Origin of the sequence: Microcoleus sp. PH2017_09_SFU_O_A (genome assembly GCF_020738625.1) — a bacterium.
Lineage (GTDB): Bacteria > Cyanobacteriota > Cyanobacteriia > Cyanobacteriales > Microcoleaceae > Microcoleus.
Map to the genome: position 1 here is coordinate 1 of NZ_JAEQCF010000040.1, position 57,671 is coordinate 57,671.

Annotated in this window: 57 protein-coding genes (1 of these 57 running past the window's edge); 29 read left to right on the forward strand and 28 right to left on the reverse strand. The window is 45.6% G+C overall.

Annotation, left to right across the window (positions count from 1 at the left end):
* Nucleotides 1-407 precede the first annotated feature (407 nt).
* On the reverse strand, nt 408-2,156 hold the full coding sequence (locus tag JGK16_RS16365; RefSeq protein ID WP_293191361.1) for a HAMP domain-containing sensor histidine kinase: 1,749 nt from the start codon (nt 2,154-2,156) through the stop codon (nt 408-410).
* A 351-nt stretch (nt 2,157-2,507) separates the two neighbouring features.
* On the reverse strand, nt 2,508-3,632 hold the full coding sequence (gene cas6 / locus JGK16_RS16370) for a CRISPR-associated endoribonuclease Cas6 (RefSeq protein ID WP_293186410.1): 1,125 nt from the start codon (nt 3,630-3,632) through the stop codon (nt 2,508-2,510).
* A gap of 300 nt (nt 3,633-3,932) precedes the next feature.
* On the opposite strand from cas6, the gene JGK16_RS16375 reads away from it, so the two are divergent.
* The 7 genes from JGK16_RS16375 (at nt 3,933) to JGK16_RS16405 (ending at nt 9,901) form a co-directional block, all read left to right on the forward strand.
* Nucleotides 3,933-4,295, forward strand: coding sequence for a ferredoxin-thioredoxin reductase catalytic domain-containing protein (locus JGK16_RS16375; protein WP_293157224.1), 363 nt, complete (start codon nt 3,933-3,935; stop codon nt 4,293-4,295).
* Between the two features lie 307 nt (nt 4,296-4,602).
* Nucleotides 4,603-5,016, forward strand: coding sequence for a DUF309 domain-containing protein (locus JGK16_RS16380; RefSeq protein ID WP_293186444.1), 414 nt, complete (start codon nt 4,603-4,605; stop codon nt 5,014-5,016).
* Between the two features lie 168 nt (nt 5,017-5,184).
* The gene (locus JGK16_RS16385) at nt 5,185-5,574 is read left to right on the forward strand and encodes a VOC family protein (RefSeq protein WP_293186411.1); all 390 of its coding nucleotides are present in this window, start codon (nt 5,185-5,187) and stop codon (nt 5,572-5,574) included.
* A 206-nt stretch (nt 5,575-5,780) separates the two neighbouring features.
* Complete coding sequence (locus JGK16_RS16390) at nt 5,781-6,380, forward strand: class I SAM-dependent methyltransferase (protein WP_293186412.1); 600 nt, start codon at nt 5,781-5,783, stop codon at nt 6,378-6,380.
* A 504-nt stretch (nt 6,381-6,884) separates the two neighbouring features.
* Nucleotides 6,885-7,397, forward strand: a complete 513-nt coding sequence (locus tag JGK16_RS16395; protein ID WP_293186414.1) for an LptA/OstA family protein — start codon at nt 6,885-6,887, stop codon at nt 7,395-7,397.
* Between the two features lie 409 nt (nt 7,398-7,806).
* On the forward strand, nt 7,807-8,535 hold the full coding sequence (gene lptB, locus JGK16_RS16400; RefSeq protein WP_293186416.1) for an LPS export ABC transporter ATP-binding protein: 729 nt from the start codon (nt 7,807-7,809) through the stop codon (nt 8,533-8,535).
* A 199-nt stretch (nt 8,536-8,734) separates the two neighbouring features.
* Nucleotides 8,735-9,901: an LptF/LptG family permease gene (locus JGK16_RS16405; protein ID WP_293186417.1), complete on the forward strand. Its 1,167-nt coding sequence runs from the start codon at nt 8,735-8,737 to the stop codon at nt 9,899-9,901.
* A gap of 557 nt (nt 9,902-10,458) precedes the next feature.
* Here JGK16_RS16405 and JGK16_RS16410 read toward each other — a convergent pair.
* Together JGK16_RS16410 and tnpB are read right to left on the reverse strand one after the other, a co-directional pair.
* On the reverse strand, nt 10,459-11,799 hold the full coding sequence (locus JGK16_RS16410; RefSeq protein WP_293191363.1) for a hypothetical protein: 1,341 nt from the start codon (nt 11,797-11,799) through the stop codon (nt 10,459-10,461).
* A gap of 323 nt (nt 11,800-12,122) precedes the next feature.
* The gene (tnpB, locus tag JGK16_RS16415; protein WP_293191365.1) at nt 12,123-13,298 is read right to left on the reverse strand and encodes an IS200/IS605 family element RNA-guided endonuclease TnpB; all 1,176 of its coding nucleotides are present in this window, start codon (nt 13,296-13,298) and stop codon (nt 12,123-12,125) included.
* A gap of 221 nt (nt 13,299-13,519) precedes the next feature.
* Between tnpB and pgl the strand changes: the two genes are divergently transcribed.
* The 6 genes from pgl (at nt 13,520) to JGK16_RS16445 (ending at nt 17,802) form a co-directional block, all read left to right on the forward strand.
* Entirely contained in the window at nt 13,520-14,239 is a 720-nt protein-coding gene (gene pgl, locus JGK16_RS16420; protein WP_293186421.1) for a 6-phosphogluconolactonase, read from the forward strand.
* A 204-nt stretch (nt 14,240-14,443) separates the two neighbouring features.
* On the forward strand, nt 14,444-15,238 hold the full coding sequence (locus JGK16_RS16425; RefSeq protein WP_293186423.1) for an FHA domain-containing protein: 795 nt from the start codon (nt 14,444-14,446) through the stop codon (nt 15,236-15,238).
* An 82-nt stretch (nt 15,239-15,320) separates the two neighbouring features.
* Entirely contained in the window at nt 15,321-15,830 is a 510-nt protein-coding gene (locus tag JGK16_RS16430; RefSeq protein WP_293186425.1) for an FHA domain-containing protein, read from the forward strand.
* Nucleotides 15,831-15,887: 57 nt separating this feature from the next.
* Nucleotides 15,888-16,622, forward strand: coding sequence for a PRC-barrel domain-containing protein (locus JGK16_RS16435; RefSeq protein ID WP_293186427.1), 735 nt, complete (start codon nt 15,888-15,890; stop codon nt 16,620-16,622).
* A 167-nt stretch (nt 16,623-16,789) separates the two neighbouring features.
* Nucleotides 16,790-17,350 carry a hypothetical protein gene (locus JGK16_RS16440; protein ID WP_293191367.1) on the forward strand — a complete coding sequence of 187 codons (561 nt, stop codon included), beginning with the start codon at nt 16,790-16,792 and terminating at the stop codon, nt 17,348-17,350.
* A complete protein-coding gene (locus tag JGK16_RS16445; RefSeq protein WP_293186431.1) occupies nt 17,347-17,802 on the forward strand; it encodes an FHA domain-containing protein in 456 nt (151 codons plus the stop codon). Before JGK16_RS16440 ends, JGK16_RS16445 begins: the two co-directional genes overlap by 4 nt.
* Before the next feature lie 143 nt (nt 17,803-17,945).
* Here JGK16_RS16445 and JGK16_RS16450 read toward each other — a convergent pair whose 3' ends face one another.
* Nucleotides 17,946-18,524, reverse strand: coding sequence for a DUF1997 domain-containing protein (locus JGK16_RS16450; protein ID WP_293191369.1), 579 nt, complete (start codon nt 18,522-18,524; stop codon nt 17,946-17,948).
* A 212-nt stretch (nt 18,525-18,736) separates the two neighbouring features.
* Here JGK16_RS16450 and pheA point away from each other — a divergent pair, with 212 nt between their 5' ends.
* Complete coding sequence (gene pheA / locus JGK16_RS16455) at nt 18,737-19,684, forward strand: prephenate dehydratase (RefSeq protein ID WP_293186435.1); 948 nt, start codon at nt 18,737-18,739, stop codon at nt 19,682-19,684.
* Nucleotides 19,685-19,712: 28 nt separating this feature from the next.
* The gene (locus tag JGK16_RS16460; protein WP_293186437.1) at nt 19,713-20,357 is read left to right on the forward strand and encodes a pentapeptide repeat-containing protein; all 645 of its coding nucleotides are present in this window, start codon (nt 19,713-19,715) and stop codon (nt 20,355-20,357) included.
* Nucleotides 20,358-20,390: 33 nt separating this feature from the next.
* On the opposite strand, the gene JGK16_RS16465 is transcribed toward JGK16_RS16460, so the two are convergent.
* From JGK16_RS16465 to JGK16_RS16475, 3 genes are all read right to left on the reverse strand, one after another.
* A complete protein-coding gene (locus tag JGK16_RS16465) occupies nt 20,391-21,323 on the reverse strand; it encodes a PspA/IM30 family protein (RefSeq protein WP_293186439.1) in 933 nt (310 codons plus the stop codon).
* Nucleotides 21,324-21,522: 199 nt separating this feature from the next.
* Complete coding sequence (locus tag JGK16_RS16470) at nt 21,523-22,164, reverse strand: LON peptidase substrate-binding domain-containing protein (protein ID WP_293186441.1); 642 nt, start codon at nt 22,162-22,164, stop codon at nt 21,523-21,525.
* 234 nt (nt 22,165-22,398) lie between these two features.
* Entirely contained in the window at nt 22,399-26,247 is a 3,849-nt protein-coding gene (locus JGK16_RS16475) for a leucine-rich repeat domain-containing protein (RefSeq protein ID WP_293186442.1), read from the reverse strand.
* 276 nt (nt 26,248-26,523) lie between these two features.
* Here JGK16_RS16475 and JGK16_RS16480 point away from each other — a divergent pair, with 276 nt between their 5' ends.
* Together JGK16_RS16480 and JGK16_RS16485 are read left to right on the forward strand one after the other, a co-directional pair.
* Complete coding sequence (locus JGK16_RS16480; protein WP_293186443.1) at nt 26,524-26,757, forward strand: hypothetical protein; 234 nt, start codon at nt 26,524-26,526, stop codon at nt 26,755-26,757.
* A 6-nt stretch (nt 26,758-26,763) separates the two neighbouring features.
* Entirely contained in the window at nt 26,764-27,162 is a 399-nt protein-coding gene (locus JGK16_RS16485) for a PIN domain-containing protein (RefSeq protein ID WP_293191373.1), read from the forward strand.
* Between the two features lie 170 nt (nt 27,163-27,332).
* On the opposite strand, the gene rpsJ is transcribed toward JGK16_RS16485, so the two are convergent.
* The 5 genes from rpsJ to rpsL form a co-directional block, all read right to left on the reverse strand.
* On the reverse strand, nt 27,333-27,641 hold the full coding sequence (gene rpsJ / locus JGK16_RS16490) for a 30S ribosomal protein S10 (RefSeq protein WP_202798556.1): 309 nt from the start codon (nt 27,639-27,641) through the stop codon (nt 27,333-27,335).
* A gap of 268 nt (nt 27,642-27,909) precedes the next feature.
* Nucleotides 27,910-29,139 (reverse strand): elongation factor Tu, encoded by a 1,230-nt coding sequence (gene tuf / locus JGK16_RS16495; protein WP_293186979.1) that lies wholly within the window; start codon nt 29,137-29,139, stop codon nt 27,910-27,912.
* A 101-nt stretch (nt 29,140-29,240) separates the two neighbouring features.
* On the reverse strand, nt 29,241-31,313 hold the full coding sequence (fusA, locus tag JGK16_RS16500; protein ID WP_293186980.1) for an elongation factor G: 2,073 nt from the start codon (nt 31,311-31,313) through the stop codon (nt 29,241-29,243).
* A 339-nt stretch (nt 31,314-31,652) separates the two neighbouring features.
* Complete coding sequence (gene rpsG, locus JGK16_RS16505; RefSeq protein ID WP_006632196.1) at nt 31,653-32,123, reverse strand: 30S ribosomal protein S7; 471 nt, start codon at nt 32,121-32,123, stop codon at nt 31,653-31,655.
* Nucleotides 32,124-32,359: 236 nt separating this feature from the next.
* Nucleotides 32,360-32,737, reverse strand: coding sequence for a 30S ribosomal protein S12 (gene rpsL, locus JGK16_RS16510; protein ID WP_293203276.1), 378 nt, complete (start codon nt 32,735-32,737; stop codon nt 32,360-32,362).
* A gap of 457 nt (nt 32,738-33,194) precedes the next feature.
* Between rpsL and JGK16_RS16515 the strand changes: the two genes are divergently transcribed.
* Together JGK16_RS16515 and JGK16_RS16520 are read left to right on the forward strand one after the other, a co-directional pair.
* Nucleotides 33,195-33,398, forward strand: a complete 204-nt coding sequence (locus tag JGK16_RS16515) for a hypothetical protein (protein WP_293153605.1) — start codon at nt 33,195-33,197, stop codon at nt 33,396-33,398.
* 176 nt (nt 33,399-33,574) lie between these two features.
* Nucleotides 33,575-34,426 (forward strand): Npun_R2479 family HD domain-containing metalloprotein, encoded by an 852-nt coding sequence (locus tag JGK16_RS16520; protein WP_293186982.1) that lies wholly within the window; start codon nt 33,575-33,577, stop codon nt 34,424-34,426.
* 32 nt (nt 34,427-34,458) lie between these two features.
* Here JGK16_RS16520 and JGK16_RS16525 read toward each other — a convergent pair whose 3' ends face one another.
* The 6 genes from JGK16_RS16525 to JGK16_RS16555 form a co-directional block, all read right to left on the reverse strand.
* Nucleotides 34,459-34,974, reverse strand: coding sequence for a transcriptional repressor (locus JGK16_RS16525; protein ID WP_293186983.1), 516 nt, complete (start codon nt 34,972-34,974; stop codon nt 34,459-34,461).
* A gap of 84 nt (nt 34,975-35,058) precedes the next feature.
* Nucleotides 35,059-35,412, reverse strand: a complete 354-nt coding sequence (locus JGK16_RS16530; RefSeq protein ID WP_293186984.1) for a hypothetical protein — start codon at nt 35,410-35,412, stop codon at nt 35,059-35,061.
* Nucleotides 35,413-35,518: 106 nt separating this feature from the next.
* Nucleotides 35,519-36,994 (reverse strand): chlorophyll a/b binding light-harvesting protein, encoded by a 1,476-nt coding sequence (locus tag JGK16_RS16540; protein ID WP_325315248.1) that lies wholly within the window; start codon nt 36,992-36,994, stop codon nt 35,519-35,521.
* Nucleotides 36,995-37,123: 129 nt separating this feature from the next.
* Nucleotides 37,124-38,161, reverse strand: coding sequence for a chlorophyll a/b binding light-harvesting protein (locus tag JGK16_RS16545; RefSeq protein ID WP_293191379.1), 1,038 nt, complete (start codon nt 38,159-38,161; stop codon nt 37,124-37,126).
* 537 nt (nt 38,162-38,698) lie between these two features.
* Nucleotides 38,699-39,451: a response regulator transcription factor gene (locus JGK16_RS16550; RefSeq protein WP_293186988.1), complete on the reverse strand. Its 753-nt coding sequence runs from the start codon at nt 39,449-39,451 to the stop codon at nt 38,699-38,701.
* A gap of 718 nt (nt 39,452-40,169) precedes the next feature.
* Nucleotides 40,170-40,307 carry a hypothetical protein gene (locus tag JGK16_RS16555; protein ID WP_293186986.1) on the reverse strand — a complete coding sequence of 46 codons (138 nt, stop codon included), beginning with the start codon at nt 40,305-40,307 and terminating at the stop codon, nt 40,170-40,172.
* Nucleotides 40,308-40,521: 214 nt separating this feature from the next.
* On the opposite strand from JGK16_RS16555, the gene JGK16_RS16560 reads away from it, so the two are divergent.
* Nucleotides 40,522-40,785, forward strand: coding sequence for a hypothetical protein (locus JGK16_RS16560; RefSeq protein WP_293203278.1), 264 nt, complete (start codon nt 40,522-40,524; stop codon nt 40,783-40,785).
* On the opposite strand, the gene JGK16_RS16565 is transcribed toward JGK16_RS16560, so the two are convergent.
* From JGK16_RS16565 to JGK16_RS16590, 6 genes are all read right to left on the reverse strand, one after another.
* The gene (locus JGK16_RS16565; protein ID WP_293183827.1) at nt 40,751-41,701 is read right to left on the reverse strand and encodes an FTR1 family protein; all 951 of its coding nucleotides are present in this window, start codon (nt 41,699-41,701) and stop codon (nt 40,751-40,753) included. The genes JGK16_RS16560 and JGK16_RS16565 overlap by 35 nt on opposite strands.
* 391 nt (nt 41,702-42,092) lie before the next feature.
* The gene (locus JGK16_RS16570) at nt 42,093-42,527 is read right to left on the reverse strand and encodes a ferritin-like domain-containing protein (protein ID WP_293153590.1); all 435 of its coding nucleotides are present in this window, start codon (nt 42,525-42,527) and stop codon (nt 42,093-42,095) included.
* 303 nt (nt 42,528-42,830) lie between these two features.
* Entirely contained in the window at nt 42,831-44,729 is a 1,899-nt protein-coding gene (locus JGK16_RS16575) for a DUF3466 family protein (RefSeq protein ID WP_293191381.1), read from the reverse strand.
* A gap of 202 nt (nt 44,730-44,931) precedes the next feature.
* The gene (locus JGK16_RS16580) at nt 44,932-45,579 is read right to left on the reverse strand and encodes a hypothetical protein (RefSeq protein ID WP_293203280.1); all 648 of its coding nucleotides are present in this window, start codon (nt 45,577-45,579) and stop codon (nt 44,932-44,934) included.
* A gap of 102 nt (nt 45,580-45,681) precedes the next feature.
* Nucleotides 45,682-46,155: a hypothetical protein gene (locus tag JGK16_RS16585; RefSeq protein ID WP_293191385.1), complete on the reverse strand. Its 474-nt coding sequence runs from the start codon at nt 46,153-46,155 to the stop codon at nt 45,682-45,684.
* A 196-nt stretch (nt 46,156-46,351) separates the two neighbouring features.
* Nucleotides 46,352-46,984 carry a hypothetical protein gene (locus tag JGK16_RS16590; protein WP_293191387.1) on the reverse strand — a complete coding sequence of 211 codons (633 nt, stop codon included), beginning with the start codon at nt 46,982-46,984 and terminating at the stop codon, nt 46,352-46,354.
* Nucleotides 46,985-47,505: 521 nt separating this feature from the next.
* Here JGK16_RS16590 and JGK16_RS16595 point away from each other — a divergent pair.
* The 3 genes from JGK16_RS16595 to JGK16_RS16605 all read left to right on the forward strand — a co-directional run bounded on the left by JGK16_RS16595 (nt 47,506) and on the right by JGK16_RS16605 (nt 49,963).
* Nucleotides 47,506-48,432: an energy-coupling factor ABC transporter permease gene (locus JGK16_RS16595; RefSeq protein WP_293183838.1), complete on the forward strand. Its 927-nt coding sequence runs from the start codon at nt 47,506-47,508 to the stop codon at nt 48,430-48,432.
* On the forward strand, nt 48,425-49,081 hold the full coding sequence (locus tag JGK16_RS16600) for an energy-coupling factor transporter transmembrane protein EcfT (protein ID WP_293183840.1): 657 nt from the start codon (nt 48,425-48,427) through the stop codon (nt 49,079-49,081). Before JGK16_RS16595 ends, JGK16_RS16600 begins: the two co-directional genes overlap by 8 nt.
* A gap of 147 nt (nt 49,082-49,228) precedes the next feature.
* Nucleotides 49,229-49,963 carry an ABC transporter ATP-binding protein gene (locus JGK16_RS16605; protein WP_293183842.1) on the forward strand — a complete coding sequence of 245 codons (735 nt, stop codon included), beginning with the start codon at nt 49,229-49,231 and terminating at the stop codon, nt 49,961-49,963.
* Between the two features lie 138 nt (nt 49,964-50,101).
* Here JGK16_RS16605 and JGK16_RS16610 read toward each other — a convergent pair whose 3' ends face one another.
* Nucleotides 50,102-51,106, reverse strand: a complete 1,005-nt coding sequence (locus tag JGK16_RS16610) for an ion transporter (RefSeq protein WP_293183844.1) — start codon at nt 51,104-51,106, stop codon at nt 50,102-50,104.
* Nucleotides 51,107-51,350: 244 nt separating this feature from the next.
* Here JGK16_RS16610 and JGK16_RS16615 point away from each other — a divergent pair, with 244 nt between their 5' ends.
* Together JGK16_RS16615 and JGK16_RS16620 are read left to right on the forward strand one after the other, a co-directional pair.
* Nucleotides 51,351-52,355 (forward strand): 2-hydroxyacid dehydrogenase, encoded by a 1,005-nt coding sequence (locus JGK16_RS16615; RefSeq protein ID WP_293183846.1) that lies wholly within the window; start codon nt 51,351-51,353, stop codon nt 52,353-52,355.
* A 196-nt stretch (nt 52,356-52,551) separates the two neighbouring features.
* Complete coding sequence (locus tag JGK16_RS16620; RefSeq protein ID WP_293183848.1) at nt 52,552-52,986, forward strand: CAAD domain-containing protein; 435 nt, start codon at nt 52,552-52,554, stop codon at nt 52,984-52,986.
* A gap of 113 nt (nt 52,987-53,099) precedes the next feature.
* On the opposite strand, the gene aroA is transcribed toward JGK16_RS16620, so the two are convergent.
* Nucleotides 53,100-54,455, reverse strand: coding sequence for a 3-phosphoshikimate 1-carboxyvinyltransferase (gene aroA, locus JGK16_RS16625; protein ID WP_293191389.1), 1,356 nt, complete (start codon nt 54,453-54,455; stop codon nt 53,100-53,102).
* Nucleotides 54,456-54,582: 127 nt separating this feature from the next.
* Between aroA and JGK16_RS16630 the strand changes: the two genes are divergently transcribed.
* Both JGK16_RS16630 and JGK16_RS16635 read left to right on the forward strand, forming a co-directional pair.
* Entirely contained in the window at nt 54,583-54,732 is a 150-nt protein-coding gene (locus tag JGK16_RS16630; RefSeq protein WP_293191391.1) for a hypothetical protein, read from the forward strand.
* 168 nt (nt 54,733-54,900) lie between these two features.
* On the forward strand, nt 54,901-55,404 hold the full coding sequence (locus JGK16_RS16635) for a hypothetical protein (RefSeq protein ID WP_293183853.1): 504 nt from the start codon (nt 54,901-54,903) through the stop codon (nt 55,402-55,404).
* 145 nt (nt 55,405-55,549) lie between these two features.
* On the opposite strand, the gene JGK16_RS16640 is transcribed toward JGK16_RS16635, so the two are convergent.
* Entirely contained in the window at nt 55,550-56,032 is a 483-nt protein-coding gene (locus JGK16_RS16640; RefSeq protein ID WP_293191394.1) for a hypothetical protein, read from the reverse strand.
* 263 nt (nt 56,033-56,295) lie between these two features.
* Here JGK16_RS16640 and JGK16_RS16645 point away from each other — a divergent pair, with 263 nt between their 5' ends.
* A complete protein-coding gene (locus JGK16_RS16645; protein WP_293183857.1) occupies nt 56,296-56,973 on the forward strand; it encodes a hypothetical protein in 678 nt (225 codons plus the stop codon).
* Between the two features lie 444 nt (nt 56,974-57,417).
* On the forward strand, nt 57,418-57,671 hold the 5' portion of the coding sequence (locus JGK16_RS16650) for a putative quinol monooxygenase (protein ID WP_293183860.1). 46 nt of this gene lie beyond the right edge of the window; 254 of the gene's 300 nt are visible here — the first part of the coding sequence; it begins with the start codon at nt 57,418-57,420; the stop codon falls past the right edge of the window.

Genomic DNA, 57,671 nt, shown 5'->3' on the forward strand with positions numbered 1-57,671 from the left:
TTTTGGATTTAAAGGCTAATTCGTCAATTTCAACAAAACGATTCTCGGTGGATTTAATGATGTGCCTCTCTGCTAGTTGCATTCAGACTCTCCATTTTTTGACGATCGCAATAATTCTCTTGACCATTTTGACTAGATGATACTACTATTGCTTACTACTGCTTACAAACTTAATAAAGTTTTATAATACCAATTTAATGTGAACTTGCACATATCCCGATCTCCCCTAAGTTCCCCTGAATAAGCAGGCTGATTTTATTGTCATCATAGGTACGTAGTTGCGCTTTAGCGTTCTTTCCTAATATTATAAAGAGCGCTAAAGCGCAACTACGTACCTAATTTGTATTCGGATTCTATGCAGCCTCATAAAAAATTCGTATAACTCTGCTTTTGATTATTCATTAAAATTAACCAATAGGTAACTCAATCACAAACTCCGCTCCCTGTCCAGGTTGGGAATTGCAGTAGAGTTTCCCCCCATGCTTTTCCGTCACAATCTGGTGACTCATTGAGAGTCCTAGCCCGGTGCCTTTCCCGGCATCTTTGGTTGTAAAGAATGACTCAAATAAGCGTAATTTCAACGCTTCATCGATGCCTGAACCATTGTCAGCAATCCTAATTCTGACCCAATTATCTTCGATAATTTCAGTTTGAATTTGAATAGAAGGAATCAGCACGAGTTCAGAATTATCAGAATTTTTACTTCGATCCATTACATCATCTAGGGCATCAATACTATTGCCAATAATGTTCATAAATACTTGATTTAATTGTCCAGCGAAACATTTAATCTTTGGCAACTTGCCGTAATTTTTGGCAACAGTAATTTCCGAATAATTATTATTGGCTTTGAGTCTGTGTTTCAAAATTAATAGCGTGCTGTTGATGCCTTCGTGGATATCGAAAGCAATCTTTTGGGAAGAGTCTGCTCGTGCAAACAACCGCATGGAATAACTGATATCGCGGATACGTTCAGCACTCTGCTGAAGAGATGCAAGCATTAGGGGTATATCTTCTTCTACAAATTCTAGCTCAATGGCTTCAGCGTGTTCGATAATTTCTGACGCAGGTTCGGGGTAATGCTGCTGATAGATGTGCAAATGTTCTAGTAAGTCTTTTAGGTATCTGTCAGTATGGGTTAGGTTGCCGGCTATGGAATTAATTGGATTGTTAATGTCATGGGTTACTCCTGCAATCAACTGTCCCAAAGTCGCCATTTTTTCATGTTGAATTAGGCGTTCTGTGGATGCGGCTTGTTGTTCCTGTAGCAGTTGCTTGACTCGTCGAATCATTTGATTTAGGGCTGTTGCTAATATACCAATTTCATCTTGAGTGGTAACAGCAGCTTGTAAATCAAAATTGCCCGTTTGGGTTGCTTCCTGGGCAATATGGGTGACTTGTTGGAGGGGACGAGCGATCGCCCGACTGGTATAAATCGCGAGGAAAATGGCGATCGCCACTGACAAAATCATGCTCCCAGCAATAACCTGTACTCGTAGCACCTGTACATTTGCAAACTCAGTTTTTGCTTCTTTGTAATCTTTATACGCCCTTACCTTTAATTGCTCTATATCTTGTAAAAATTTCTTCAATTGCAGCGATGTAGGACTGCTACCAAAAGTCAAGAGCTGGCTGCGGAATATCTGAATTTCTGCGGGTGATAATTCAGCGGAATTAATTGCCTTTAATATCGCCTCTGTCTGCTGCAAGTAAGCCTCTGGAATCTCTTGATTGGCTTGCAGAAAACGTCTGACGGTATTTATTTCAGCAGGTGACTCGTCAACCTTATGATTTTTTGTATCCCCTTCCGAAGATTTAAACTCAGACCATTCTTTTTTGAATAGAGCCACATGGTTTAAAAAATAGGAATACTGTTGGTCTAGCAAATCTCGATTTTCCAATAGCATCAGGATCTGCTGTTGGTGGAGAAGAACTTGAACGAGCTGGATCTGCAATTCACTGATGAATTGAGTTTCTTCGATCGCATTTTGTTCGTGTCTAACAGCTTGCTGATGATATTGGTCAGCGATCGAGATTCCTGTAGCGGTTCCCAGAATTGCCACTCCCAGCGCCAGTCCATAGCCCACACTAATCTTTTGTCCTACCTTGAGACAACTGAACCAATGCTTCAGATGACGTAAACGCAACTTTCGCATAAATGAATGCTTTAAGAAATGGCTCTCATATAGATCTAATAAGAGACCAAGTTTAAATCTATTTTTAGGTTCGGGCATAGAACTCATGGTGGACACTGGATATATTATAATCACAATTACTTGTAAAAAACAAAAACCAGGAATGAAAATAAATCAACTAATTCGAGAATTTTTCTCAGGTCTCCTAATAGTAAATAGATCGGGCGCATCTGGCGCAAGGAAGAGGGCGAAGCATGACCGCATATAAGTTATTAGTTATAATCTCCTATTTTCTGCGGTCATGCTTCGCCCCTACAGATATATTTGCCTTGCGCCAGATACACCCCTGTGCTTTTTAATTTTGTGTATGCTTCAATCCTCGACTTTCAAAGCTCTTCTTGCTAATTTTACATAAGTTTTCACAGTTTCATAAGGCATTTCCAAATCAGCAGCAATATCGAACAAAGATTCCCCCAATTCCCGGCGCGCTAAAATCGTCGCCCAAGTTTCCGCAATCTCACCAGCCCGACTCCCGCCTGTACGCTTTCTGTGCGCCATAAACTTCTCTGTCAATTCATCGATTCGCGCCGCCAATACGCTTTGGATAGAGACTTCGGGTAGGGATTCTGTCAACCATTGCGATCGCGTTTGTCCCAATCCAAAGGTTGTTTTGTGGCCCGTGCCGCAGTAAGGTGCTAATTGCCCCAAGGCATAAAATAATTGTACAAAATCAGGGCGCAATCCGGCCGATCGCCCGATCGCAAATTCCACAGCCCCAGTAAATCCCGTTACCATGCCTTTTTTGCCCGCCGCCACCTTTTGCGACTCCAACTTGTGGCGGCTAATAATTACATTTTCGTCAATCCAATTCAGAAATTCTGCTTGGTCAACATTCATACCCGAAAAGTTATTCCAGCGGCGCAAATAGCTGTGAAAAACATTTTCGGGAACTGGTAGCGGGAAGTGATGCCCTTTGCTGCGAAAGCTTGTAGGAGTTACAAAACTAAGTTTTATGTTTCTAGATAATGGATGTTCTGCTGTTAGCAATTGCTGGTAAGTTGTGGGAGAAAAAGCAATATCCCAAGAGCGAATTACCAGCGGAGCATTTCGCAAATCAATCTCTTGGGGCAAATTTTGCAGCCACTGACTCAGCCATTGTACTACTTGCTGGGACAGTCCTGTGACATACCAGCGGTAAATGCGATCGCCCAAAAGCTGAAATTCCTTACCGGCTGGAAGCAAATCACCCTCCAATCCCGAAATAGTAAAGGCTTTTTCTGACTGCGAGTCGTGCAAAAGTTGCGATAATTCCGGGTCAGTTTCCTGAATTTGATGCAAAAACCAAGCGTGCAAACCTATAGCATACTGCGCGTACAGATAGCTAGCTGCGCGGGGGGTCAATTCAAACACTAATCCGACTAACTCGGTGTCAGCGGGCCAAATTAGCTTAGAGGAAGGAACTTTTTTGGTGCGGGTGGGATGCGGGGAAATTGCCATGAGATGCCGGAAACAGGGACAGCGGTCTCATATTTTATCTTTTTTTATCCCCGTTGGGGGATGTTTTTGTCTGGGCGGGCGATCGGTCAAATCTATTAGCAGCTCCAAAAACCGTGTCAACCGCCAGTTTCCCGAAATCGGAGGGATGCAGAAAAATCACCAAAAAACCGACAACCTAAAACTCAATTTTTGTCAAGTTTTTCCTCCTTGTAAGTAAAGAGAAATATACAAGTGTTTAAAATCACATTCTGGGGTACAATTGTCAAAAGCTCGTAGCATCCTCAACTCCGATCCTCAACTATGAACACAACAGAAAAATCCAAACTCTCCAACGAAAAAACTTTGGAGGCGATGAAGAATTTCTCCGAAACCTACGCCAAGCGCACCGGAACTTACTTTTGTTCCGAGCCTTCAGTCACTGCTGTCGTTATAGAAGGACTAGCAAAGCACAAAGATGAACTAGGTGCTCCCCTATGCCCTTGTCGCCATTACGAAGATAAAGAAGCCGAAGTCAAAGCCGCCTACTGGAACTGTCCTTGCATTCCCATGCGCGAGCGGAAAGAATGTCACTGTATGTTATTTCTGACGCCAGATAACGATTTTGCTGGAACTAATCAGGAAATTAGCATGGATCAGATTCAAGCAGTCAGAGAGACCATGTAATCGGTTAAGTAGGCGGTCTTCAGTTGACAGTTGACAGTTGACAGTTGACAGTTGACAGTTGACCGCTTGACAGTTGAGAGCTACCTCTACCTGAAAGAAAGAGGATTGGAGTAATGAATAGTCTTCTTTTAATTTTTCCCGATCGGGCTTGGGGCTTTAAACCAATTCTTTCTGGTAAAATTGGTAATTGTTGTGAAAATAGGTCGTAAATCAGTTGACAATTGACAGTTGACAGTTGACAGCGACCTCAACGATCGCCGCCTACTCTAACACGCATCCCCAATCCAAAATCCCAATCTCCAAGCGAATGACAGAGGAAATGCCGATCGAGTTTTGGCAAGGTATCGAACAGTTTAACAGCCAAGATTTTTACGCTTGTCACGATACCTTAGAGGCTTTGTGGATGGAAGCCGGCGAGCCGGACAAAAGATTTTATCAGGGAATATTGCAAATTTCTGTCGCGCTTTATCACCTAAGCAATCAAAACTGGCGCGGTGCAGTAATCTTGCTGGGAGAAGGCATAAATCGGCTCAATTATTATCAACCGAGTTATGCGGGAATTGCCGTTGAAGATTTGCTCGGACAAAGTGCTAAACTCTTGAGTGCTTTGCAGCAAGCTGGCCCGGAAAAAGTCGCTGAATTTGTACCGTTGTTAACAGGTGCAGAAGTTGCAGGCTTGCGATTGCCGCGAATTATCAAACTAGAACAAACTTCAATATGAGCAGGCTGGTACACCGAACTCGATCGATAAAAGGAGATTGCGATCTGGAGTAAGCAGGGGTTGATATACATGAGCGACCTGCGGTATTTTTATGCCATTTTATGTATTGTACCGCATTTGCTATATAATTAGCAGTTAGCTGGACTAAACCAATGATTAGGAAGACTCATGAGTTTTAGCCGCATTCTTACAAACATTTGCTCCGATCGACTTGCTGAAAGCCGAGATTTTTATGTGACCTTGCTTGGCTTTGATGTGAGCTACGATAGTGATTGGTATGTTCAACTTCGTAGTCCGTCTAATAAAGAACTAGAGTTTGGAATCATTCTTCGTAGTCATAGTTTAGTTCCACAAGAATATCAAACCGCTCCTTCAGGTATGTATGTAACTTTTGTGGTTCCCGAGGTTGATCTAGTCTACGAAAAAGCAGTAGCTATGGGGCTTCGCATAGTTCAAGAACTAAGAAACGAATTTTATGGGCAGCGTCGATTCTTAACTGTTGATCCGAATGGTTGCTTGATAGATATTTGCTCACCATTTAGTGAGTTGGAAAAATGAAGATTACATCTGTATTGAGTTCAAGTAGTTGCAATCAATTTTTTGCTTTGATTTAGGTAATGAGTATGCGCCAGCCAGCTAACAACCCCAATGCACACTGACCGCTGATAGGTTATCAGTTTGAGTTTGAGTGTATCTGCGGCGGGTGATTGGGAACGTTAGGTTGCTTCAGGTTAATGCTGAGACAGTCATAAGTAAGAATAAACATGGATACAGAGGATACAGCAGCCCGATACGATCGTATTGCCCACTGGTGGCAAACTCAGCATCAAGATTCGCTTTATGGTATCCCACAGTTGGAGCGTGCTATTCAATTCACCCATAAAAAGCAGGTAGCTCTTGATATAGGGTGTGGAAGCAGTGGACGCTTTATTAAAGTCCTAAGCGAACATGGATTTCAAGTGGAAGGACTTGATATTTCCTCAGAAATGATTGATTTAGCCAAACAACTGCATCCAAACATCGTCTTCTATCAAGCAGACATCTGCTGTTGGAATCCTCCCAAACCCTACAGCTTGATTGTTGCTTGGGACAGCACATTTCATCTGCCGCTAGATATGCAAGAATCTGTGATGAAAAAGCTATGCAATGCTCTTGAACCTGATGGTGTATTGATGTTCACGTGTGGGGGTGGGCATGAAGCAGGTGAAGTTTCTGGAACATTTCAAGGTCAAGACTTTGAGTACAGCACACTAGGTGTAAATGCTTTCCTAAAGATTCTGAGTGAGTCTCAATTTACATCCCTTCACCTTGAATACGATCAATATCCTGAGAATCATGTTTATATCATTGCTCAAAAGACTTGAGCGACGATTGGAATGGATTTGTACCAGCTTGGGTAGTTAATGTTGCCTATGGAAGTATGATGGCTGCAAAGCGCAGGCTAACAGTGCGTTGGAGCCGGGGCAAGCAATGGGAAATTCACAGCCGCACGCTGGATCGAACGGGACAATGTGGACTAATTGTTTCCAAAGATTCTGACTTTTATCAGCACAGTTGTAAGATTATCTTTTTGCGGACAGCTTATGCAATCTACCTTTGAGACTGCCCGAAACTTCCCGATCGCCCAAACCGTCAAAAAACTTGCTTTCTCCAGTAAATCATCCAAACAGGCGAAGAAAGGGCTATTGTCTTGCTAGGATAATTGGTTGACGCTCTCGGGCAGGTCGATCGACCTTACGGGAATTTTTCACGGCCGTTAAGATAAAATACCTAACCGATCGGGTGTGGTGGATCTAATCTCCATAGAGAAAAATCAGGGGTGAGATAATGCCCTTCAGCAATTTCAAAAATTTTGAGGCTTGCAAGCTATGATGCCCTCCGCTAAACTACTCAATTCCCGCCTATTCAAAGGATTATCGCTGCTGTTGCCGCTGACTCTGGCTGGCGCGATCGCCTCTCCTACCTACCCGCAAGCCGCACCGCCCCGCACTCTTTCCGTGCGATCGGACATCCAAGAAGCCGACTCCAAAACCGGCATCGTGACAGCCCGCGGCAACGTCCAAATCAACTACCCAGCCCGCCAAATACAAGCAACCGCAGCTCAAGCTCAATACTTCAGCCGCGAGCGCCGGATCATTCTCAGCGGTGACGTGTACGTATTGCAGCAGGGAAACAGCCTGCGCGGCGAAACCATCACATACCTGATTGACGAAGGGCGGTTTATTGCGCTCCCAGACAATCCAGGACAAGTAGAATCCGTCTATCTGGTGGCGCCAGAACAAGATGCAGCAGCCCAAAATTCGATCGGGCCCAAACCAGCTCCGGTTAATCCAAATCCCGCTGTTAAACCGCCCGCCCGTTCCCGAACAGCTCCTAAGTAACAGCCCCCGGTAGCAGCAAAATTTCGCATCGGCAAAAACATCAACTGTTGCATATCTACCTAAAACAATAATTTTTATTGCCATTCTTGTGGAACAGGCATCCTGCCTGTTCCGATCTCAAAGCTGAAATGCGCGACAATCGAGAACCCAGAATAGATGCGAATGACAGTTGACAGTTGACAGTTGACCAACTGATGACTGATGACTGATGACTGATGACTGATGACTGATGGGTGCATCTCAGTTTTGCTTTTAATAGTGCGAGCGTCCCCGCTCGCGTATTGTACAATACGCGAGCGGGGACGCTCGCACTCAAAGAAAAATGCTTTTTGCAAAAATGAGATGCTCCCTGACTGATGACTGATGACTAATGACTAATGACTTCTTCTTAAAAGTTGCCTCGACGAGCATGAAAATTGTACTCGAAAATATTCACAAATCCTACGGAAAACGCAATGTAGTCAGTCGCGTCAACCTTTCAGTAGCCCAAGGAGAAATCGTCGGACTCCTCGGCCCCAACGGTGCAGGCAAAACCACAACATTTTACATAGCTACCGGATTAGAAAAACCCAATCAAGGAACTGTTTGGCTCAACGATTTAGACATCACTAAATTGCCGATGCACAAACGAGCGGAGTTGGGAATAGGCTATCTCGCTCAAGAAGCCAGCATTTTTCGCAACATGAGCGTCCGCGACAACATTTTGTTAGTTTTAGAACAAACTCAAGTGCCACGCTGGGAATGGAAGCAGCGAGTCGATTTCCTGTTGCAAGAATTTCGCTTAGAAAAAATAGCATCCAGTTTGGGAATTCAAATCTCCGGGGGAGAAAGACGGCGGACTGAGCTAGCAAGAGCCTTAGCCGCTGGGCGAGACGGCCCGATGTTTCTATTTTTAGACGAACCGTTTGCAGGCGTCGATCCGATCGCCGTTGATGAAATTCAGACGATTATTGCCAAACTGCGCGATCGTAAAATCGGCATCCTGATCACCGATCACAACGTCCGAGAAACCCTCGAAATTACCGATCGAGCCTACATCATGCGAGACGGCCAAATTTTAGCCTCCGGGGCTGAAGAAGAACTCTACAGCAACCCTTTAGTGCGGCAGTATTACCTAGGCGACAACTTCGTGCGATAGTCTTTTAAAAGCACAAGACAGAAACAGGACTTACGCATTCAAAGTCCAAGAAACCGGGTTTTTTAGTTAATCTTTGGAATATAACGAAGGATTTTCGTAAAAAAACCCGGTTTCTGACCACCCCTGCGTAACTCCCAAGAAATTTAGAATTGAGAATTTAAATTTTAACTTAAGGAGCGATCGGCAAAAACGCCAAAGTATGAAAATAGCAACGTCCAAATCCTTCAATCCCCTCAACTGGCTGCCGAGAATTTCAGTAATGGACTGGTACATTACCAAAGAACTAATCGGCCCATTTCTGTTTGGCGTCGGACTATTTACATCAGTCGCCGTCACCGTGGGAGCGTTATTTGAATTAGTCCGCAGAGTAGCAGAATCAGGCCTCCCCTACGGCGCCGCCCTGGAAATTTTTCTGCTGCAAATTCCGTACTTTGTAGTATTAGCTTTCCCCATGTCAATGCTGCTAGCAACCTTAATGAGCTACAGCCGACTCTCCAGCGACAGCGAACTCATCGCCCTCCGCAGTTGCGGAGTTAGCGTTTACCGATTGATAATGCCCGCAGTCATTATGAGTTTAATCGTTGCCGGCTTCACCTTTGCTTTGCAAGAATTAGTTGTACCCGCCGCCAGTTACAGAGCCACTTTAACTTTAGACAGAGCCCTGAAGCGAGAAAAACCGACATTTCAAGATCGAAATATTATTTACACAGAATTTCGCAAACCCGAAAAAGGTGGCGAAGAAATCCTGTCCCGCTTTTTTTATGCAGAACAGTTTGACGGCCAGCAAATGAAAGGTTTAACAATTATCGATCGCTCCGCACCAGGTCTCAATCAAATCGTTTCTTCAGAATCAGCGACTTGGAATCCCTCAGAAAACACCTGGGATTTTTTCAACGGCACCGCTTATATAGTAGCTCCAGACGGCTCTTACCGCAATATAGTTAGGTTTCAACACCAGCAGTTGCAACTTCCCCGCACGCCCTTAGATTTAGCTGCGAGAGTGCGAGATTTCAAGGAAATGAATATTGCTCAAGCTTTAGAGCGTTTGGAAATCATTAAAAACAGCGGCGATGCACCGCAAATTCGCAAACTCCGGGTGCGAATTCAAGAAAAATATGCTTTTCCCTTCGTGTGCTTGGTATTTGGTTTAGTGGGAGCCGCTTTGGGAACTCAACCGCGGCGATCGGGGAAAGGAACAAGTTTTGGTATTAGCGTAGTGGTGATTTTTACTTACTATGTATTTTCTTTCGTCACCAGTTCGATGGGCGTGAAAGCTGTTTTAACACCGATTCTATCGGCTTGGTTGCCGATCGCCTTTGGCTTAGGAATCGGCGGATTGTTGTTGGGAAGAGCCGCCTCTAGGTAAGTTTTACCAATCAAATTGGGAATTGAGAATTGGAAAAATTAACAGTCGTAGGGTGCGTCGCTCAAGAAAAATCTCTAACTCAATATCGACAATCTCATGGCGACGCACCTTATACCATTTCTCCAAATTTTTACTACAAAAAAGTGTTAGGTTTGTTTCTTCCATCCGTGTTTTTCAGGTGCGGATCTGTAAAAATGTCTGTCAAATTCCGGCATTGTCAAGGGCGACACACCCTACAATTCAACCGGGTTTTTCAGGTGCGGATCTGTAAAAATGTCTGTCAAATTCCGGCATTGTCAAGGGCGACACACCCTACAATTCAACCGTGTTTTTCAGGTGCGGATATGTGAAATTGTCTGTCAACTTCAGGGATTCTCAAGGGCGACACACCCTACAATTCAACTTCTTCCTTCGGGAGCATCTCATTTTTGCAAAAAACATTTTTTTACAGTGCGAGCTCGTATAGCTCGCGAGCGGGGACAGCACTACAGATGCAAAACTGAGATGCTCCGCTTCCTTCTTCCTTCTTCCTTCTTCCTTCTTCCTTCTTCCTTCATTTAAGGATTAGCAAAAGTATTAATTTCGCCGCCACCAATATAGCGTCCCGGAGTCAAAGAGCGAGGTGTAGAAAAAGGTTGCGGTTGAATTGGCTGCCCGCCCTGATTGGTGTTTTGAGGAACTGCTCCAAAGTTAGGCTGGCTTGGCAAATTAATCTGACTTGGTTGAGGTTGTTGAAATTGAGAATTCGCTGAATTGGGAGAGAATTGAGGATTAATGATCTTGTTTACTCCCGTGCTAGGGGATTGCCCGAAATTCGGAATTAGCGGTATTGGTGAAGGTGTGGCGACAGGAAGCGCCACAGGTTGAACTTCCGGTATCAAGCCCGAGTCGGATAAATTAGTTTGATAGGGATTTTTGGGCAAAGCCACCGTTGGAACCTGTGGAGTAATTGTGGGGATGACTGATGCTTTGGAATTTAACCCGGTAAATGATTCAGGAAGTGTAGCTGCCGGGTTTAAAAATTGTTGAGAGTCGCTAATAATTGTATTAGTAGAAGCCGGAAGTGGGGAGATTGTCGCAGGAACATTCCCAGGATTTGCTTTTCCTTGAGCTGTAGCGACCGTTGGCAACAAATTTGCCGGATTTGTCCCAGATCCAAGGGAAGCCGGTCGATCGAGCAATTTAGGGGTGTTTGCACTTTTCACGGCCGCCGCCGTTGCTGAAGTATTAGCAGCGATGTATTTTTTCATGGCTGCTTGCAGCGGACTCAAAGGCAGAGGATTGTCGTTTTGTTTGCCGGAATTACCGCTACCTGATGCTTCCGGTGCACCCGCAGACTCAGGCTCGATCGCTCTTATGCCGGAAATGGTCGTCCCACTGCCAGATAAACTCAAATCAGATGTCGGGTTTGAACTTGGTAAGCTGGAATTTTGCGGGTTATTGTTGACTGTCCCAATCGCAGGATTTTGTAAATTTGACAGCGACACAAATGTGTTGATTGCCGCCGACTTTGGCTCTGAAGATGGCTTAGGCTTTTCTAAGCCGCGAGTGCGAATTTCGTCGAATAAACCTTTGCCTTTGACTGCTGATGAATTGAACAAGTTCAGTTCAGAATTGGAGCGATTGAACTGATTGACTAGCACCGGCAAGCTGTCGATTTCAGCAGCAATGGCACTATCTTCAGCAGACAGTCCGGGAATCGCATCTGGATTGTTTGAGTTTGCTGCTTCTTCTTCGCCATCTATGCTCAACCTTTCTGGATGTACGGAGACTTCCCAGATAAATAACCCCCCCGCACACAGCACGGCTAGCGGAGCCCAAACCGACGGTTGCGTCCAGTGGCGGAAACGCGCTATTAGATAGCGGACAGATGTAGGAAATTTCTTAAAATTTGACATAGTTTTGCTTCCATCCGAGCCTCGGGACCTAAAACTATTTTCCATAGTCTACCACATCAATCTTGATGATTTTTGCTGTCCCCAGGTAAGTGCGATCGCGATTTTGATTGCAAGTTGCAAAAAATATAATAGCAGAAGCAAGAACTATGAAGGAAGTTCTACATATATCCTGTGAAAAGTGCAATTAAGAACGTCCTAACTCTCGGAAACTGTTGCTACAGATGTATCCAACAGGTGAAGCTCGATTGAGTACCGACCGAAATAAGTTTTGCCCAGCAAAATAAAGCAGACATAAGAATGTTGACACTCCCCGCCGTAAACGGCTAGGATTCTTCATTCACAGGGAGATGCCTTGTAAAAGCAGTGCCTTTACTCGGTCTTACTCTCCCTCCTGAAGCAGTAACGGTATGCCCTACCGCCAAAATTCGTAAACCTTCATCCCGAATATTCTTAGCAGCATTAATATCTCTATCATGGTTTTCTCCACATTTAGGACATTGCCAACTACGAATATCCAAACTCAAGCTATCCACGCGATTTAAACAGTTATTACAAGTCTTAGAACTGGGATAGAACCTATCTACTTCGATGTAGATTTTTCCTTCCCATTCCGACTTGTATTTCAGCATGGTACAAAAATCTCCCCAACCAGCATCACTAATTGATTTAGCTAGTTTGTGGTTTTTCACCATGTTTCTAACTGCTAGATTCTCTACAACTATGACTTGATTTTCGTCAACTAATTTACGACTTAGTTTGTGTATAAAATCTTCGCGACATCGGACAATCTTAGTGTGAACCTTGGCAACTTTAATCCTAGCTTTATGACGGTTATTAGAACCTTTAAGCTTACGGCTTAGTTGCTTTTGTCTCTTAGCTAACTTCTTTTCATATTTTCGATAATATTTAGGATTCCCATGCTTGGTTCCATCGGATGTAATAGCGTAATGGGTTAAACCAACGTCTATCCCAATCGCCTTTCCTTCTGATGATTTTTCAGGTAAATCTTTACCATCATCATAGAGGCAGGCTGCAAAATATTCCCCCGATGGATTAACTGAAACCGTGACAGATTTTAGAGTCCCTTCTGGTTGCCTTGAAACTTTACAATGAACATCACCAATTTTAGGCAATCTCAATATATCGTCTTTTAATTTACATCCTTGAGGAAATCTAATAGATTGTCTATTCCGCTTTTTCTTAAAGTTAGGATATTTAGCCCTACCTTCAAAAAAGTTAAGGAAAGCACTAGAAAGATTTAAGGCTGCTTGCTGCAGGGCTTGTGATGGTGCTTCTGTCAGCCATTCGTACTCTTTCTTAAGAGAAGGTAGAAGATTGATTATTTCATTTCTACTTAATCCTTTCCCTGTTTGCTTATAGGTTTCAGACGTTAGATTGAGCGTGTAGTTGTAAAACCATCTTGCACAGCCAAACGACTTCGCAAGCAAAATGGATTGCTCACTGGTAGGATATATTCTGTACTTGAAGGCTTTTAGCATTTTGCTTACCAAACTACTAATACTATGGTAACATAGAAAAAAATTAAATACAAAGCTGTCTTAAAAGACGGGGTTTTAAACCCATTCTTCTGATAAAATCCGACTTGACGCTGTGTAGAGCCTTCCAAGCGTATCAGCCGATCGACCTCAAAGCAAAATGTCAAGGCCGAATTTGAGTAATTGCCCAGCTCCAGACGAAGAGAAAAGTTGAGAGGAAATTAATGAAAAAAGTAGTAGAAGTATTAGCAAATCGGGAAGAACTCATAGAGCGATCGCTCGCGGTTGTCCTGTCCAAAATCCCAGCAGCGATCGCAGAACGTGGAGTTTGCACGATCGCCTTGGCGGGTGGCAGCACACCAGAACCGCTCTACAGAGCGATCGCCACCCAAGACCTGCCTTGGGACAAAATTCACGTTTTCTGGGGTGACGAACGCTACGTTGCGCCAGATCACCCGGACAGCAATCAAAAAATGGCGCGCCTCGCTTGGCTCGATCGAGTAAACATCCCCGCCAGCAACATCCACCCCATGCCCACAGGCGCGGCTGACCCCGCAGCCGACGCCTCGACGCACCAAACCGAATTGCAGCAATTCTTCAAAATATCCGACGGCGAGTTTCCCGCTTTCGACATCATCCTATTGGGCATAGGAGACGACGCCCACACAGCCTCTCTATTCCCCGGCACACCAGCCTTACAAGTCCGTGACTCCCTAATAACCGTCGGCAACAAAGACGGTCAACCCCGCATCACCTTTACATTCCCCTTAATCAACCGCGCCCGGTGCGTCATCTTCATGGTGGCAGGAGCCAGCAAACAACCCGCCCTCAGTCAAATTTTTGCCCCCGCAGCCGACTCCATGACCTATCCAGCCAGACTCATTCAACCAGAAGGCGAACTTTGGTGGCTGCTCGATGCTGCGGCAGGCGTTGCAGTAAAATAGCTGAGAGAGCCTCCAGAGTCAGCACTGTCAGCAGTATTACTAACTCAATCTTTTCCTTCGTTCCGAATGTCACGGCGCGAACTCAGTTGCTAGTATTAGCGAAGCAATATAAGAATTGTGGCGGTTAAAGTTAAAATTTGACCATATACACAACTATTTTTACGAGGCTGATTGGAAAATCTGGCCGATAGCAAGGAGAAATCGATGATTGTCTGTCCCAATTGCAATCACCAGAACCCCGACGGGGCCAGCCAGTGCGAGTCTTGTTACACGCCTTTACCCGTTACCGCCAGTTGCTCAAACTGCGGTGCAGCGGTTCAGACAGATGCAGCATTTTGCGGTCAGTGTGGCTTTAATTTGCGTCCTGGTTCCTACGTTCCAGAAGTTGAGGCGACAGTACCGTCCGTCTCGCCTGTGGGCCCCACAGTGGTATCGCCACTGGTGCCGGACTTAGGATCAACCGAACCGCCGACGATCGCAATGGAACCTCTAGTTACCCCACATCAGGGGCCGAACTTGGAAAAAACTCCCGCCAGCATTCCGACGATTCCAGATCCCTCGCCGTCGCTCTCGGTTCCTGTTACAACAGAATCGGTGACAACAGCACCAAATACCTCTCCCCCGGTTCCCGACCCACAGCCAGCGGGTGTGGCTAAAACTCAACTGCAACAGCAGTCGGCGCGACTGATACACGTTCAGACAAATACGCCGATGGAATTGCCTCACAATCTCGCTGTGATTCACATTGGCAAGCCAAATGACTTGGTGCCGCCAGATATTGATGTTTCGGGATTTGCTAATTCTGAGATAGTTTCTCGGGTACACGCAAATCTCCGGGTGGAGGGAGATGCTTGCTACCTAGAAGATGTAGGCAGTTCTAACGGCACTTACGTCAACAATACTCCCCTGCCCAAGGGAAACCGACATCGGTTGCGACCGGGAGACCGCATCTCTCTGGGAAAAGGAGACCTGGTTACGTTTCTATTTCAAATCTCTTAGATCGAGTTTGGATTGGGCGATCGAAAGTCTAAAATCTAAAATCGCATCTTGAGGCGCTCTACCAAAACTCAATGCTGCCAATGTGATTAAGCTGACCTTGCTACATCCACTCCAGTCTATTCCCGTCCGCAGTTGGATCTTTGAAGACGAAGAGGTCGTCCGGATCGGGCGATCGACGGAAAACCACGTCGTTCTTTTTAGCGCTGTGGTTTCTCGTCGCCACATCGAATTGCGACGCAGCGGCATTAATTGGGAACTGATCAATTTAGGTACCAACGGTACTTACCTCGATGGTAAGCCGATCGCTAAGGTTCCCGTTGTGGACGGTCTGATCGTTCACTTGGCTCGCTCGGGCCCGAAAATTCAAATCAACGTCGGTGGGAATCAGTCCTCAGCCCAGTTAGCACAAACTAGCGTCAAGTCAAGGGATGCTAAGGCAATTCACGCTCCCTCCGGGGGCGCACTGCTTAGCACGATTCCTATTCCCAGCCAAAAAGAAATTGGCACTTCCAGGGAAGAAGACGAGTTAACTGAGGCAGAAAATACTCCCCATTATTCGGAAGAAAAAGAAGAAGAAGAAGAAGAATATTAAATCGACATCTTTGGACGATCGACATTTTTCTTGCAGGCGGCACTCAGGAGTTTATTTATGAGTACATCACAACAGATTGTTAAGCGCAGCGAACTGATCAACCGCCGCACGATCGACCGCCGCACGGCGGAAGAGGTCGGCAGGGTAGATCGGCTTTGGCTCGATCCTCACTCCCAGCGGGCGATCGGCTTTACTTGCAAGTCGGGACTTTTGGGCAACAAAAAACGCTGGTTCGCTTGGGCGCAAGTTGATACGGTGGGCGAAAATGTTTTGGTGACGATTAACCCGGAACTTCCGGAATTGCATCAGCCGGAACAAGCTGTTTGTCCGATCGGCCTTGAGGTACTTACGGACGCAGGAAATAAGGCAGGTACGGTGGTTGACTACCTATTTGATGTCCGGACTGGTTCTGTTAGGGATTACCTGTTTAAATCTAGCGGCTGGCGCGGCGTTTTAGACGGGATTTACTTGTTGCCGGTGCAGGCGATTTCGACGATCGGCAGCAAGCGGGCGATCGTCTCTGAGGCTGCTGTATCCGAACCCGTGCAGTACGCGGAGGGACTGCACCATAAAGTCGGCATGGTAGCCGAGTTTTTACAGGAAGATCTTGACAGAACTCTTAAAAATGTGGCTGGCGTGAAGCGGAACGCTCAAAATCTGGCGGAAAAACTTCAAGATAAAGCTATAGAAGTCAGGGATGTAGCTCAAGAAAAAGTCGCAGAGTTGAAGCGCCAAAGGGATGAATCTGTACCGCCCGATCCGGTGGAACCGCCAGAGTCGGATTTGCCCTGAAGTGCGGCTTTCCCGATCGAGAAAGTAGCTGCTTGCCGATCGCATTTTTGGGGTGGCCGGCACCCGAAAGCTCGATCGGTACAGAGTACGCGAAATAGAGGCTTTCTGGGCGAGGAATTCTAGTGCTCAAAGCATTGTATTTTAAAGGTATCGCATCAATACGAAAAATGTTAGCAACCCTAAAAGACCTATGCTGTTTGAGAGAACCAACTCCTATTTTATCTAGAACCCGCAGCCTTAATAATTGGTTAACTTCTGTAGGGGCAAACAGCAATTCGCCGATCGTCGCAGACTGTCGCCCGATCGACAACTCGAATCAGCGGTGCAACCAGCACTCGTCTGAGTTGAATTCTCCGATCGATCTGTGGGAAAATGGTCACTCCACCGATCGATCGGCCCAGATGGGCGATCGGCCGGGTAGCTCCATCCGAGATTCAATCGATCGAGAACTTCGCACTGCTGTCAATCGCGGCCAAGTTCACCAGATTAATATCGTGTTTGGTGGCGATCGAGGACAGGCAAAGTTCGCACTTGGAGTCCAAGCCAACAATCAAAAGTTTGTTCAAATGCCTCAAGCAGTCAAAACTTCAACTTTTACGGCAAAGCGAGGGAGTAGCGGCGCACTGACAACGCCTTTAAGCATCAAATCTTTTGCGGTTTTATCGCAAAAATTGGTTCTTGAAGCATCCCCGTTTCAGTCATGCGGGGGAGTGTCAAAACATCAGTGATTACCTTAACTCTGCTACATCCTATTCAGTCTGTCCCAGTTCAAAGTTGGTGTTTTGAATCCGAATCTGTGGTTCGGATCGGTCGATCGAACGACAATGATGTAATTATTTACAGCGCTGTAGTTTCCCGCCACCACGTAGAGCTGTGGAATCATTCTTATGGCTGGGAAATTATTAATTTTGGCGCTAACGGCACTTATGTAGATGATAAACCGATCGCTCAGGTGTCAGTAGCGGACGGGATGACAATTCGCTTGGGCAATTCCGGACCAAAAATCCGAATCCGGGTGGGGGCGACGAATGTGCAACCGAGCCCAAAAACTCGGCCACCACAGCGCGAACTCACCGACAAAAAGGCCGAAGTTTCACAAGACAAATCAACAGCTTGGTCTGGGCCTAGGAGAATCATGGAAGACGATGATGGAGCGCTGACTCACATCGATTTTGAATGACCCGCTGCTATCTATGGGAGCTAGCAAATTTCAACAAAATTCAGGCTGCATTGCATTCGATCGTCTAGTCAGTTAATATAGCTGAATTTTCAAGTTACCCATTTTCATACCCTGATTAAGCAACGTCATTCTCTAATACCCGCTCAACCTTCAACCGATAAGATTTGAGGGATATCGCTCGATATTACTTCTGTTTCGCTGCTTGCCCAGCGGCGGTAATCTAAGAGCAATTGATACATCAATCGCTGTTTGACGCTTAGCAGTACACTCTTGAGCAAGCCGTTGCCCGTTGCTTCTAAAATTGGTTTGGGCGTCAGCCAAAACGGTGGCGGTAACTCGACTTGCACCTCTAAATCCGCTTTTCCCTTCAAGTACGCTACCCCACTATTTTGATGTACGTAAAGCTTTCCTTTAAGATTGAGAGCAAAGCGATCGTTTATATAATCCACACCAAGAATCGAGCAGGCGACTGACTCCAAATTGATTGCGCCCTCCGACTGCGCCCATACCCTCATGTCTACTGTGGGTTGAATGCTGAGCATCATAAATTGTAACGGTCGCATTTTCAGGCGGAAACAGTCATCGCTTAGTTGCTCTGTGCGAGTACGATCGACTAGGGCGTTCACCAATCGCCTCGGCTGGCGCAGATAATGTTGAATGGGAACCCGTTCATCTGGTACGGCGATCTCAACGGATTGGGAAGCATTAAAACGGGTATACATGAGAATATGTCAATATGTGGGATTCGTAAGGATATCTTAATAAACTATAACTTTTTTAAGGTGATTTGAGTCGCGCACTAACTCGCCCACTCGCCCCATCTCATCCGAGAAATAACGGATAAAAGCTTTTGGGACTCAGGCTAATTTTTTCATCATACTTGCTGGCTGATGAGAGTAAAGCAAACATTTGTAACGCAAAATTGCCGATTATTATGAAAATTTCCTTAGCAAAGCCCTCGAAGAGGATCGCACATCTCGGCCCTGTAGGTACCAATGCAGAAACAGCGGCTCAGGCTTATGTCAATTGGTTGAGCCGGGAAACTAACTCCGAATGTACCCTGTATCCTTATTCCACCATTTCTCAGGCACTAGAGGCATCTGCCTCCGGGCTGGTTGATTACTCAATTGTGCCGGTAGAAAATTCCATAGAAGGTAGCGTCACTGTCACCCTAGATACCCTGTGGCGGCTGGATGCACTGCGAATTAAACACGCCCTGGTTTTGCCGATTTCCCACGCACTGCTGTCAAATGCTCAAAATTTTAACCAGATTCAAAAAGTTTACTCTCACCCGCAAGCCCTAGCTCAGTGTCAATTGTGGTTGGCCGAGTTTATCCCACAGGCTCAGTTGATTCCGGCTAATTCAACGACGGAAGCGTTGCACTATCTAGAAGATAGCAGTATAGCGGCAATCTCTTCGCCAAGAGCCGCCGAACTCTACAAATTGCCCGTGCTAGCGAGCCCGATTAATGATTATCCCGACAATTACACTCGATTTTGGGTACTTGGCTCCGATGCAGGAAAATTAGGAAACTTCGCAGAATCCCACGAGTCATCAATGACATCCGGCACCACACTAGGGGCTAACTCGCACCTAGATTCAACTTCGGCGAATTGTACTCACACGTCACTAGCTTTTAGCGTACCTGCTAATATGCCCGGAACATTGGTAAAACCTTTGCAAGTATTTGCTAGTCGCGGTATTAACCTAAGTCGCATTGAATCTCGGCCGACTAAGCGATCGCTCGGAGAATATATCTTCTTTATGGACGTGGAAGCCGATGCTTGTTCTACATTAGTGCGATCGGCACTAGAAGAGTTAAAAAAACACACGGAAACTTTAAAAATCTTTGGTTGCTACACTGTACTGTCAGTAGTATGATTGTATTAATACTTAGGGGGCTAGCGAGATGAATGCTGATGAACTTCTCAAGCGATATGCAGCCGGAGAAAGAGATTTTCACGAATCCAACTTAATAGGTGCTTCCCTGTCACAAGCTTCCCTACTTCATATTTGCCTCGCCTGTGCCAATTTAAAGGACATAATTCTAGCTGAAGCAGACCTAAGTGGGGCTAACTTAATTGGTGCAAACCTCGAAAATGCTTGTCTGATCATGGCGGATCTGAATGGGGCAGATCTCAGGGGATCGAAGCTAACTCGTGCCAGATTAACAGGGGCTGAGCTGATTAATGCAAACCTGGAAAACGCCAACTTGGGAGACACGAAAATGATTGGTGTCAACTTAACCGGGGCAAACTTGTATAAAGCGAACTTGATGGAAGCCAACCTGATAGATGCTTGCTTAGATGAAGCCAATCTCGAAGGAGCAAATCTCAGTGAGGTAAAACTGCGGGGAGCAAGTCTCAGAAGAGCCAACTTGAGAGGAGCATTTTTGTCTGAAAGTAACCTTCAGGATGCGGATTTGAGAGAAGCTGATTTGCGCGGTGCTAATTTGAGCGGGGCATTTTTGTGCGGCGCTAACCGCGAAGGCGCTAAGTTAGATGAGGCTACAAATTTAAGCAGGGCAATTCAGTTTTGCATCAGACAAGTCTGAAATCAGGCAATATATCCGCACATAATCCGACAGCTAAGGACTAAAAAATATAGTATTCATTTGGCTAAAAGTGCAGTTAATTTGCTCCTGTACCTTAGAAAAATGAACCTGCATCTTTAGTATTTCTTTCTTAGAATTAGCTTCGGCAATCTTACTTTCCAAAGCTAGCAAGTTGCGATTGAGAGTTTCTACTCGTACAGTTTGGTCGTCTAAATCTATCTTCACTTTTGCTACCTTATCCAACTCTATTTGCTTGCGAACCCAGGCTTGTCGAACGGAGTTCTCATCGCCTTTCTGAAGAGCTAGCAAAGCTCGCTGCTGCCACTGATTGGCTTGGGATTCAGATTGATTGTACTGCCACTGAATCCGCAGTTGGGCTGAAATCGCGCTGCCAACAGCCTGACGAAGTTCTTTGAGAGGTTCCTGAATTTCTAAGATTAATAAATCCCAAAAATTCATCAGTTCGCTGGTAAAGCCTTCGCGTTCTACAGAGGCTACTAATGCTTCTAAGAGCAACAAATTGGGTTCCATCTGCTGCACAGTTGTCTCAAATATTAACTGTGCTTCTGATAACTGCCGATCGCCTTTTTCTGAGACTGTACTGGCTGAGTTCTTTAAGATTTTTTGAGTCCTGTCTGTCGCTGTTTCTGAATCTAAACTTGCAGGTACGAAGGCTTGTAATTTTTCGCGGGCGATCGCGCTCAGCCTTTCTCGCAGCAAATCGCAGGCCGCCCGCTGCACTGGCCCTGTTTCGCTTTGACAAATCTTGATGACTATTTTTAAGCCTGCATCGCCGTAATTGAAGGCTTCCTTTAGCGCTGCAATCCGATGTTCGCTGACTGAACTAGACAGTCGGTGTCTGACTCCTGCTAGTCCGCCGAGTACCACACCGCCCACCGGAGGCGGCAGTTGACCGCCTCTAACTGCATCGTATGGTTTCGGTTCGAGATTTTCTAACACAAGCATTTATAGCAGTTGACAGTTGACAGTTGACAGTTGACAGTTATAGCACTATCCACTGCTAACAGTTCCCAGCCATTCCCTTTGCTTTTCGGAACAAAAAGTTTAAAATCGGTGTTTTTCCGATGGAACAATGTTTGGGACGGTTGCCTCGGAGTTGTTATCCGAGGCAGAACTGAGGATGCTTCAGTTCTGTGAAAATTGACTACTTGAGCGTATCTTTGAGTACAGTCCTTGCTGCCAAGTGATTGCGAGTGGAAGTTAAAATTTCGGTTTCGCGTTCCAATCTCGCAGCAGTATCTTGCAATTCTAAAAGAGTTTGCTGTTCTGTAGCTGCACCGTAAAGGTAGCTGGCTACCCAGTAGGATAGTTCTGTGGGCAAACTGGGAATGTCTTCGGGTAGGTCGATCGACTGATCCATCAATTTGCTAGACAGGCGAACTACATCTCTCAGCAGTTGTTCGACTTCTTTGCCCAAAGATCGGAGGTCTTTTTGTGGCGGTTCGTCTTCAATCCATTCTACTAAACCGACTAAATAGGGTTTTTCCCGAACGGCGTCGAGGACTCGGAACCGCTGCTGTCCGAGAGTCATGATTTTCATGCGATCGTCCGGGAGGCGCTGACAGTGAATGACTTCGGCGCAACAGCCAACGGCAGAGACTTTGTTTTGGTTCGGGTCCCACATGAGCACACCGAAACGGCGATCGCCCTCCAGAATCGTGTTCATCATAATTCGATAGCGAAACTCGAAAATTTGCAGTGGCAGCGGTCTACCTGGAAATAGAACCACTTCCGGCAAGGGAAATAAGGGGAGTTCGCGAACTGCTACAGAGGAGGAGGATGCCATTGTCGCTCAAAGGTGACGGTACTTGCGCTTCTTTTTCTTACTTTAACTGATTTGAGTAATTCCGGGCGGGGGTGAGGGGCGATCGGCGGAAAATGCGGTTAAGGGCGATCGGCCCTTTAGGCTGATGCGTAGGGTCAGAAACCGGGTTTTTCCGCAAAATCCTGGTTTTTTACCCACAGATTAGATAAAAAACCCGGTTTATTTCGGCTGATGCGTCAGCCTTGCATAACTTATTTACCGCGCCCAAGGTACTTGAATTTCAATACCTACTTTTTCACCGAGGTCGATCGTACTATTAGCCAAATCAACAGCACCAGAGATCCCAACTCCGATCGCAGCCGCCCCCGCTACAATACCTTTTAAACATTTCTTTAATCTCGGTCTATCCCATTGATCTTTCGGTTTATTAATTTCAGTTTCGACATCTTGAATATCGATAATTATATCCTCTCGAATATCTTCAGGAAACTGCATTGCGGTTTCTCGCATGGATGAAATTAGTTTGAGAAGTTCTACTGTATTGGCGTTATCGATATGAATACCACCAGAGGCTGTTTGTTGGGCGCTGTCTTTGACTTCGTTAGCGATAGCTACGCTGCCGATTTGTGCGCCAGGAAAGTTGTTATTTTGAGGATAATTTTGAGTCATTTTTTTATTGTCGATGTTGATGTTTAATTGAATGCTAGAAGTATCTCCAGAGTCAAGTTGATTGATTCCAGAAATTCGCTCTTTCTCTTCCCATTGTTGCAAATTATCCGGGAAATCTTCCATCAAGCGCCGCACCTGAACCATTTGATAAGATTTTTCGCATTCGACTTCGTAGCGGTGGTTTGCCAAACGGCGGCGCAGCTTTTCAAAATCGTAGAGGTGAGGGTCTTGGCTGCCTTTGCATTCAGAACAGTTGCAGGGGATGAATTCTTGGTATTTTAGGCGATCGTCATAAGTAGCATGAATTTTCCAGAGTTCGTGGCGGATGCGGTCTAAAAGAGATTTTTTGTGGTTGCCAGAAACTCGAATGCGGATTTCTCGTTGGTGGTAATTCTCGATAACTTCGGCTTTGGCGTAATTGTCGGCGAGGATGACTCCATCGCGCCAGACAATATCCCCCCTACCCTTTGGTAAATCGGATTGAGGGCGGTAGATTAACAAGTGCATTTCTACGATGAAGCGGGTAATGATGCCTTTGGGCATGAAGTCGTATTCGTAACGCAAAATCAAGTTATCGCTGTCGTCCCATTCGTAATCTGGTGTTTCGAGGGGGAGAAGTTGCGGGGCGATGTATTGTCGGGGTTTGCTGGGGATTTCGTAACACAGTTTGAAGTGTTTCATCAAGTGCAGCAGTTCGTCGTGCAAGTCTCGGTATTGTGTGTCGCCCCAGATTTGCTTGAGATTTTCTCGGGTGAAATACCCGCAGTTGGCGATGATTTCTGCGTTATCTGTGACTTCTCCATTGTCGGTGACTTTTTTGTTGCCGATGAGTTTGTAAACAGCGTTGGTTGCCAATTCGGGACGCAAGATGACTATGTTTTTGAGGATGGGATCTTTTTGGAAATGCAGGATGATGCCCAAGTCGTGGAGGTATTTACTGAGACTCAACATCGCTGTTTTATCGGACTTTTTGAAGCCTTGGCTGACGCAAATGTTGAAAAATTCACCGACTTCGATATGGGTTTGGCGTTGGGAATAGTTTTCCAAAACATAGCGGACGTTTGCCCAGCGTTTGGGGATGGGCGTGCTGATGTGTTCGAGGGTGGCGATGCGGTTTTGCAGGGCGCGTTGGAGGTCTGCGAGTCCGCGATTGGTGGCGAGATTGGTAGGGAAATCTTTTTCTAGGTTGCGAAAGTCACGCCGTTGTTGGGAGAGGCTGATTTCGCAGCGGATGTCTTGTTTTTCGTTTTGGACGAGGAAGACGGGACTGCCCTTGCTGAGGAGTTCGATGATACTCAGCCAGTAGCAGAGGTTGGGGTTTTGGCGGCGGTTATCGACGAGGAGGACATATAGAGAACGTTCGGTGAGGAAAAATTGGTGGGTGGCGTGGTAGATTTCCTGTCCGCCAAAGTCCCAGAGGTGAACGCGGAAAGGTTTGCCGTTGGGTTGTGGGAATTCCCAGCGCATCACATCGATGCCTTCGGTGGAGGGTTCTCGTTCTTTGAGTTCGTAGTTGGGGTTGAGGAGTTTGTTGGCTAGGGTGGTTTTGCCCGCTTCGCCTTCGCCGACAATCAAAAGTTTGGCTTCGTTGAGTTCTTCGGTAGCATTGGGGTCACGAGTTTGGAAGTAGAAATCGAGAATGTTACGCACATCCCTAGGATTTCCAGATAATTTATTTTTCCCTAGGATTTCCGGCGGAATTGGTATCGGATTACCCCGCAAATCCAATTTTTGCAGCTTGTCCATTTTGCGCAGAGATTCGGGAATTTCTGCTATCTGATTGTTAGTGAGGTCAAGCTCTGTCAAATTCGACAGTTGCCCCAGAGCTTCGGGAATTTTTACTATCCTATTGTTACTGAGGTAAAGGTGTGTCAAATTCGACAGTTGCCCCAGAGCTTCGGGAATTTCTGCTATCTGATTGCTACTGAGGTAAAGCTCTGTCAAATGCGACATTTTCTCCAGAACATCTGGAATTTCTGCTATCTGATTTTCCCAGAGGTAAAGCTGTGTCAAATTCGACAGTTGACCCAGAGCTTCGGGAATTTCTGCTATCCGATTGCTCCAGAGGTAAAGCTGTGTCAAATTCGACAGTTGACCCAGAGCTTCGGGAATTTCTGCTATCCTATTGTTACTGAGGTAAAGCTGTGTCAAATTCGACAGTTGCCCCAGAGCTTCAGGAATTTCTGCTATCCGGTTTTCACCGAGGCTAAGCTGTGTCAAATTCGACAGTTGCCCCAGAACAGCGGGAATTTCTGCTATTTGATTGCTATTGAGATCGAGTTGTGTCAAATGCGACATTTCTCCAAAAAATTCTGGAATTTCTTCTATCCAGTTGCCACTGAGATAAAGCTGTGTCAAATTCGACAATTTTCCGAAGAATTCTGGAATTTCTTCTATTTGATTTTCACTGAGATCTAGATGTGTCAAATTCGACATTTTCCCCAAAATCTCTGGAATTTCTTCTATCTGATTGCCATTGAGATCGAGTTCTGTCAAATTTGACAGTTGCCCCAGAACATCTGGAATTTCTGCTATCTCATTGCCACTGAGGCTAAGCCGTGTCAAATTCGACATTTTTCCCAAAATTTCTGGAATTTCTGCTATATCATTGAAACGGAGGTCAAGCTGTGTTAAATTTGACAGTTGCCCCAGAACTTCTGGAATTTTTGCTATCTGTGAATCCCAAATCTGCAAACATCGCAATTTAGAGAATTTACCAATTAATTCGGGAATCTCTGGCAGCGCCGTTTCGGACAAAGAGAAAGTCCTAATGTTCTCCAATTTGCCGAGACTTTCAGGTAGGGATTCTATAGGATTTGCCCACAGGTAAAAACCTTTCAGATGTTGAAGTATTTCGATTTCATCTGGCAAAAAATTAAGTTTATTTCCACCAATTTTCAGGGTTTCGAGTAGCTTAAGATTTTTAATCTGTGGGGGTACGATCGCAATTCCATTTTCCCGACAATCCAGATAAACAAGCTGATGTAGCTGAAAAATACAATCGGGCAGTTGGGTAAACCGATTTTTAGGCAAATGCAACGCCTTGAGATTCACCAGTTGACTCATTTCATCAGGCAAACTGGATAAGGCATTAAAACCAAGTTGTAAGATTTTGAGATTGGTAAGCTTACCAATTTCAGGAGGCAATGCCGTTAATTTGTTGCCCAAGCCTTCATATTCATCAATCCACTTCCCCAAAATCAAACGCTGAAGCTGCGTGCACTTGCCAATCTCCGGCGGCAATTCCTCCAACCCCAACCCCGACAAATCCAATACTTTGGAGCCCTCTGAGGCGGCTTTATCGATTAACTGCAACAACTCCTCTCTCGTCATACCCTCGATCTCTCCGTAGTCTTCATTTATTGTGACAGTATTTTTTGTTTGGTGGGGACTTATAGCAGTTGACAGTTGACCGTTGACAGTTACTTTGGCCACCCGTGAGGAATCTAAGAAACCGGGTTTTTATGGGTTTCTGCGCTGTTACCAACAATTTTCGTAAAAACCCGGTTTCTGGCCACCCGCGCGTCATCTAAGAAACCGGGTTTTTTTGAGTTTCTACGACTTTAACGCGTCTTCTCTGCAAAAACCCGGTTTCTGGCGATCCGTGCATAATCTGGAGACGAAAAAAGCTCGGAGTGTGGAAAATTTGTTAGACTGGAATTGTTAGCTAACGAGTCGATCGACCGTACTTTGCACGCAAGGTGAATCATTATGCTCCAAGCATTTGAAGGGATTTACAGAAATGGAGTCATCGAACTTTTAGAATTTCCGGAAAACATTTATGAAAGCCGCGTGCTAATTACTTTTCTAGCTGCGCCATCCATACCCAAATCGCCTACATTTATCCAGTTTGGAATGTTTGCAGGCCCTGGGCAATCCACCGAAGCGGATTTCGAGATTGCACAGTTTCAAGGGGATGCAGGCGATGAATTGGATTGGTCGTAGCTGCCAATGAAATATGTCATCGATACCCACGCATTGATTTGGTTTCTCGAAGGAAATCAAAGATTGGGGACTCAAGCCCAAGCCATTCTTTCTAATTTGGACAGTCAGCTTGTTCTACCCGCGATCGCTCTTGCTGAAGCTGCATGGATTGTAGAGCGGGGAAAAACATCAATTCCATCTGTAAATGCCTTGTTTAATGTGATTAATAGCGATTCCAGAATCACAGTTTATCCACTCGATCGAACTATCGTCGATCGAACGCTCAGCTTATTGAACATTAATGAAATGCACGATCGCCAAATTGTCGCAACCGCAATGATTTTGCAAGAGCGAGGTGAAACTGTTGCGTTGTTGACGTGCGATCGAAATATTACGGCTTCAGGTGTCATCTCTATTATCTGGTGATGGGATTTATAATAAAATAACGGTTACAAAGCATTGCGCCGGAATTCTCCAGAAATGAATTCTGCTTTGGTGAATCAATACTGAGGATTGTAACTTAAAGAATTTGATAAAAAAAAGGAACAATGTATTTTTCCATTGTTCCTTCTCTTGTTATTTCCCAAACTGTCAATCTACAGCTTGACTTCAATATCTACGCCGGCTGGCAAATCCAATTTCATCAAAGCGTCAATTGTTTTAGCAGAAGGCTGGTGAATGTCGATAATGCGACGGTGCGTGCGGGTTTCAAAGTGTTCGCGAGAATCTTTGTCTACGTGGGGCGATCGCAGCAAGCAATAAATCCGTCGTTTTGTCGGTAGGGGAATCGGGCCGATCGCAGTAGCTGCTGTCCGATTTGCTGTATCTACAATCTTTTCACAAGATGCGTCGAGAATTCGGCGATCGAAAGCTTTGAGGCGAATGCGAATTTTTTGTTGTTGGATAGCTGCCATTTTGGTTTCTTTAATTTTCTAGGTTCTGTTTATTTTTTGTTCTTTGTTATTTGTTCTTTGTTACTTGTTATTTGTTCTTTGTTACTTGTTATTTGTTCTTTATTATCGAATATTTAATCAATAACTACCAACCAATAACTACTAACCACTAACTACTAACCAATAACTACTAACCAATAACTACTAACTACTCACTAAATAGCAGAAAAGCCTATTGACATTTGGTGGCTTTTCTGCTATCAGGGCTGTTAGCGGATTCCTACTTGAGGATTTTGGAAACAACGCCGGCGCCGACGGTGCGGCCGCCTTCGCGAATTGCGAAGCGCATTCCTTGTTCGATCGCGATCGGGTGAATCAGATCTACAGTCATTTTGATCCGGTCACCAGGCATCACCATTTCAGCTTCCGAACCGTCATCAGCAGTGAACTGCATGATTGTACCGGTTACGTCAGTTGTACGGACGTAGAATTGAGGGCGGTAGCCAGAGAAAAATGGCGTGTGACGGCCGCCTTCTTCCTTCTTCAGAATGTAAACTTCAGATTCAAACTGAGTGTGAGGACTGATGGATTTTGGCTTGGCAATTACCATGCCTCTTTCAATATCAGCCTTCAAAATACCCCGGAGGAGTAGACCCACGTTGTCGCCGGCCAAGCCTTCATCCAAGGACTTAGTGAACATTTCCACACCAGTCACCGTAGTGCTGCGAGTGTCCTTAAGACCAATCACTTCGACAGTTTCGCCTACTTTGACACTGCCGCGCTCAATCCGACCAGTAGCCACAGTACCCCGACCAGTAATCGAGAATACGTCTTCAACTGCCATCAAGAAAGGCTTGTCAATTTCGCGTTCTGGAGTAGGGATGTAAGCATCTACTGCTTCCATCAGCTTGTAAATCTTGTCAATCCACTCATTTTCGCCCTGCTTGGTTTTGGGGTTAGCAAGCATCGCTTCGAGAGCTTTCAAGCCAGAACCAGTCACGATGGGAATGTCATCGCCAGGAAAATCGTAAGAGCTCAAAAGTTCGCGAACTTCCAGTTCTACCAGTTCCAACAGTTCAGCGTCATCCACCATGTCTTCCTTGTTCAAGAAGACAACCAAGCTGGGAACACCAACTTGCTTAGCTAGCAGGATGTGTTCGCGAGTTTGAGGCATGGGGCCGTCTGCCGCTGACACTACTAGGATGCCGCCGTCCATTTGAGCAGCACCGGTGATCATGTTTTTCACATAGTCAGCGTGTCCGGGGCAATCCACGTGGGCGTAGTGACGACCTGTGGTTTCGTATTCTACGTGAGCGGTATTAATCGTAATACCCCGTGCTTTTTCTTCGGGCGCAGCGTCGATGTCGGCGTAGTTCTTAGCCTTTGCTTGACCTAGTGCAGAGAGAGTCATCGTAATCGCCGCGGTCAAAGTTGTTTTGCCGTGGTCAACGTGACCGATTGTGCCGATGTTTACGTGGGGTTTAGTCCGTTCAAATTTTGCGCGTGCCATTCTCGATTTGTTCCTTGTTTTTTTTAGCGATTTTAGACTTGAGATTTTAGATTCTAGATTTTGGATTCAATCCAAAATCCAAAATCTAAAACCTTAAATCATTAGTTCCCTTTGTTCTTAGCGATAATGGCTTCAGCCACATTTCGCGGCACTTCTTCGTAATGGCTGAATTCCATTGTGAAGATGCCTCGACCTTGGGTTTTGGAGCGGATGTCAGTAGCGTAACCGAACATTTCTGCTAGTGGAACCTTTACAGAAACTTTGGCAATTCCCTGATCCGTCTCTTGACCTTCGATCTGACCCCGACGCGAGTTGAGGTCTCCGATGACGTTCCCGATGTAATCTTCGGGAACTTCAACCTCTACCTTCATCATAGGCTCTAGCAGCACAGGCGACGCCTTCATCACGGCTTCTTTGATTGCCATTGAACCGGCGATCTTGAATGCCATTTCTGAAGAGTCTACATCGTGGAAAGACCCGTCTACCATAGTAGCTCTGAGGTCGATCACGGGATATCCTGCTAGAATACCTGATTCGCAGGCTTCTTTCATCCCTTGTGCTGCCGGATTGATGTACTCTTTCGGTACAGTGCCACCGACAATTTTGGAGACAAATTCAAAGCCGGTTCCCTCTTCAGCAGGTTCTAGTTCGATCACCACGTGACCGTACTGACCTTTACCGCCGCTTTGGCGGATAAATTTACCTTCGGCGCGGACGGATTTGCGAATGGTTTCGCGGTAGGCTACTTGCGGCTGACCGACGTTGGCTTCTACTTTGAATTCGCGCAGCATCCTGTCTACCAAAATTTCCAAGTGCAGTTCTCCCATGCCGGCGATGACTGTCTGATTGGTTTCTGGGTCAACGTTGACTCGGAAGGTGGGGTCTTCTTCGGAGAGTGACTGGAGGGCTTTGGAGAGCTTCTCCATGTCTTGTTTGGTTTTGGGTTCCACCGCTACCGAGATGACTGGTTCTGGAATAAACAGGGACTCCAGAATCACTTCGGAGCCTTCTTCACAGATGGTATCGCCTGTGAAGGTGTCTTTCAGACCCAAGGCTGCTCCCAAGTCTCCGGCGCGGAGTTCTTCTACGTCTATCCGATCGTCCGCTTTGAGTACAATTAGGCGAGAAACCCGCTCTTTTTTGTCTTTGGTGGAGTTGAGGACGTAGCTACCTTTTTTGAGGACACCGGAGTAAACGCGGAGGAAGGTCAGGCGACCGTAGGGGTCTGCCATGATTTTGAATGCCAGAGCTGACAGCGGGGCGTTGTCGTCGGCAAAGCGCTCTGCGGTGTCGCCGTTGGGTAAGAGTCCTTGAATTGGGGGAACTTCCAAGGGCGACGGCAGATAGTCGATGACTGCATCCAACAACAACTGAACGCCTTTGTTTTTGAATGCCGAACCGCACAGCATGGGGACGATCGTACCTTGGACAGTACCGTGGCGCAGGGCCAAACGGATTTCGTCTTCGGTTAGTTCTACACCTTCGAGGTATTTCTCGGTAAGGGCGTCGCTGGTTTCTGCTACGGATTCGATCAGCTTGGTGCGATATTGGGCCGCTAGCTCTTGGACTTCATCGGGGATTTCTACTTCCTCGATATCAGTGCCCGTGTTGTTCTTGTAGATATAGGCTTTCATTTGCACTATGTCTACAATTCCCCGGAAGTTTTCCTCACTGCCGATCGGGATTTGGATGGGTACAGCGTTCGCTCTCATCCGATCGCAAATTTGAGCATAGACTTTGTAGAAGTTCGCGCCCATCCGATCCATTTTGTTGACAAACACGATTCGCGGTACTTTATACCGATCGGCTTGTCGCCAAACTGTTTCCGATTGTGGTTGCACTCCACCTACCGAGCAGAATACTGCGATCACTCCGTCAAGCACTCGCATGGAACGTTCTACTTCGATAGTGAAGTCTACGTGTCCGGGAGTGTCGATGATGTTGATTTTGTGCTCTTTCCAAGTGGTGGTGATAGCGGCAGCAGTAATCGTAATTCCCCGCTCTCGCTCTTGCGCCATCGTGTCCATAATTGTTGTTCCATCGTGCACTTCACCCATTTTGTGAACCATGCCAGAATAGAACAGAATTCTTTCTGTTGTTGTTGTTTTGCCCGCGTCAATGTGGGCGGCGATGCCGATGTTGCGAGTTTTCTCTAGCGGGACGATACGTGCCACAGCTACCTCCTTGGAGTTTGTGTTGCTATAATACAACTATACTACATAATAACTTTGTTTGCCATCGCTACCGACTTAGAACATAAGTATATGGAGCGTATTGTTACATTTTAATATTTTTTGCAACATTTGTTTACAAAAATATTAAGGATGCGACATGGAGGATTCAGAGACCGGGTGAATTTTTACTTTGGGAGTTTTGAGTTTGCTTCACGAATGGCCGGCAGCATTGTCCCTGGAGAAGCAATCTCAATACTCAAAATTTACACTTTTCAATTGATCGCCCGATGCTTTTATGCCGCGCGATCGACCTCTTCTCCATGCCCGACGATTTGGCAATTAGTAACGGTAGTGAGCAAAAGCCTTGTTAGCTTCTGCCATACGGTGTGTTTCTTCGCGCTTGCGAATAGCACTGCCTGTTTCGTTGGCTGCATCCATCAGTTCGTTAGCCAGCTTGGCAGCCATCGAGCGGCCTGTGCGGGCGCGGGCAAATCTGATCAGCCAACGGAGTGCGAGGGTGGTTCCGCGATCGGAACGTACTTCCATCGGCACTTGGTATGTAGCGCCACCTACCCGGCGGGCTTTGACTTCTACCAGGGGTGTAGCGTTTTTGACTGCTTTTTCAAACAAGTCTAACGGTTCAGCTCCTGTGCGTTCTTGGATGGTTTTCAGGGCGTCGTAGACTATGCTGGAGGCCACGGATTTTTTGCCGTGCTGCATGATCCGTCTCACCATCATGCTTACCAACCGGCTGTTGTAGGTTGGATCTGGAGGAACTGGACGTTTTTGAATAACTGTGCGGCGAGACATAGTTCTATTTGGGATTTTTGATTTTGAATGATTGAATTTGGGGTTTTGAACTCAGATATTATCGATCGCGGACGATCGAAAGTTTGGCTTTTCCACCCCTCAAGGATGCGAGTTACCAGAAAGAATTGGTTGAAAGCCGGAACACGAGTGAGGGAGAAGTTAAAATCAGACTATTCATTACTCCAATCCTCTTCCTTCTAGGTAGAGGTCGCTCTTAAACTGTCAACTGTCAACTGTCAACTGTCAACTGTCAACTGTGCCCCATATTTTGAACGACCTTGCTTGCGGTCTTTCACGCCGGCAGTGTCTAATGTACCGCGAATGATGTGGTATCTAACTCCAGGTAAATCTTTTACCCGACCGCCTCGAATCATTACTACCGAATGTTCTTGCAAGTTGTGACCGATGCCGGGGATGTAGGCTGTCACTTCAAAACCAGAGGTCAGCCGTACCCGAGCCACTTTCCGCAGCGCCGAGTTGGGTTTTTTCGGGGTGGTCGTGTACACTCTGGTGCAAACTCCGCGGCGCTGGGGGCAACTCTTGAGAGCTGGCGATTTGGTTTTTTTCTGCGTTTGTTCCCGTGCTGAACGGATGAGTTGCTGAATAGTGGGCATGAGTTACGGCATTTCTAGCTTTTTGCTGAATATAGTGATTTGGCGGCATCCGCACTGAAAGTCCCTTCCCCTGTGTGGGGACGGGATAAATGAAAATAATTATGGGTAAGTGAGGATACCAGACTCTATATAGTACACGACTCGAGTTTTTTTGGCAAGAAATTTCCACGGCGGGCGAACTTTCTTGCTTGTTTGCTCGAAGTTGGGATGCGGCGATCGCCCGTCGTACCAATACATATGTGGCATTATATATTGAAGCCCAACTTTGAAGAGGGTCACAGCAGTGGTGCAAAATCGATCGCGCGAAATATCGAACCACCATTTTTCGGAGACGCCCATCAACTCTACCGTGCGATCGCATCACAGCCGCTCGCATCACAGCCTCAGAGAGATCGACATCACATAAAGTTATATAAAATTACCTGATAATAAGCAATATACATTTAGTTGAGCGCAGATGAAAACCAAAACTTATATTCCTGAAAGTACAATTTCCGAACTTTACTTGAATATTTGGAAATCCGGTAAGATAGATCGGACGGTGTTCCACCAAATTCAATACGAAATTAATTCTGAGACTTTAAAAAGTTCAGACGAGCTAAAAATTGTTAGCAGACTGCTCTATGCAGTCCGACGGGGATGGCTTTTAGTCATGGACTAAGTGGCGTTTGGAGTGTTGATATTACCTCCAAAGGCAAGCGCCAACAACGCAGGTGAGTGAGTTTTCAGTTTTGAGTTAAAATCTCATCCATAAAATCATATATAAATTATATTATATAGAGACTCAAATAAGACTCACCACACTTGACAGGCAATATTCAAGGAAAAGGACAGGGTATGTTTAATTCTACAGAACTGCTGATCGAAGCTTTCATCAAACAACTAGAAAATGGATATAGTCGCACTTACGGAGGCTACAAATCCGACTATGCCGACATTATTGCCTGGGTGGGGGCAATGGCGTTAGAAAACATTGCCAGCAGCGACGCTCTTTATCACAATACAGAACACGCCATTTGTATTACCTTGGTCGGTCAAGAAATTTTGCGGGGAAAACACATTCGCAAGGGCGGAGTCTCGTGTGAAAATTGGCTGCACTTCATCATTTCTTTGCTGTGCCAAGATATCGGATATGTCAAAGGAGTTTGCCGAGAAGACCAAGCATCAGCAGGATTGTATGCTACCGGAAAAGATGGCATGAGAATTGCACTTGCTCCTGGTGCAACAGCGGCTAGTTTATCTCCTTACCGAGTTGACAGAGCAAAACTATTCATTGACGAGCGCTTCGGCAACCACAAGCTAATTAATGCTGAGATAATCAAGCAGAACATAGAACAGACTCGTTTCTCGGTGCTTGACGGCAACATTGACCAAGATGCAGGTAATTATTCTAGTTTAGTTCGCGGTGCTGACTTGATAGGTCAGCTCAGCAACCCACAATATTTACAAAAAATTGGCGCGCTGTTTTACGAATTGGAAGAAAGCGGTGCTACTAAAGTTTTGGGATACCGACATCCGGGCGACTTGCTCCAAAGCTACTCTAAGTTTTACTGGAGTGGAATTTATCCTCACATTAGCGAATCTCTCGGTTATTTGCAGTTGACCCAGGAAGGCAAACAGATTGTTGCTAGTTTGTACGCCAACGTATTTCGGATGGAACACCAACGTTTCGATTCAGAGGTTGCTTGATTGCCAAGGGCGGGAGCTCACAGCCACCGCCCCTAAAGAACTTCACTCTCCATTTCCGAATGGTATTGAGGACATAACCAATTGCTAGGTATCAAAGAAGGCCATCCCTCCCGCAGCGCTTCAAAACAAACAGCACGCACAGTTAACTGACAATCCAGCAATTCTACACCAGCTTTTTCAACTTGCTTTTTCCCAATTTTAAAAATCGATTCATCGCTAAATTCAAAAGTCTTGTGACACTGAATGCAAACCAGGTGATGATGGTGGTGTAATTCAGGCAAATTTAGTTCATAATGTTTGTGTCCTTCTGCTAATTCTAGTTCGCGCAAAATCCCTATTCTGGCTAATAAATGCAATGTTCTATATACAGTAGATAAGCCAATTTTTTCTCCTTGACTCTGTAAAGTTTTATATAACTCTTCTGCACTCAAATGATTGCCTTGCCGTAGATTTTGAAAGACGCTTAAAATAGTTTCTCGCTGGGGAGTCAGGCGACAGCCCCTCTGGTTGAGTTCGACTTTGAGTGAGTTAGCACTGTATAAATTCATATTTGTGAAGGCAGAAGGATTTAGTTATCTAGGAGAGGAGAGGAGGGTAGGCACGGGGCACTACCCCTACAAATTGTTCGCAATTCATAATTGAGGGCTATAGCCGCTTTTCCCTCTTGCTAAAGGTGTAACTGAAGGATTAGTTGTCGGTATTTCTGTGTAAGGTTTATGAAGCTTAGAGCAATGTTGTTGACAAGAATTGGCAAAACAAGTTTTCGGTTCAAAGTCGGTACAGCCGATCGCATCTTCAGTACAAGCAACACACGGCCGCACGGTACACTTGAGACGGTAGTCATTAGTAAAAAACTCGCAATCCGAACACGGAATTTGATGCAGTCGCCGAATTTGATAGAATCCTTCTCGCAGCGCTACCGAAATACTCCACAAAAACAGAACCATCAAAGTCCCGATACAGAAACAGCAAATAAAAACAGTCATAGGGTGATTTTCTCAACAGTACACACAAATCCAGAAATGAGCCAATTTAAGCAAGAAACAAAGTTCTAATTTCTTGCTTAAATTCGATTCAGATTCTATTTTGAGTTCAGTTCACAACACCTCGGAAAATTGCATCAATGCCAGCAAAATTGTCTAGCAGCAAATAAGCAAGGAAAGCTCCGCTCGTACCTCCGATCACAAAACCGCCCCGGAATAAACTCCAATCTTCCGGCGTTTTGTGCCAGTAAAGAACTTTACCTGCTTCGATGTTCCGATTCTCGTAAATCGAGAGGCCTATTGCCAAAATCAAGACTAATGCCAGAGTTGCCAGCAATCCTGCCAGAGGTGCTAAACCTTTTTCTTGTAAAGGCAGCAATACTGCAAAAGCTCCTACCAGGAAATAGCCGTGAGCCAAGCTAACTTCTAATCCCCTGACTATGGGAGACAATCCCTTGCGGTAAATCGGCAAATTCCGCAAAAAAGTTACAGTCGTGTCAGAAAAACTTACGGTTGTCGTTGCACTTGCAACTGGAACCATAGCAGGAGTTGCCGTTACAAATTCGCCCGATCGAAAATCAAATCCTGCTGCTTTTGTCCGTACCCGCAGGGCGTGCCAAATATGACCGGAAAGCGCCAAAATCGCTAAGATAAAGTGGCTTGTTGCCTGCCAAGTCCGCGAAGAAACTACTGTGGCTTCCGGGCCGGTTAAACCCACAGGGCCGTAGAAAACCTCTGGATAAACAGTGTCGTTTACTGTCACAAAGTAGGCAGCCAAAAAGCCCATGTAAGCCAAAGCGCCCAAACTGTAAGAAAGGTAAGCTTCTCCCGACCAAAACAACACTCGCTGGGCCCAGGCAAAAGGCTTGGTGAAGATATGCCAGAAACCGCCAATGATGCAGAGCAAGCCGACATAAATGTGACCGCCCACAACATCTTCTAAGTTGTCAACTGCTGCCATTCCTTCCGGGCCTTGTACGGGCAAGAGATAGCTAAAAATGCGGGCGGGATTGAGGGTTGGTTCGCTAATTATTCGTACATCTGCGACGTGGGGATCGTAAAGACCTCCCCAAAATAAGGCTTTTGCGACTAGCAGCCAAGCACCAGCACCTAATAGTAATAGGTGAATGCCGATGATGCTGGTCATCTTATCTTTGTCTTCCCAGTCGTAGCCGAAGGAACCAAAGAAAGTGTTGTTTTGTGGCAATACTTTCGGGCCGAGCAAGGAATGATAAAGGCCGCCGGCACCAAGAACTGCGGAGCTAATTAAATGCACAACTCCGATCGCAAAATAGGGATAGATATCAACAATTTGACCACCTTTACCTACTCCCAAACCCAAACTTGCCAAATGTGGCAGCAGGATTAAACCTTGGTCGTACATGGGCTGCTGCGGGTTGAAATTGGAAATTTCAAACAGAGTCATCGCCCCGGCCCACAGTACAATCAAACCTGCGTGAGCGACGTGAGCTCCTAAAATTCGTCCTGACAATTCTGTGAAACGGGCGTTACCAGCCCACCAGCCGTACTCGTTTTCTGGCTTTTCCAGTTCTGGTTTTAAATTCGGTTCAGCTATTGCTTGCATTTTCGCTTTCCTCTAATTTCGGTGAATTGGAGTTGCCCAAAAAACCCGGTTTCTCACAAAAGTCGTCGCTTTTTTCGAGAAATGTTGGTGCAGAAACCGGGTTTTTGACCCCCGCGCGTAAATTCTGGGTTAACTCGCTGCATTCGCTGCAACTTGGTTGACGACTTCGCCTTTGCGGAAGTCAAATCCCGCTGCTCGGAGGGCGTGCCAAATATGTCCTTGCAAGAAGAAGAAGGCTAACCAGAAGTGAGAATTTGCCAGCCAAGTTCGAGAAGTCAAAACTTCTCCACTATCGAAATAGGGATATTGCTGGATGCCAATTTTTAAGGCTGGGCCGAAGAATTCTACTGGGTAAACCAGGGTGTTGACTGAGACAAAGTAGGCGGCGATGAAACCCATTAAGGCTAAAGCGCCAAGACTGTAGGAGAGATAAGCTTCTCCTGACCAGACGAACAGGTTTTCTGTCCAAGCAAAAGGCTGAGTGCGAATGTGCCACAACCCGCCGATTATGCAGAGAATTCCTACCCACATATGGCCGCCGACAACATCTTCGAGGTTGTTGACGGAGGCAATCCAGTTTTTGCCACCTGCGCCGAATAGGTAGCCGAAAATCACAGTTGGGTCGAATGTGGGTTCCGAAATCACCCGCACTTGCCCGATCGTGGTATCATACAAACCACCGAAATACATTGCTTTGGCCACCAATAAGAAGGCTCCGATACCTAACAAAACTAGGTGGATGCCTAAAATTGTGGTCATTTTTTCTTTGTCTTCCCATTTGTAGCCGAAGAAAGGAGTTCTTTCTTCGAGGGTGGCTTCTCCTTTGAGGGAGTGGAAGATGCCACCGAAGCCGAGAAAGGCTGAGCTGATTAGGTGTACAACACCAATCTGAAAGTACGGATAAGTATCAACAATTTTGCCTCCGGCACCGACACCTAAGCCGAGTCTGGCTAGGTTGGGTAGCAGAATTAAACCTTGTTCGTACATGGGCAATTCTGGGTTGAAGCGGGAAAGCTCAAACAGGGTATAGGCTCCCGCCCAGAGGACGATGAGGCCGGCTTGGGCGACGTGAGCACCTAGCAAACGACCCGAAAGGTTGATTAAGCGGGCGTTGCCGGCCCACCAGGGATAGGTTTCTCCTTGGGCTGGGAAGGATTTTTTGGCCATGCTTGTCACGGCGAGTTACCTCTTGAGAAAGATGTCAATTGAGTCTTAAGCTTGTGCGGCTTATTGATATAGATAATCAACAATTTTAGAAGTTTCGTCAAGGGCTATTTGATAAAGTTTTTCACTTATTTTAGTTAAGATATGTAACACAGCCGTTTAAAATATCGTAAAACCAAGTCTACAATTGGTTTTGAGCTACAATAAGAACTTTTCCTCCGGTTGGGCAGAATAAAATTTAGAGCAAGATTTATAAATTTATTGACAAATAGTCTTAGTAAAGGTAGAGTTTTGTTTAAGTAGCTATCTAATCCTCTCGGAAAAGACAAGGTGGCAAAAGAAATTCGGTACTTTCTTCTGGGCAAGCTTGATAAAAGTGGGGCTAGAAGGGGTGCGGGATTGTTTTTTTCTGAATCAAGAGAGTTAATCGCTACTTGTTGGCATATTCATCTCAAACTCTAAACAACAAAGCCTGAGAGCGTTTGCTCTCAGGCTTTTCTAGTTAGATTTTTAACTGCTTGTGGCATCGGACACGCTAGCTCAAGCAGATGATTTGCTTTCCGATGATCTGCTTTCCTCGGCTACTTGCTCGTTGCTGGGCAACTCCAGGCAATAACCCGCGCCGTATACGGTTTTGATGTACCGAGGATGGCGGGGATCGGGTTCCATCTTGGTTCTCAGGTGTCTGATGTGTACGCGAATTGTTTCGATATCGTCATCGGGGTCGTAACCCCAGACTTCTTTGAGAATTTCGCTGGGAGAGACTGTCTGACCGTGGCGCTGGAGCAAGCAGTGCAACAACTCGAACTCTAGGTGAGTCAGTTTGACGGTATTAACGTACCAAACAGCTTCAAACCTTTCGGGGACAAGAGTTAGCGGGCCGTAATTCAGGATTTCTGAGTGTTTGGCAGCTTGGGGGATGCGGTCTGTGCGCCTCAGCAAGGCTCGCACTCGTGCCAGCATTTCTTCTAGTTCAAAGGGTTTGGTCAGGTAATCGTCGGCGCCGGAGTTGAAGCCTTCTACTTTATCTTGAGTTTGACTTAAGGCTGTCAACATCAAGACGGGTATGTCGGCGGTGCGATCGTCACGCCGCAATCGCTGACACACTGTGAATCCGTCTACTCTAGGCAGCATCAGGTCTAGCATGATCAGGTCGGGGAGCATTTGTATTGCTAGTGCCTGACCTTTGATGCCGTCTTCTGCCTGGGTGACTTCGTAGCCAGCCATTTCTAGGTTGACGGCTACGAGTTCGGCGATCGCCGCGTCATCATCAATAACAAGTATCCGAGGCATCATCATTTATCTCACCGCTAACCAGATGGCGGAGGCTACAGCCTTCTGGGGGTTCCAGGTAACTTTAAGGAGCAATTTTTTAATTTTAAGCTTCATAAAAAAACTCGGTAAGTGGGAAACTCAGGGTATGAAAGACCTGAGAGGAAAATGACCAGGCGATTTCAACCGCCTTGAATCTTTACCATTACCGCCTTGGAGTTGCAAGAGTCTGGTGTACTTTTGTAATGTACTTTCAATGGGACAATTACCATCTCAAATCTTGCAACCCTGTACGCATAATGTTCGCTCCTGATGGAGCCTCCCTTCCGGGGTAATGTTCGCCTCGACCTGGTTATAAAGGCTTGTTAGACCTGCGACACTGTTTCAGTGACTTTAAAACTGTTTAATCGCAGGTGACAGAGCGGAAAACTGGCGGATCATTCGCCGGTGTCGTGACCTAAATAACGTCTCCTCCCAAGAGGGGTCTGGTCAGAACAGCTTGCAATTTCTTACAAGCTCAGTGGCTTGAGCCTCGGAGTTCCTGACTAAGGATTATAAGGTTCATTAAGAACTTTTAGGGTTCTGTAAATATTCTTGTACTAATTATAAGCCCTCTTGAGCGCATATCAGAAAACTGTTCGCCAAAAATCTTGCTGGGAGTCGATTTTTTGCCGGCAAGAACAGCTTCCTGTTTCTTCTGGGTTTGCCTGCGACTTCAGGCAATGGCGCTAAGGGTAAGCTACTGCGGGTGCCAGAGATTGTCTGTGGCGATCGACCCATATAGGGGAATTCGGATAGAGGATTTGGCGACTCGATAACGGGTCATTGAAATATACTGCTTAAATGCTGTACCACTTAAGCCCGGTCTTTGAGACATCTGTTAACGGCTAACTGTTAACTTTTAAAATTTTGTTAAGTTTAGTTAAAAAACTTTCTTTTTTTTGAGGATTGCCACTTGCTTTTCAGGGCTATTGACTGTATAATTTAATAATTGAAATATAAGTATTTATCAAAAAAATAAAAAATATTCCCATTATCAAATAGTATCATACATAAGTCAAACAATCAATCCCGCAACCTGAAAATTTGGGGTGATTTTTTTTCAATTATTTTTTTACCATAAAGAATTGGTTGAAAGCCCGCCCGCCCGATCGCCCTTGAGAAATCAAAAGAAGACGATTCATTACTCCAATCCTCTTCCTTCCTTTGTCAACTGTCAACTGTCAACTGTCAACTGTCAACTGTCAACTGTCAACTGTCAACTGAACATCGCCCTTGGAGCAGCCAAGCAAAGGATAAAAACTGCTAGCAAGGCTAAGGCTACTGAGGGGGAGCAGGCTGAGTATTTTTGGTAGGAAGAGTCGGTTGAGGGGTTAATTTTTGGAAGTAAAGACCGCCGACTGTTAGTAAGAATATTGTATAACCAACAGCTTGCAAAAGATAGATTCGATCGCGGTATCCAAAGAGCGCTTTGAGAATCACTCCCGGAAATTGTCGATCGGGCAAAACTCCCGCTACATTCCACACCATCGGGCCTAAAATACAAGAGTGGAGTTGTGCAGTGCGATCGTAAAAAACACAAATTGCTGCATACTGGCTATCCGTCTGGGACAAAATGGCAGCGGAGGCGTCAAAATGTTTGAGTGCAGAGACTGCTAAACCGGCGACGATTAGCAATAATAAGATTCCCATAAATTTGAAAAACTGGCGGATATCGATTTTGACACCCCATTTAAAAATTAGGGAACCAATGATTGCAGCCCCAAGCAAACCGCCCACAGCACCTAAAGCTGGAGTTAAACCTTGTTGAAATTGAGCGCTGATAAATATAACTGTTTCAAAACCTTCGCGAAGTACGGCGATAAAAATCAAGCCGAATACGCCCCAGCCAGCATTCGTGTTTGATTTTAAAGCTGCGGTAAGTGCGCCTTCAACTTCGGCTTTGAGAAAGCGGGCTTGCTGAGTCATCCAAATTAGCATCCAGCTTAGCATGGCGATCGCAAAAATTCCCAATACGCCTTCTAATAGCTGTTTAATTACGGGTGCGTAAGGCTGATTTGATGTTGATAGTGCTGCGAGCAATCCATTGAATAAAACACCGACAAAACCGCTAGCAGCAATGCCGGCTGCGATACCTGCATAAACCCAAGAATTGAGGTGAGTTTGGTCGGCTTTTTTCAAGCAAGCTAGGACAATTCCGACGACTAAGGCGGCTTCTACGCCTTCACGGAGAGTAATTACAAAGGTTGGGATGGCTTCAGTAAAGTTCATTTTTTGATAACTGCTAATTTGTAGTTAGTGTTTAGTCTTTAGCAACTTTTATTTTAGCGCTGGCAGAATATCAATTTATTGATCCGCGAAGGCGCGTTAGGCGAAGCCGCGCGTAAGCGCTAGGGCGTGAAGGAATAGAAACTAAGAGAAGGACTTATAGCCTTTCTCAAAAAGATGAGGTATGACTGACAGGTTATTATAACCCTTGAACGTATAGGGATCTCTTCCCAACAACGTCCGCGAATATGAGAGCTAGATACGCTATAGATACTCTTAAGGCGGTTCTGGAGTAACTAATGACAATGACGAATGGTAAGGTGCGTCGCTTTGAGATTGTCTATTTTTTTTGAGTGATTCTTTGTACCGACGCACCCTACGACTAATGACTAAATCAACTGTAATCCCGCAGCATTTTTTTGAGTTCCACTTGGTGCAATTCTTCTTGTCCAATTAGAGTGCGGGCGTATTCTTCGAGATAAACGCTGGAGTCTGTGACGACTTCTAGTAAGGATTTATACTTTTTAAGCGCTTTTTTCTCGTGATTTAAACTTTCTTCCAACAAGTCTTTGATGGAGTGTTTGTATGTTTCTTCGATGGGGGCAATTTTTTGGCTGGGATGTCCGTCTAAACCTGTTAAAATTTCTCCGGCTTGTTGGGCGTGGAGTAGGGATTCGGTTGCTTGTGCTTGAAAAAACTGCACGATGGGAATTCGGTTTGGCCCTGTCACCATTAGTGCATAGTGGGTGTAGCGCACTACTCCTGCTAGTTCCCATTCCATGATGGTGCATAGCAGTTCTTGGGTTTTTTTCTCGTCGAGTTCTTTCATTTGCTATTTTCGATCTAAGATGCAGTCAAGAGCAGTTGTCATAATATCACATTTTTTAATTTAATAGCAATATAGCAATATCGAATGCAAAACTCGGATTACCGTCACGCGGCTAATGTCTCGATTGGAAGAGGAAAAAGTTATCGATCGCTCCCGCCCTCAGTACATCGTTTTAACTTAGCATTTTTGACATTTCTGATAATTATTATAATTATCAGAAATAAAGGAATTTTTTAACCCCACATGCACACAGAAAAACGCAGATACCCAAAAAGTATCTGCGTTTGTACTTCGACTGATTATTTAAGTCGTCACCAATGCCTTCAGCAGATAAGCGCGAGTTCCTGTTTGGTTTACGCCCTTCGCATCTCTGTAGGTGTAACTGCCATAGGCAGAAATATCGCCAAAGTTATTGATGCCAGTAGCGTTAGTTAATGTCACATTCGAGCCGCCAAAGCTCGGATTTGTGAGGATCAAACTGTTCAAGTCTTTGATAGTGCCGTTGTTCCAGACAAAAGCGCGGTTTTGAAGGCTCGAATTCTGGGAGACGCCGACCACTTGACCGAATTGGTTGATGCCAGCGGCGGCACCGGTTGCACCGCCAAGGCTGCCGATGTTGATTTTTTGACCGTTTTGCAAGAGGAAGGGTGAGCTTGTGGCTGTAGCCCCAGTGCCACCGCTCGTACTACCGATGATTTGACCGCTATCGTTGATGTCACGGAGAGTGGCTTGTTCTGCCCCAAAGGTGCCGAGGTTGGTTAGTTTATATTTACCGTCTGCGCCTTTTTCCCACAACGCCGCAGTGTTTACGGTCTTGTCGTTGAGTCCGTCACTGTCAACTTCGCCGACAATTACACTCTTATTGTTAATTCCAACCGCTCTACCTGTGTCACCGCCCAAATCTGGCAGGGGGTTGATGAAACCTTCGCTTGAATAAAAGGCGCGGGTGCGATTTGAGGCTGTTGAGGTAGAACCGGGCCCGTAGATGTGGCGGCCAGCAATTTCGTTTTTGTTGTTGATGTCGAAGAAGTAGCTTTCAACACCACCCAAATCGGTGATTTGTAGGGTGTAATCGCCACCAGCCTCCCTTTGCCACAGCAAGCCGCGGTCTGTGGCTCGACCGGCAAATTCATCGCTTGTACCGGCGATCGCACCTAGATCATTGATGGCCGCAGTAAAGCCGCCACCACCGCGCTGAGTAACCTCTTTTCCGGTATTGTCACCGCCGCCATTTTTGATGCCAGTGCTAGTCAGTGGCTTGAACTCCCCATTTTCCCAAACAAATCCTTGATTGCGGAAGCCTGTGCCACTTACTTCGGTGGTTTGGGAACGACCAACTATTTGTCCTTTGTCGTTAATAGCATTAGCTTGGGTGGCATTGCCTGTGGGTGCGATCGAACCTAGGTCAATAGCCTGGTAGCGGTACAGCGGGATATCGTTGGAAAGGAGAGCTTTTTGTACTCCCGTAGCTACGTCTTTGATGGTTGCCAACAAGTCATCTCCGGCTTTGATTAGGGTGTTGCCCATTTCGGTGACAAAGGAGAGGAATTGGCCCGCGAGGCTGTCGCCTAAGCGCAGTTTATCTGTACTCCCATTAAATCCAGATATGGTAACGGAACCAGGGCCTGCTTCGAGAACGATTTGATCGCTACCATTGCCAAGGGAAACTGTATCGTTGCCAGTTCCTGGTTTGATCAAGTTATCGCCGTCGCCTGCGTTGATGTTGTCATCGCCGGCACCGGTGTAGATTTGGTCGTTGCCACTACCTGCGGTGACGAAATCGTTGCCACTACCTGTAACCACGCGGTTGTTGCCTTTGCCTGCGAAGACGCGGTTGTTACCTTCTCCGGCATTGATGATGTCATTGCCTGTTTGAGCGTAGATGGTATCGTCACCTGGGCTGCCGACGATGCTTTTATTACCTTCGCTAGCGAAGATGCTGGTGGCTTTTGCCCCGGCATTGATGATGTCTTTACCAGTGCCTGCAAAAAGTGTACCGCTGCCATCGCCTGTGATTAGGCTGTCATTATCTAGTAGTTTAATTTCGCTGGCGGTTCTTTCTGAATTGAGGGTGCTGGGTGAGCCAATCGACTTTGCAATCAGACTATTCAACTGCGACAAGTCACTGGATATTCCTAAGTCTGCAATAGCAGTATTGGGAAACAGGGGAAATGATGTATTCAACAAGTTATCGGGAACCATTAGAAACTCCTTTGATATGTATGTTTGGGTTGTATTTGAGCGCGTGTAAAACTACACCCTGAAGTTAGACTTTGGGATCAAGATTGATGCTATAATCTCGAAAAAACCTGATGAGAATTGAGTCGATGCCGCACTGGAAAAATCTCAAACCTTTTGCAATGACTAAAGGTTCGCCCTATCCAGTAAATGACTAATATTAGTTTTACGGGTTAACTTCCAATACTCCGCTAGGAGCGAATACTACCGTAAACTTAGCTGCGGGTACTGTCGCCTTGGTGCTGCCTGTCTGGGAAGACTTCAGCATATTTGGCAGGGGGGTTTCTTGGGTGTAATCCTTGGCTGGTTGGTTGAGGGGCTCGAAGTTGCCGATCGCCCCGTCTTGACTTGCAGTGACTCGATAGACTAGATTTTGAGTGAATGTGGGAGTAGCTTGCCAAGTCTGATTTATGCGATCGTACACTTTGAGAGCTAACTCATCTAGTTTGGTGCGATCGGTAATTTCCGCTGTCTGATTAGTGACCTCAACCGCCTGAACTTCCTGCTTACCTGCTGACACAGGCAATGCTTGGACAGTCTTATCTGTAGGGCTACTCGCAATAGCCGTTTCAGGAGACTTATTAGCAACAGGTGCAATTTCAGGAGACTTTTCAGGCAGTTTTTTTGTGCTATCAACAGCTAAAGCCGGAGGTGTTGTGCTAGTCGCCATAGCTGGCTCCGCCGGTTTATTAGCAACAGCATTAACATCTGCTACCTTAGCGGGATCTTTCCCCTCAATTGTCAAAGACTTGACGTAAATACCACGAAACTTTTCCATTTGAGTGACGCGCCACATGGCAATTGGATAAGTCACGCATACAAGTGTAAAAACTCCTACACAACCCCAAACGAATTTGTGCATCTCCCTCGCCGGGAGTGGCTTACTTTTTGTTTCCATCATCAAACCTCGTATTACTTAAATTAACGGCAAATAGGGGAATAAAGGATGCCAAGACATAGCTGTGGAAGCTACTAACAAAGCAAACATCCAGAAAAATATGGTGCGGCTTTTCACACTCTTATTCTTCCAAATCGCATACAGTATTGGCCAACTGATAAGCCAGCCAACAAGTAACATAGTTTCTTTGCCCGTGTAACTGCCGATATTTCCCCACAATTCGCTATCACTCTTGCTTCCGGGAATCCAACTGCCAATATTCCAAACAATTTTTTCTGTGGCTTTGGATGTGTCGGACAAGTGGTGAGTTACCATCATGACAAAACAGCCAATGCCAGCACTAATTAATGCAGCAGCAGCCGGGCCAGAATTGCTAGGCGGAGTTTCGGCTCCCTCAGCTAAGCTTTTCGGGAATCGTTTTAAATTATTCCAAAATTTCCCGTAGAAAGGTTCATTATCCGCATGATTTTGGCGGGATAATTGTCTGGTCATTGCTAAAATCTCCTAAGTTTGGGAATTGCTCATTAGCTGTTGCTAATAGTGTCAAATAACCGCAGAAAAATATTCTATGTCAACAGGCAAGATGCCTGTTCCACAAAAAATAAATTTTCTTGTGGGGTGGGCTTCTAGCCCGCACATAAAAAGATTATTGCGAATAGTGCAAAATCTTAGATAAACTAACTATTTACTAGAGAGCGCGAATTTTGGCAACACCAAGTCCGCTCACCATGCCGCCCATTGCAAAAAACATGATTCCCATCAAAGCTACACAAGTAGCTGTTAAAACTGGGCGATTTTTTTTGTCTAAAATTGAGTCGCCGTAGTACCACAAAATCCAGGTACAAGCTACTGCTAATGGCAATGTAAATAGCACGGTAAATTCGTGATATTCCATCAAAATGTACTGGACTAAAGGCGAGTTTGATTTCAGCCAAGCACGAGCTCCGCCAAAATCTGCGCCTGCTCGATAGCGCATATATGATAAGTTGCCGGTAGCAATGGCTAAAAAACTCAAAAGAGTTGACCAAAAGGCTAATGTACGCATTTGTGGCAAGATTTTACCGACTCCCCGTAGCAAGGGAAATGCTAAGTGTCCGGTATAAGCCATGACTACTAATGCCAACATTGAACCCATGCCGTGAATGGTTCCCATCCATCGCTGCCAAGGGCTGGGATGGAGTAGGTTAACGAAAGGCATAAACAGAAATAAACCAGCGGATAAAATGCTCAGCCCGTAGACAGAAACTTGAGCAATATCTAATTGTCTGGGAAATTCAGATGGAACTAAATCGGTAGTTGATTTTTCGATTGAATTTTGCACCGCTATCGGGCCTCATTGAGTTTGGATTGTTCGGGAACGTATTTGAGAATAGTTGCATTAGTATTTTGACTTTCTTGAGAATACAAGCCGTGCGGAGGAGTCGATCGCACATTCACGCGATCGATCGCCTTAAAATACTGCTAAAAGGACATTAACTAGCAATAGAATCCGGCTTTTTAGTTTTTAGAGCACCCAAAACTTTTACTTTTACTGCTTACTCGGCATTTCTACCGCTTCTTTTAGAAAGCAAGTAATGCAACTAATTCTCAAGAACCGATAATAAGGGACATTATTGACTTTTAGTCTTTTGTTAATTTTATTTTAAGATTTGCGTCAAAGCTTGATTCTTCAGGGATTTTACTGCCAGGTCGATCGCGAATTATTGATAATAGTTATCAAAAAGCCGATAATACGTGGCTTCTGAAACCAAAATCGGCAAAAATCCCCCCAGAGGGGATTGTAAAGTTTTGTAAAAAATAGTTGACTAAAAGGTTGGGAGTTCTCATGTTTTGGAGATATCGATGCACATACCTGATGGTTTTCTTTCACCGCCCGTAGCAATTGCCACGGGCATAGCAAGCGCAGCATTTATTGCCGTAGCGCTAAATCGAACCCGCGCCAGTCTTGGGTTGCGACAAGCTCCAGTCATGGGTTTAACCACGGCTTTTGTGTTTGCGGCCCAGATGATTAACTTTCCTGTAGCAGGTGGCACCAGCGGGCACTTGTTGGGAGGCGCGCTAGCTTCCGTGGTTTTGGGTAGCCCTTGGGCGGCAACTCTGGCGATGAGTACGGTTTTTATAATTCAGAGCGTCTTGTTTGCGGATGGGGGCATCACCGCACTGGGAGCGAATATTTTTAATATGGGGCTAGTCGGAATTTGGGTGGGTTGGTGGCTGTTGCAGCCATTGCAGCAACTATTGGGAGGTTCCAGAAATCGTTTGCCGCTAGCTGCGGGGATTGCGGCCGCCCTCAGTGTTGTATCCGCTTCGATTTGTGTGGCGATTGAATTGGCAATTTCGGGCACAGTAGAGCTGAATATCGCATTGCCAGCAATGGTAGGTATTCATATTTTAATTGGGATTGGTGAAGGGCTAATTACAGGCGGTGTTTTAACTTATCTGGTGAAAGTACGGCCGGATTTGTTACCAGGAGAACAGCCACAATTACAGAAATGGTTAGTGCCAGTAATTGGGGTGTTATTAATTAGTGGCGTGCTTTCATTGTTTGCTTCAAGTTGGCCTGATGGGTTAGAAGCGGTAGCAGAACAATACGGTTTTAAAGATAAAGAAGCTGTGGCGATTGAGATTCCAACTCCTCTAGCTGGTTACGGTGTTAAAGGATTAGAAGAACAACCAATAGGTACTAGCATTGCTGGAGTTTTAGGCTCTGCTATTTGTTTCGGTACGGCTTTTGGGATTGCTCAGTTGGTGAAATCTAAAGATGCTTAAATTATCAATACCTTTTCGATTGCGACTGTCTCTCACAATTGTGATTGGGATTGGTTTTATGAAGACAGGTGCTTGGCTGTGGCTGGGCATCTATGGGGCGATCGCACTTTTTTGGTCACTTTGGCTGAAAGCACCGCTGCGAACCCTGCTGCAACTATTAGGAGCAGAATTAATTTTCCTCTCCTTATTAGTGCTACCACAAGGTTGGGAACGAGCGAGTTTTCTGTTGCTGCGTTCCCTCATTTGCTTGCTAGTTATGAACAGTTTTCTGCTAACTTTGCCGCCACACAGCTTCGGAATTGCCCTGAAAGGATTGCCCCTACCAGCAGGCTTACAAGAGATTGTGCTTTTAGCTGGACAATACTTAGAAATATTGCTCGCAGAAGTCAACCGGATGAAACGATCCGCTCAACTGCGAGGTTTGTCGGGTAGCGTAGGATGGCTGAGATACGCCAGTGCTTCGATGATAGGAGCTCTTTATTTGCGAAGTCTCGATCGCGCCGAGAGAGTCCACGCAGCCATGATGATTCGTGGCTACAAAGGCAGTTTGCCCGCCGACTCAAAATCAACACCAAAAGAGCGACTCTGGCTGACAGTCACGATTTTAACCGCAGCCGGATTAACAATAGCTTCTTACGGTAATTGGTAATTGGTAATTGGTAATTGGTAATTGGTAATTGGTAATTGGTAATTGTTACTTCTTCCCTCTTGCTTCTTCCTTTTCTCTTTCCCTCTCTGCGCCCTCTGCGGTCTCTGCGGCTAAATACTCTTAATCCTAAAATTGAGGTAAATAAAATTGACTAATCTCAAAGTTGTGCCAACAATCGAAGTACAAGACTTAGTATTCGGATATCCGCAGCAAAAACCTGTATTGCAAGGAATTTCTTTTACCTTACAACCTGGAGAAAGAGTTGCCTTACTTGGTTTGACAGGCGCTGGAAAAAGCACTTTGCTGGAAAATTTAATCGGCTTAAAAATGCCGCAATCTGGCGAGGTGAGAGTGCAGGGAACTAAGCTGGAACAGGCAACTTTATCGGAAGCGCGTAAGCAGATTGGATTTTGTTTTCAAGATGCGAATGACCAGCTATTTATGCCGACTATTTTAGAGGATGTGATGTTCGGGCCACGCAATTATGGAGTACCAGAGGGAGTTGCGCGCGATCGGGCTTTAGCACTATTAGACGAATTCCGTTTGGTTGAATTTGCCAACCGTTCGGCCCACGAGCTTTCTGGGGGTCAAAGAAGGTTGGCAGCATTAGCTGCAATTTTAGCATTAGAGCCGGCAATTTTAATTTTGGATGAGCCTACAAATGGACTAGATCCGTCGTGGCGGAGGCATTTGGCTAAGGTTTTGTCGCAATTGCCGATCGAGGTAATTTTGATCGCTTCCCACGATTTGAACTGGATTGGGAAAACGACTCAAAGGGCGTTAGTCTTGGCTGATGGTCAGATTCGGGTGGATGAACAAACTCAAGAATTGCTCAAAGATCGATCGACTCTTGAATATTACAATTTACCGCCAGATTGGTAATTAGTAATTAGTCATTAGTCATTGGTCATTGGTCATTAGTCATTAGTCATTAGTCATTAGTCATTAGTCATTAGTCATTGGTAATTTGAACCAACTGTCAACTGTCAACTGTCAACTGTCAACTGTCAATGGCTTTGATTAAAGCTGGAATTTGCGAACAGTCTCGTTGTACAGATGAATAGCTAAATCCCGAAGAACTTCTTCATTCTCAATATGACTTCCTAATTTCTGTTTCGCCGAGTTGATGCACATTTGCATTAAGTCGGCGGAACTTTCGACGTAAAGCGCGATCGCCCTTTGCTGTTCTTCAAAACCAATCTCGACTTCCCCGAGCATTGGTACCGATTGACAATTAGCAGATTGGTCTAAGTTTGCCCCAATTCTTTCCTGTTTTCTCCTTTGCACTTCCTCGGAAAAACCAGAAGCAATTATCCCTGCGGGTAGCGCAAAAATCCCGATTCCCAAAAATGCTAAAATTGCTCCTAAAAATTTACCTAAAGGAGTGATAGGATAAATATCGCCGTAGCCGACAGTCGTCAATGTCACAACTCCCCACCACATTGAATCGAGGATACTCCCAAAAGCTTTGGGATGCGCTTCGTATTCAACAAAATACATGATGCTAGAGGCAAATATTAACAGAATGAAAACTGCAAAAGCTGTGGCGATTAATTCTTCTTTTTTTGCGTACAATACTGCTCCCATAGTTCGCACTGAGTGTGAATAACGGCTCATTTTTAGCAGCCGTAACAAACGCAACAGGCGAATTAAATTGATGAAGCTTAACTCGGGAAATAACAGCACTGTAAAAAATGGCAATATTGAAACTAAATCTATTAGACTTAGTGGTGTCAGACTGTATCTCAATCTTCCCCAAAGCGGGTGGCTATATCTGCGATCTACTGTACATACCCACAGCCTCAAACCATATTCTATTGTAAATACTAAGGATGCAACAATTTCGATCTTTTCTAGAATACTTTTTTGTTCTTGGGAGAAACTGGGGGAAGTAGAAGCAATAAAAGCTGCAACATTTATCAGAATCAAACCAGTGATAATAATATTGCCTGCTAAGCTGTATAAATTGCTACGCTCTGAACCTTCTAAGATTTCATGAATTATTGGTCTGAGTTGTTTTTGCACCTGAGTTTCTCCTAAACAATTAGCAATTCATGCTCGCCCTTTACCATAGCTTAAGAAGTTTTTTTGAAAACGTCAGTAGGATTTGTGAGGAGGGCTAAAAATCTGGTTATTTCAGAGATGTTTTCGTTGCAAAACTCCATATTGATCGGGGAAAGTGGGTGGTTTGGGGCAACGGCATTTTAGTAAAATTTAGAGTTAATCTGGAAGGAATCGCCAACTATTACTGGATTTGCAGGCAAACATCATGAAGGTAGCCGTATTCAGCACCAAATCCTACGATCGCACTTTTCTGACAGCAGCCAACGCCGACAAACACGAGTTGGTGTTTTTTGAACCGCGCCTGAACCTGGAAACTAGCGTTCTGACTGCTGGATTTCCGGCAGTCTGCGCCTTCGTTAACGACTCTTTGGACGCAAAAACGCTCCAGGCGATCGCCCAAAATGGTGTTCGGTTGTTGGCTTTGCGATCGGCCGGATTCAATCACGTCGATTTAGCCGCAGCCCGCGATTTAGGCTTAACTCTTCTCCGAGTTCCCGCTTATTCTCCCTACGCCGTCGCCGAACACGCAGTCGCAATGATTTTGTCCCTCAACCGCAAAATCCACCGCGCCTACAACCGAGTCCGCGAAGGGAATTTTGCCCTAGACGGCTTGTTGGGTTTTGACCTCTACGGTAAAACGGTGGGAATCGTCGGAACTGGCAAAATAGGCGCGCTAACTGCCAAAATTCTGCACGGATTCGGCTGTCGCTTGCTGGGATACGATGTTTCCCCAAACCCCGATTGCTTAGCCTTGGGGATGGAATACGTGGCGCTGGCCAAACTGTTCGCCAACTCTGATATTGTCAGCCTCCACTGTCCGCTGATACCAGAAACTTATCATTTAATCGGTGCAGAGGCGATCGGGCAAATGAAACCGGGGATGATGTTGATCAATACCAGTCGCGGTCAGTTGATCGACACTAAAGCTGTTACCAAAGGACTGAAGTCTGGTAGAATTGGCTACCTCGGCTTAGATGTTTACGAACAAGAGACGGATCTGTTTTTTGAGGATTTGTCAAATCAGGTGATTCAAGACGACGTATTTCAGCGCTTGCTGACTTTCCCCAACGTCCTGATTACCGGACATCAAGCTTTTTTCACCGAGGAAGCGTTGCAAAATATCGCCGAAACCACGATCGGCAATATCACCGATTTTGAACAAGGGCGCACTTGTCCCAATCAAATCGACCTCAGGGAAGTGAAAAAATGAGTCAAAAGAGCGATTTGTCAACGGAGGCAATTGTTTAAAATCAACCCATATCGTTATTTTTGCTTGCAATTGGTGAAGCTCTGCCTTAATCTCATCAATTAGCCCCAGCAGCCTGAATGCTTTGCTAATTGCCAGATAATCATATTGGCAGCAACTCAAAGCGTGCAATTTTACTTGACAACGGAGGAATTATCCCATGACCCAAGCTAACTTTTCTGACGACACGCAAACTATCACTGAAGTTGTGACAGTAGACCTAGTGAGTGACCAGCCAGGGGTCATCACTACAATGACCTCAGAAACTCCAGGGAGCCAGTCCCAAGATATTAAAGATCAAATTCTCACAATTTTGTCCGAGCTTCCAGCTTATCTCTCAACCTTTTTTGTTGAATATCAAAAACCTCTGGTAACTATTGGTTTAATCCTGGCAGGCGCTATTAGTATTAAGGTAACGCTGGGAGTTTTAGATGCTCTTAATGATGTCCCTTTGGTAGCTCCATTTTTTGAGTTGATTGGTATCGGATATACGGGTTGGTTTGTTTACCGCTATTTGCTCAATGCTACTAGCCGCAAAGAGTTGTTGACGGAAATTGATTCTTTAAAAGAACAAGTTGTCGGTCAAGATTCTTAGAGGAAGTCATTAGTCATTAGTCATTAGTCATTAGTCAGTGGTTATTTGTGAGGGTATACCAATAACCGATAACAAGTAACCAGCAACCAATGCCCAATGCCCAATGCCCAATCTTAATTTGGATGGCAAACTTGTTGCAAAGTGGCGGTAAAGTCAGGGTAGGAAATGGCAGCGGCTTCGGCCCGGTGAATGTTAGTAACGCCTGTGGCGCTGAGGGCTGCGATCGCCAAACTCATCGCTATTCTGTGATCGGTGTAGCTGTCAACATCCGCGCCAGTTAAAGGAGTCCCCCCGGTAATTTCCAAACCGTCGGGTAACTCGGTAATTTGGGCTCCCATGCGGTTGAGCTCCGCAGCAGTCACGGCGAGCCGATCGCTCTCTTTGACTCGCAAGTCGGCCGCATCTCGAATGATGGTAGTACCCGACGCAAAGGCTGCGGCTACTGCCAAAATGGGGATTTCGTCAATCAGTCGGGGAATTAAGTCGCCAGCAATGGTGCATCCCCGCAACTGTGGGGAAGAGCGAACCAAGATATCTGCTACCGGTTCCCCCGCAGCATCTCGCTGATTTTGCAGTTCAATGTCCGCCCCCATCATCTCCAAAGCTTCCAAAATACCTGTACGAGTGGGATTGACACCGACATTTTCGACTACGAGTTCGGAACCTGGGACGATCGCCCCAGCAACTAGCCAAAATGCCGCCGAACTAATATCTCCCGGTACAATTACATTCTGTCCTTGCAGTTGCGCTGGGCCACTGACTGTCACGCTACAAGTTTCTGGATCGACGCTCAATTTAGCTCCAAACGCCCGCAGCATCCGCTCGCTGTGATCCCGCGACAGAGAGGGTTCTGTGACTGTAGTATCTCCATGGGCCATCAAACCGGCTAGCAAAATGCAGGATTTAACTTGAGCTGAGGCGATCGGCGAATGGTAGTGAATCCCTTTTAACTGCTGTCCGAGTATCCCTAAAGGAGCTAAAGAATTGCTCTTTCTACCCCAAATTTGCGCGCCCATTTGTTGCAGCGGCTTAATTACGCGTGACATGGGGCGCGATCGCAAAGAACTGTCACCCGTTACCGCATAAAAACGCCCCGGATGAGAGGCTAAAATTCCCAACATCAACCGCATCGTCGTGCCGGAATTACCCGCGTCCAAGACTTCCAGAGGCTCCTGTAACTCACCAATTCCGACGCCCCGGACAGTCACCCGTTCCTCGTTGAGTTCCGAAACGGAGGCTCCCAGAAGGGAGAAACATTTAGCAGTGCTGCGGGGGTCTTCTCCTAGCAGCAGTCCCTCAATTGTAGTTTCACCGCGGGCGATCGCACCCAACATCAAAGCGCGGTGAGAAATCGACTTATCGCCCGGAACTCGAATCCTGCCTCGCAGCGACAAGCCCGAGGCAGGTTTTTGAATGCTTAAAGTTTGACTTTCGCTCTTGGGCGAAGTAGTTATAATGGCAGCTTGCATGAGATAGACTAGGATGGGACGGCGTTAGCTATCCTAACCTTTTCCCAGTCATAAGTCATACCATTTTAGATTTTAGATTTTAAATTTTAGATTGGGGAATGACAGACTGCATAAGGGTTGGGAGCAGGTGGATACAGTTCCATTATTTGCTAAAACTGCGATCGGCTACAGGGGAGAGGAGATGCAACTGTACGGGTTTTACCTGAATTTCACAATTACAGTCCGTATATCTGCTGAGATTTCAGGTTCAGCTCTGAGTTATCGATCGGATAATTGACTTTGGACGGAACAAATTTATATTTCTGACTGCGAATTGTAGATTTTGTGTGTTTTTTAACCAAAAGCTCCGGAATTTGGAGCCGAGATAATCTAAAATCTAAAATCAAAACTCTAAAATCTCAAATCTCAAACTGCCCGAACCACAATAACTCCTACACTTTTATTTATGCTGACGCATCATCGCAAGCCTGTAAGTTTATCGCTGGTATCCACAGATTTACCTTTGTGGTCAGTTGTTGAAACCGCTGGTACCCTGTATCAAAAAGACCGGGATCGCTTTCACTTGTTGTTGCACGAACCAGCAATACTCGATCGGCAATTTTCCGACGCATCTGACACATCTGGCGAGCAAGTTACGATCTTGCCCACAACTACAAAACCCCGGTTGCTGTGGCTGGAAGTTTCGCCCTATCGAGTGATTATGACGATGCAAGGAAACGGCAAGTACAGTTACCGCCACTGCTGGGAACGCGGAATGTACGGCCTGAGCCGTTATTGGCTTCAGGGCGAATCGCTGGCGACTCCCGAACAGTTGCGCCTCCGAAACTTCACCCGCAACTTGACCCTGACAGGAAAGCCGGAACCGGAACACCTGCGGTTAGAATATGAGTTGTGGTCGGAAAAAGTACAACTCGGTTCCTATATTTTGAATCTAGAAATTCATCATTAAATTTGGGAATTGGGCATTGGGCATTGGGCATTGGGAATGGGTAATTAGTCAGAAGTCATTGGTTATGATGTAGGCGATCGCGAAAAACAATAACATCTTGCTGGATATTATAATTGATTTTCTGGTTGTTTTTGTAATTACCTATTTAGCGATCGCTCTTACAATAATTAATGAGTTTTTCAGTCAAAGCGTCTTGATCTTTGGCTGCTTGATTTGCTCGCTGTCCCGCTTGGACAATATCCGCTTTAGCTTTTTTGATTTGCTCTCGACCTTCTATACTTGTAGAAGCCCGATTTCCTGCCTCAAGAGCTTTGCCCATGTCGCCGATTCCTTGACCCATTTCCCCGAAAAATTTAACCGACGGCGCCTGAATTTCTTTGAGGGTTGCATCTGTGATTCGCAAAGCCTCAATTTCTTTAGCTGTCTGGTTCAAATCTTTAGCTAAGTTCTTGCTCGTTGCAGCATCGTAGGTGCCGTTCTTAAAATTGATGAGAGCGTTGCCTTTGGTGACAATTGCAATAAGTTTGGTACACTGGACAGTTCGGTTATCGCCGCTGCAACTAATCGTCAGCGTACAGCAAGCAACAACTACGAACAGGATGGCAATTTGTTTGCGAAAAAAGTACATGAATCCTCGGTTGCAAAAAGTAAATTATGGGATGTTGTAGTAGAGTGTTTCAGTCGATTTTCCATTTTTAGATTTGAGATTTACTCCTCGATCTGAATCTGGGGGCTTTAACTGGGGTCTAAAATTGGGAGCGATCGCTTGACAGGGGTACGTCGAACGGTATCCGTTTTTTGGCAAGGGCGATCGATATATCCACTGTCAAAACACTCCTGCGGCTTTCAGACACGCTCTGCTAAACTAAACTACGTAGCCGTTTAGGAACTATGGTCAAAAACAGCAATAACCTACAGAAGGGCAGCATTTGGGGATATCTTACCCTGCTTTTGCCTATTTGCTTGACGGCGGTTGCCAGTTTCGAGTCGGGAACGATGTTTTGGGCGATCGCCACCACAGCGGGCGTTGCTTGGGCTTACAAGCTTTACCAGCAGCAGCAAAAACACAGACTCGCTCATTTAGACTCGGTTTTCTACAGGTTGATCAAGGAAAATCAAGGGCGAGTTACGGCCTTGGATTTGGCGATGAATGCGAAACTCCCGGGAGAAAAGGTTCAAGAATATCTCGACGAACGGGCTCTTGAGTTTGCCGCCGATTTTCAAGTAACGGAAGAAGGCGGAATTTTGTATTATTTTCAAATAGCCCCCACTGTCACTCAAAGCGAAACACCTAATGTCGCAATAGCTGTTCAAGAGCCTCCCACAAATCGGGAAAAAGCACAAGAGAAAAAACCAAATTTATTTCCGATTGCTCAAACCAAGACTCCTCAAAAGCCCAAAATCTCTTTTACCCAAACGGAACTTTCCCGCAGGTTCAAGGTTCATGCAAGTACGATCGGCAAATGGAAAGTTAAGCCAGAGTTTGCTCAGTGGAGTAGCGAAAAAGACCCGGAGGCGATCGCCTGGGAATATTCTACAGACAACAAGCGATTTTATCCCAAAGATTGATCGGAACAGTTGACAGTTGACAGTTGACAGTTGACAGTTGACAGTTGACAGTTGTTGACAGTTGACAGTTGACAGTTGACAGTTGTTGACAGTTGACAGTTGACAGTTGACAGTTGATAGTTGACAGTTGATAGTTGACAGTTGGAAGAGGGAGAAAGACATAAACAGCAAGCTTTTTAGCGATCCGTATTGTAGATTTAATTAGGTGGACTTACTTGTGGGTTCAAATATACAAAGAAACCGGGTTTATACGAAGTTCTGCGGTTGGTAACGAAGAATTTCGGAATAAAGGGGGTTTTTGAAACTCGATCGCGTCCTGGAAAGATTATGCTCGCTGTTGACCGATCGACCTCTTTAGGTTAGTTTATGTAAAATCCTGTTTAATAGAGTTTGCCCGATAAATATCGGTAAATTCGATCGCCATATCTGTTCATTTTTTCTTCTATGTCCACACCAACCTTGCGAGTAATCGCGCGCCTCGTAGCCTTTCCCGACAAAGTAGCAGAACTTAAATCTCTACTGCTGAGCATTATGGAGCCAACTCGCCAAGAAGAAGGCTGCATCAAATACGAACTTCTCCAAAATCAAGCCGATCCTACAGATTTTACCTTCCTTGAAGAGTGGGAAAGTGCAGCTTTGCTCGAACAGCATCTCGCCTCAACTCACATTCAAGCCGCAGTGAAGAAATTAGACGGTTT

Bases quoted from the DNA above. Each gene is read 5' to 3' on its own strand.
- pgl (WP_293186421.1), top strand. From the start codon at position 13,520: ATGAAAAAAGTAGTAGAAGTATTAGCAAATCGGGAAGAACTCATAGAG.
- JGK16_RS16620 (WP_293183848.1), top strand. From the start codon at position 52,552: ATGACCCAAGCTAACTTTTCTGACGACACGCAAACTATCACTGAAGTT.
- JGK16_RS16530 (WP_293186984.1), bottom strand. From the start codon at position 35,412: ATGACTGTTTTTATTTGCTGTTTCTGTATCGGGACTTTGATGGTTCTG.
- JGK16_RS16585 (WP_293191385.1), bottom strand. From the start codon at position 46,155: ATGACCAGACAATTATCCCGCCAAAATCATGCGGATAATGAACCTTTC.
- JGK16_RS16645 (WP_293183857.1), top strand. From the start codon at position 56,296: ATGGTCAAAAACAGCAATAACCTACAGAAGGGCAGCATTTGGGGATAT.
- JGK16_RS16405 (WP_293186417.1), top strand. From the start codon at position 8,735: ATGAAAATAGCAACGTCCAAATCCTTCAATCCCCTCAACTGGCTGCCG.
- JGK16_RS16470 (WP_293186441.1), bottom strand. From the start codon at position 22,164: ATGGCATCCTCCTCCTCTGTAGCAGTTCGCGAACTCCCCTTATTTCCC.
- JGK16_RS16425 (WP_293186423.1), top strand. From the start codon at position 14,444: ATGATTGTCTGTCCCAATTGCAATCACCAGAACCCCGACGGGGCCAGC.
- JGK16_RS16575 (WP_293191381.1), bottom strand. From the start codon at position 44,729: ATGGTTCCCGATAACTTGTTGAATACATCATTTCCCCTGTTTCCCAAT.
- tuf (WP_293186979.1), bottom strand. From the start codon at position 29,139: ATGGCACGCGCAAAATTTGAACGGACTAAACCCCACGTAAACATCGGC.
- JGK16_RS16460 (WP_293186437.1), top strand. From the start codon at position 19,713: ATGAATGCTGATGAACTTCTCAAGCGATATGCAGCCGGAGAAAGAGAT.
- JGK16_RS16525 (WP_293186983.1), bottom strand. From the start codon at position 34,974: ATGAATTTATACAGTGCTAACTCACTCAAAGTCGAACTCAACCAGAGG.
- JGK16_RS16365 (WP_293191361.1), bottom strand. From the start codon at position 2,156: ATGCGAAAGTTGCGTTTACGTCATCTGAAGCATTGGTTCAGTTGTCTC.
- JGK16_RS16520 (WP_293186982.1), top strand. From the start codon at position 33,575: ATGTTTAATTCTACAGAACTGCTGATCGAAGCTTTCATCAAACAACTA.
- cas6 (WP_293186410.1), bottom strand. From the start codon at position 3,632: ATGGCAATTTCCCCGCATCCCACCCGCACCAAAAAAGTTCCTTCCTCT.
- JGK16_RS16440 (WP_293191367.1), top strand. From the start codon at position 16,790: ATGTTAGCAACCCTAAAAGACCTATGCTGTTTGAGAGAACCAACTCCT.
- JGK16_RS16545 (WP_293191379.1), bottom strand. From the start codon at position 38,161: ATGGCCAAAAAATCCTTCCCAGCCCAAGGAGAAACCTATCCCTGGTGG.
- JGK16_RS16375 (WP_293157224.1), top strand. From the start codon at position 3,933: ATGAACACAACAGAAAAATCCAAACTCTCCAACGAAAAAACTTTGGAG.
- JGK16_RS16555 (WP_293186986.1), bottom strand. From the start codon at position 40,307: ATGTCTCAAAGACCGGGCTTAAGTGGTACAGCATTTAAGCAGTATATT.
- JGK16_RS16395 (WP_293186414.1), top strand. From the start codon at position 6,885: ATGATGCCCTCCGCTAAACTACTCAATTCCCGCCTATTCAAAGGATTA.
- JGK16_RS16565 (WP_293183827.1), bottom strand. From the start codon at position 41,701: ATGAACTTTACTGAAGCCATCCCAACCTTTGTAATTACTCTCCGTGAA.
- JGK16_RS16540 (WP_325315248.1), bottom strand. From the start codon at position 36,994: ATGCAAGCAATAGCTGAACCGAATTTAAAACCAGAACTGGAAAAGCCA.
- JGK16_RS16450 (WP_293191369.1), bottom strand. From the start codon at position 18,524: ATGTATACCCGTTTTAATGCTTCCCAATCCGTTGAGATCGCCGTACCA.
- JGK16_RS16390 (WP_293186412.1), top strand. From the start codon at position 5,781: ATGGATACAGAGGATACAGCAGCCCGATACGATCGTATTGCCCACTGG.
- JGK16_RS16595 (WP_293183838.1), top strand. From the start codon at position 47,506: ATGCACATACCTGATGGTTTTCTTTCACCGCCCGTAGCAATTGCCACG.
- JGK16_RS16380 (WP_293186444.1), top strand. From the start codon at position 4,603: ATGACAGAGGAAATGCCGATCGAGTTTTGGCAAGGTATCGAACAGTTT.
- JGK16_RS16465 (WP_293186439.1), bottom strand. From the start codon at position 21,323: ATGCTTGTGTTAGAAAATCTCGAACCGAAACCATACGATGCAGTTAGA.
- JGK16_RS16515 (WP_293153605.1), top strand. From the start codon at position 33,195: ATGAAAACCAAAACTTATATTCCTGAAAGTACAATTTCCGAACTTTAC.
- lptB (WP_293186416.1), top strand. From the start codon at position 7,807: ATGAAAATTGTACTCGAAAATATTCACAAATCCTACGGAAAACGCAAT.
- pheA (WP_293186435.1), top strand. From the start codon at position 18,737: ATGAAAATTTCCTTAGCAAAGCCCTCGAAGAGGATCGCACATCTCGGC.
- rpsL (WP_293203276.1), bottom strand. From the start codon at position 32,737: ATGCCCACTATTCAGCAACTCATCCGTTCAGCACGGGAACAAACGCAG.
- JGK16_RS16635 (WP_293183853.1), top strand. From the start codon at position 54,901: ATGCTGACGCATCATCGCAAGCCTGTAAGTTTATCGCTGGTATCCACA.
- JGK16_RS16550 (WP_293186988.1), bottom strand. From the start codon at position 39,451: ATGCCTCGGATACTTGTTATTGATGATGACGCGGCGATCGCCGAACTC.
- JGK16_RS16435 (WP_293186427.1), top strand. From the start codon at position 15,888: ATGAGTACATCACAACAGATTGTTAAGCGCAGCGAACTGATCAACCGC.
- JGK16_RS16480 (WP_293186443.1), top strand. From the start codon at position 26,524: ATGCTCCAAGCATTTGAAGGGATTTACAGAAATGGAGTCATCGAACTT.
- JGK16_RS16600 (WP_293183840.1), top strand. From the start codon at position 48,425: ATGCTTAAATTATCAATACCTTTTCGATTGCGACTGTCTCTCACAATT.
- JGK16_RS16615 (WP_293183846.1), top strand. From the start codon at position 51,351: ATGAAGGTAGCCGTATTCAGCACCAAATCCTACGATCGCACTTTTCTG.
- JGK16_RS16485 (WP_293191373.1), top strand. From the start codon at position 26,764: ATGAAATATGTCATCGATACCCACGCATTGATTTGGTTTCTCGAAGGA.
- aroA (WP_293191389.1), bottom strand. From the start codon at position 54,455: ATGCAAGCTGCCATTATAACTACTTCGCCCAAGAGCGAAAGTCAAACT.
- JGK16_RS16570 (WP_293153590.1), bottom strand. From the start codon at position 42,527: ATGAAAGAACTCGACGAGAAAAAAACCCAAGAACTGCTATGCACCATC.
- JGK16_RS16410 (WP_293191363.1), bottom strand. From the start codon at position 11,799: ATGTCAAATTTTAAGAAATTTCCTACATCTGTCCGCTATCTAATAGCG.
- rpsG (WP_006632196.1), bottom strand. From the start codon at position 32,123: ATGTCTCGCCGCACAGTTATTCAAAAACGTCCAGTTCCTCCAGATCCA.
- tnpB (WP_293191365.1), bottom strand. From the start codon at position 13,298: ATGCTAAAAGCCTTCAAGTACAGAATATATCCTACCAGTGAGCAATCC.
- JGK16_RS16640 (WP_293191394.1), bottom strand. From the start codon at position 56,032: ATGTACTTTTTTCGCAAACAAATTGCCATCCTGTTCGTAGTTGTTGCT.
- JGK16_RS16385 (WP_293186411.1), top strand. From the start codon at position 5,185: ATGAGTTTTAGCCGCATTCTTACAAACATTTGCTCCGATCGACTTGCT.